This is a genomic window from Streptomyces sp. NPDC053493, from assembly GCF_044544825.1.
Classification (GTDB): domain Bacteria; phylum Actinomycetota; class Actinomycetes; order Streptomycetales; family Streptomycetaceae; genus Streptomyces.
Window position 1 is genome coordinate 37,326 of the sequence record NZ_JBITXS010000013.1, and the last position, 57,671, is coordinate 94,996.

Consider the following 57,671-nt stretch of genomic DNA (forward strand, 5'->3'; position numbering starts at 1 on the left):
CGCGGAGGGTAGGGGTCGCCCGAGGAACGAGGGCGGCACCTGCCCGCAGCGGAGGCGAAGCTCAGCGCGACCAAAAGAGGCGAGCGGCTGAGCTGAGTCGCAGCGGAGGGTAGGGGTCGCCCGAGGAACGAGGGCGGCACCTGCCCGCAGCGGAGGCGAAGCTCAGCGCGACCAAAAGAGGCGAGCGGCTGAGCTGAGCTGACGAGCTAACCCCTCCGCGTCCAAGCCGTGACCGAATCTCCCCCAGGATGTGACATACATCCCGGGGGAGGTCCGTTTTCCCAGGTCACGGCAGCATCGGGACTAAACACCCGGCACAAATACCTGTCCATTTCGTGACGTAATGCACTGACAGGTGGCGCGCCCTGACCGCAAGCTGATGTAGGAAGTCGGGGGATCGACTCGGAATCGGGAGTACGTCAGTGAGCGCACTGTCTCTTGCCCTGCTGGTGACCACGGCCGCTGCCACGGCCGTCGGTGCCGCCGCCCTGCACGCTGCCCACGGTCTCCGCAAGCAGATCACCGCGCTGCGTGACGAGCTCGCCACGAAGCCGGCCGGCCCGACCGTTCCGGCGGCCCGGCAGGCGCCCGTCGCCGAGATACGGGCCGCGGTCGCCGAGGCGCTGGCCGAGGAGCGCGAGCGCGAGCTGGCCGAGGCGCGGGCCTTCTGGGCCGCGCAGGAGGCCAGGGACGCCGCCGACGCCCCGTCGCTGCTCGGCGGTCTGGCCGGCCCGTCCACCGAGGACGGCCCGTACTACGTGCCGCGTCAGGCCGACTTCGTGGGCCTCGAGGCGATGGCCCTGGAGGCCATGGAGGCGGAGGCCGCCGCGCTCGACGGCCGCGAGGCGCGGGAGACCCGCGAGGGCCGCGAGGCCTTCGAGCCCCGGGAGGCGCTCGACGCCTTCGACGCGTTCGACACCTTCGACGCGCTGGAGGAGTTCCCCGAGCTCACCGGCGCCGGCGAGTACCCCGAGGACTCCCCCGAGCTGGCCGCGGCCCGCCGCCGCCACCCCTCGCACCCGGACTTCGTGCCGGTGCAGACCCCGGTCGTCACCGACCACGAGCGCACGGTGGCCCGCCTGGAGGAGCTCGCCGACACCGGCACGGCCCTGACCGACGTCCGTCCCGGCCCGCTGGGCACGCTGGACGTGTACGTCTTCGCCGACGGCACCACGCTCTGTATGACGCCGGGCCACCGCGAGACCGCCGAGCGCCTCGCCGAGGCCCTGCGCGCCGGTCACACGCCGGTCCTGCTGGGCGGCTCGGGCGTCTCCGGCGCCTACGCCCTGACCTTCTCGTGCGGCGAGGCGGCCGAGGACAACGTCTACATCCTCGCCGACCGCGTGATCGCCAGCCTCTGACGCCACTAGGCCCCTACTCCTCCGGCGGCCCCGCCGCCGCGACGAGGCGGCTCCGCAAGGCCTTGCAAGGCCCTCCGGGCGCTACAGGCCCGAGCGGGCCTCCGCCTCCCGTACCAGCCTCACGGCCTCGTCCAGGTCCCTCTCAGGGGCACCTGCCGCCGAGGCCGTTCGCAATGTTTCGGCCAGATCCGTCGCGGCGACGACCAGTTGGTCCGCGACCGCGAACATCCCCGCGTCCGGCATGATCCGCGGCTCCCGTCCCGGGAACTCCAGCCGCTGCGCGCGGACGGCCAACTCCCTGGCCAGCGCCAGTCCGGCCGCGGCGGCACCACGCTGGAGGCGGCTCTGCGGGGCGGCCCGCAGCCGGTCGGCGAACCGCTCGGCGGCGGCGGTCAGGTCACTCGTATCGCGCACGCCGCGACCCTACGCGCCCTCCGGGGACCATTGCCAACGGGCGGACGCTCGGGCACGGTGGCGTGAAGGAGCACACGGCACAACGCGTCCGGAGGCGCCGATGTCCCACACATTCTCCGAAGAGACCCACCGCAATCTGCTCGCCCGCATTCCCCATTGCACCGGTCGTGAGATCTCCGACTGGCTGAAGACCGTGGAGGAAGGCCCCTCCCTCATCCGCTTCGAGGAGAAGGTCAGCTGGCTGCGCGGGGCGCACGACCTCGCCTACGGCCACGCCAAGGCCATCATCCACGAGTACGACCTCCGCCGGGCGGCCCGCCGCATGCTCTGACGGTGACGCGGAAGGGCCCGCCCGGCGGTCGCCGGACGGGCCCTTCCTTCACCTGCCGGAGCGTCAGTCGTCGCCCTGGAGGATCGACAGCAGACGCAGGAACTCCATGTAGATCCACACCAGCGTCGTGGTGAGGCCGAGGGCGGCCAGCCAGGCCTCCTCGCGCGGAGCGCCGTAGGTGACGCCGTCCTCGACCTGCTTGAAGTCGAGGGCGAGGAAGCACGCGCCGATGATGATGCCGACGATGCCGAACATGATGCCGAGGCCGCCGCTGCGGAAGCCGAGGCCGTCGCCGCCGCCGAAGACCGCGAACAGCGAGTTCACCAGCATCAGCAGCACGAAGCCGATCGCGGCCGCGATCGTGAAGCCGTAGAAGCGGCGGTTGACGCGGATCCAGCGCATCTTGTACGCGACCAGCACGCCGGCGAAGACCGCCATGGTGCCGAGCACGGCCTGGGCGACGACGCCGTCGGCGATGTACGTCGAGACGGCCGACGAGATCACGCCGAGGAAGACGCCCTCGAACGCCGCGTAGCCGAGCACCAGGGCCGGCGACGCCTTGCGCTTGAAGGACTGGATCAGCACCAGGACGAAGGCCACGAGGCCGGCCGCGATGCCGATGCCGTACGACTTGCCCAGGTTCGCCGGGTCGACCGGCAGCAGCAGCCAGGACAGGACTGCCGTGACCACGACGGTGCCGAGGGTCATCGCCGTGCGGCTGACCACGTCGTCGATGGTCATCACATTGCCGCGGGCCTGCTGCGGGGCGCCCGACTGCGTGTCCTGCGGCGCGTACGGGTTGGTCGCGTACGGGTTCGCCGCACCCTCGGCATACGGGTTGCCGGTGGCGTAGGGGTTGGTTCCGACGGCGGGGCCCCCGGCCTGCGGCTGCTGCGCGTTGAAGCCCGCGTAGCCGTTGTCGCGGCTGAACCCCCGTCGCGAGAAGACCGGGTTGCTGCTCCTCATCTCACTCCTCCATGGCCGCACTGCGCGGCCTTGCGTCAAGAGTAATGGGAGGGCAAAAGGAACTCCCTCGTGCTGGGGGAGGATCTTTATACGATCGTGTCGAGGTCGTGTCGAGGAGTGCCCGGAACCGGATTCGAACCGGTACGGCCAAAGGCCAGCGAGGTTTAAGCTCGCCGTGTCTGCATTCCACCATCCGGGCGTGTCGCGAGGCTCCGCGTTCGCAGAGGAGCCTATCGGGGCACGTCGCCCGTTCAGCGGAACAGCGGCCCGATGTTGTCTTATTTTATTGACACATGAGGGTGCGTCAGTGCAGGTGGGGTGGCCTCTGACGAAGGGCGACGGGGCTCGCGGGGGCAGCGGCCGGGTCGCCGGATTGACGAAAACTCGCCGCAGAGTCGGACCCGACTTCGTCACCTCTCCCGGACCGCCCGGGGCCGTGCCCCGGCCGGCCCACGCGGACGGCCGCGCGGCCCGGTCGCCTCAGGGTCGCCGTCATACCTCAGGATGACGGCGGGCGGGCCCGGTCCGACTCGAGACGGCCCCGGGAACGGGCACGTGGGCGGACGCCGGGGCCCTTAACGCTCGACACGATGGAGTGGTTCCCGAACAGCCGCAGTGACAGGAGTCGCCCTCGTGACCACCACCCCCACCGTGCCCCGCGCCACCGCGGTGGCCGCCCGCGCCACCGACCTGTCGAAGGTCTACGGACAGGGCGAGACCCAGGTGGTCGCCCTGGACCGGGTCAGCGTGGACTTCCGGCAGGGCGAGTTCACCGCGATCATGGGCCCCTCGGGCTCCGGCAAGTCGACGCTGATGCACTGCGTCGCCGGTCTCGACTCCTTCAGCTCCGGCTCGGTGCGGATCGGCGAGACCGAGCTCGGCTCGCTGAAGGACAAGCAGCTGACCCAGCTGCGCCGCGACAAGATCGGCTTCATCTTCCAGGCGTTCAACCTGCTGCCGACGCTGACCGCGCTCGAGAACATCACCCTGCCGATGGACATCGCCGGCCGCCGGCCCGACAAGCAGTGGGTGCAGCAGGTCATCGACATGATCGGCCTGTCCGGCCGGCTCAGCCACCGTCCCTCGCAGCTCTCCGGCGGCCAGCAGCAGCGGGTGGCCGTGGCCCGCGCGCTCGCCTCCAAGCCCGAGATCATCTTCGGTGACGAGCCGACCGGAAACCTGGACTCGCGCTCCGGCGCCGAGGTCCTCGGCTTCCTGCGCAACTCGGTGCGCGAGCTCGGCCAGACCGTGGTGATGGTGACCCACGACCCGGTCGCCGCGTCCTACGCGGACCGGGTCGTCTTCCTGGCGGACGGCCGGATCGTCGACGAGATGCTCCACCCGACGGCGGACGGCGTGCTCGACCGCATGAAGGCCTTCGACGCCAAGGGCCGTACGAGCTGAGGCCCGGGGCCCCGCCCCGCCGCCCCGGTCCCCTTCTCCGTCCCACCTTCCGTTCAGGACCTCCCATGTTCCGTACCGCCCTGCGCAACGTGCTCGCGCACAAGGCCAGGCTGCTGATGACCGTGCTCGCCGTCATGCTCGGCGTGGCCTTCGTGTCCGGCACCCTCGTCTTCACCGACACCCTCTCCCACGCCTTCCGCAACCAGTCCGCGAAGAGCTACGACCACGTCGCCGTCGCGATCAGCGCGGCTCCCGACCAGTCCGACCCGAACGCCACGCCCGGCCTGTCCGAGCAGACCCGGCAGAAGATCGCCGGGCTGGACGGCGTCTCCGGCGCGACCGGCCGGGTCAACGGCTTCGCCGGCGTGCCGGACAAGGACGGCAAGCTGATCGGCGCCGGCTGGTCCAACAAGGGCACCAACTTCGCGCCGGGCGCGGACGGCAAGGACGCCGCGTACACCTTCACCTCGGGCGCCGGCCCGGTGAAGGACGGCGAGATCGCGCTCGACCAGGACACCGCCGACCAGGGCGGCTACCAGGTCGGCGACCGCGTCCGCGTCGCCACCAACGGCCCGGTCGAGACGTACACCCTGTCCGGCGTCTTCACCACCGAGGACGGCGCCGTGAACGCCGGCGGCAGCCTCGTGCTGTTCGACACCGACGTGGCCCAGAAGCTCTACCTGCGGCCCGGCTACTTCTACGACATCACCGTCAGCGCCGCGCCCGGCGCGGACGCCGACAAGATCCTCGCCGCCGTGAAGCCGATCGTCGGCGACAAGGCCGACGCGCAGACCGGTCAGGCGCTCGCCGACCAGCAGGCCAAGGACATCGAGAGCGGTCTCGGCAACCTCAACACGATGCTGCTCGCCTTCGCCGGCATCGCGCTCTTCGTCGGCGTCTTCCTGATCGCCAACACCTTCACCATGCTGGTCGCCCAGCGCACCAAGGAACTCGCGCTGATGCGCGCCGTGGGCGCCTCGCGCAAGCAGATCACCCGTTCCGTGCTCGCCGAGGCCGGTCTCGTCGGCCTGGTCGCCTCCGTGATCGGTTTCGTCCTCGGCATCGGTCTGGCCGCGGGCCTCCGGTCCGCCATGGACGCCTTCGGCCTGAAGGTCCCGGCCGGTGACCTGGTCATCGGCGCGAGCCCGCTGGTCTCGGCGCTCGCCGTCGGCATCCTGGTCACCATGCTGGCCGCCTGGCTGCCGGGCCGCCGCGCCGCGAAGATCCCGCCGGTCGCCGCCATGAGCAGCGTCCACGCGGTGGCCACCACCAAGTCGCTGGTCGTGCGCAACAGCATCGGCGCGGCCGTGACCGCGCTCGGCCTGGCCGGCATCGTCGCCGGCGCGGGCAAGGGCGGCGACGAGGGCCGGATGCTGATCGCCGGCGGCGCGTTCCTCGCGCTCGTCGGGGTGATCGTGCTGATCCCGCTGCTGTCCCGGCCGGTGATCGCGCTGGCCCGGCCGTTCCTGAAGCCCTTCGGCGTGGCCGGCGCGCTGGCCGGCCAGAACGCGGTCCGCAACCCGCGCCGCACCGGCGCCACGGCCTCCGCGCTCGCCATCGGCCTCACCCTGGTCACCGGTCTGTCGGTGCTCGGCGCCACGGTCGGCTCGGCCGTCGACCGGATGACGACGGACCAGATCAAGGCCGACTACATGATCACCATGGCGAGCGGCGACGGCCTGAACCAGGCCGCGCTCGACGCGGTGCGCAAGACGCCGGGCGCCACCGCGGTCTCGCCGCAGCAGGCCGGCTGGGTTCAGGTGAAGGACGACTTCAAGTCGGTCTCCGGCGTCACCCCGGGCGACGTGGAGAAGGTGCTCAACCTCAAGGTGACCGACGGTTCGCTCGGCTCGCTCGCGGACGGCCGGGTCGCGGTCGCCGAGAAGACGGCGGACAAGCAGGGCTGGAAGGTCGGCTCGACGCTGCCGGTGGAGTTCTCCGACAAGAAGAAGGGCACGCTGACGGTCGGCGCGGTGTACGAGGACAGCGAGTTCGTCTCGTCGCTGGTCTTGGACGCGAAGATCCTCAACGCCCACGACCCCAAGCCGTACATCCCGCAGATCTTCGTGAAGATGGACGGCGGTCCGTCGGCCGCGGCCGAGAAGGCCGTGACGAAGTCGCTCGGCGACAACCCGGCGATGACGGTGATGGACCAGAAGGACATCCGCGACTCGTTCGGCGGCGTCATCAACATGATGCTGAACATCATGTACGGCCTGCTCGCGATGGCCCTGATCATCGCGGTCCTCGGGGTCGTCAACACCCTGGCGATGTCGGTCTTCGAGCGGCAGCAGGAGATCGGCATGCTGCGGGCGATCGGTCTCGACCGGCGCCGGGTGAAGCGGATGGTGCGTCTGGAGGCCGTGGTCATCTCGCTGTTCGGCGCGGTGGTCGGCATCGCCCTCGGTTCCTTCCTGGGCTGGGCGATCGGCGAGACGATCGCCAGCAGCCTGCCGGACTACGAGCTGGTGCTGCCGTGGGCCCGGATCGGCGTCTTCCTGCTCCTGGCCGGACTGGTCGGCGTGCTGGCCTCGCTGTGGCCGGCCCGCAGCGCGGCGAAGCTGAACATGCTGGCCGCCATCAAGGCCGAGTAGTCCCGTCCGTACGCCGAAGGGCCGGGCTTCCCTGCTGGGGAGCCCGGCCCTCGCGCGTACCCACGGATCACGCGGCTACGGGTCAGCTGCCCGCGCAGTAGGTCATCAGGTACTGGTGGTTGGCCTTGAACTGGTCGTACAGCGCGGCGTTGTCGATCTTGAGCAGGGTCTCGTCGTTGGCCCGCAGCGCCGGGTAGGTGTAGTTGTGGCTGCCGGTCCACACCAACTTCCGGCCGGCCACGCCGTCGTACGTGCCTTCCACCAGCAGGTACTTGGAGTGCAGGCCCGCCTTGGCGACGCCGGTGCCGCGGTCCTCGTAGCACTGGACGCGCTGGCTGAGCTTGCCGGAGACGACCGACTCGACGCCCGCGCTCATCGAGCCGGGCGCGCCGTCGTGGGCGAGGATCACGGTGCAGCCGGCGTTCTTCAGGGCGACGAGCTTGCTCGCGACCTCGTCGCGGGTGAAGAGGTTGGCGGCCATCCGGACCTGGGTGCCGCCCGCGCAGCCGACGTTGTCGAGGATCAGCTTGACGGTGTCGGTGGAGGCGTCGCTGTCGTACGTGGTGCCGGTGGCCTCCTTGCGCGGGAAGAAGTACGCCTTGTACGGGCCGCTGGCCGGCGTCTTGTAGTAGTGGGACAGTCCGCTGCCCGAGCTGCCGTGGGCGAGCAGGTCGGTGAAGTAGTCCTGGTAGATGCCGTAGAGGCCGGTGTCGACGATGGTGACGGCGTTGTTGAAGAGGTCGGTGCGCTGGACGCCGGTCATGTTGGCGGAGGTCTGCACGACGACGTCCTTGGCGCCGCCGGTCTCGGAGAACAGCCAGAACTTGTTGTGGTTGATGGCGCCGTCGGTGTCGCCGGGGATCTGGCGCGAGCCGATGCAGCCGCGGCCGGCGGGACAGGCGAAGACCCAGGAGCCCTGGGTGCGGTCGGTGCCGAGGCGGGCGACGAGGTGGTCGTACTCGCCGCCGGTCATGGTGACGGTGGTGTGGTCGACGATCACCCGGATGTTCACGCCGCGGGTCTTGGCGGCGCCGAGGGCGTCGGTGACGGCGTCGTCGGTGAAGGTGTAGAGGCCAGCGGTGACGGTGGAGCCGGCGGGCGCCTTGCCGATGAGGTCGACGATGCGGTCGCGGACCCGGTTCTGGGCGGTGGCGTCGCCCGACGGGTCGTTGAAGGTGGCGGTGGTGGTCACGGCGGCGTCGGCGTCGGCGGCGCCGGCCGGGGACGGGACCGCGAGCAGGCCGACGGCGACGGCCAGGGCGGACAGCAGACGGGCGGGACGGAGCAAGGTTTCCCCCTCGGATCGGGCGAACCGACATAGGCATGACAAACCGGACGGCAAAGGAAACGGGGTGCCGGTCGTCACCGGCACCCCGCTCACCCGGAGCCTGAGCCTCCGAACGTATCAGCGCCCCTCCGGCCCCCGGGACTCGCGCTCGGGCTCCCGGGACTCGCGCTCGGGCCCCTGGGGCTCGCTCCACACCCGCGACCGGCGCGGCAGCCCCGAGACACCCGACGCCGGCGTCTTCACCGCCAGGAACTGGTTCACGCCGATCCTGTTGCGCTCGAAGGAGACCGCCGAGGCCGCCATGTACAGCCGCCAGATGCGGGCCCGGCCCGGCGAGGTCAGCCGCACCGCCCGGTCCCAGTCCCGCTCCAGATTCGCCACCCACTCGCGCAGCGTCAGCGCGTAGTGCTCGCGGATCGCCTCCACGTCGCGCACCTCGAAGCCCGCGTCCTCAAGGGTCGTCAGGGTCCGGCCCATCGGCGCGAGTTCACCGTCCGGGAAGACGTACGCGTCGATGAACTCGTCCACCCGGTAGGCGTCCTCGTCCGCCTCCGGACGCCGCGCGATCTGGTGGTTGAGCAGCCGCCCGCCCGGCTTGAGCAGCCGGTACAGGATGTCCGCGTACTCCCGGTAGCGCACCGCGCCCACGTGCTCGGCCATGCCGATCGACGAGATGGCGTCGTACGGCCCGTCGACGACGTCCCGGTAGTCCTGGACCCGGATCTCGATCCGGTCGGTCAGGCCCTCCTCGGCGATCCGCTTGCGGGCGAACGCGGCCTGCTCGCGCGAGAGCGTGATGCCGACGACCCGCGCGCCGTACTCCCGGGCCGCGTGGATCGCCATCGAGCCCCAGCCGCAGCCCACGTCGAGCAGCCGGTCACCCTCCCGCAGACGCAGCTTGCGCGCGATCAGGTCCAGCTTGTCGTGCTGCGCCTCCTCCAGCGTCCCGCCGTCGCTCCAGTACGCGCACGAGTAGACCATCGACGGGCCGAGCACCAGCTCGTAGAAGTCGTTGCCCACGTCGTAGTGGTGACTGATCGCCTGCTTGTCCCGGCGCCTGGTGTGCCGGGCGCCGCTGCGCCCGCGCATCTCCTCCACCGGCGGCTTCGGCGGCGGCAGCGGACCGGCCAGCTTCAGCAGCGCCTTCGCCGCGGCCCGCACCTTCGGGTCGCGCACGGCCTCCAGGGCACCCCGGGACTCCTCGCCGCGCTCCCAGATCAGCCCGGCGAGCCGGTCCAGGACCTCGTAGAGGTCGCCCTCGACGTCGATCTCGCCGGCCACCCAGGCCCGCGCGAGCCCGAGCTCACCGGGCTTCCACAGCAGCCGCCGCAGGGCGCGCCGCTCGCGGACGATCAGTACGGGACCGTCGGCGGGGCCGGCTTCGCTGCCGTCCCAGGCGCGCAGCCGCACCGGAAGCCGGGCTCCCAGCACGTCCTCGGCAAGGGCGGTCAGCCGCGACGCGGCGTCGGCCATGGTGCAACACCTCCGTGATCTCGTGCCCCAGAAATGCCTGTCACCAGGAGAACACCGTCCGTAGACGAACCCATCCCCTCCCGCGCGTAAACGCTGTGAAAAACACGCGAAGGGCCGTCCGCACCACGGATGGCGGACGGCCCTTTTACGGCCTTGCGTGTACTACGGGTCCTGCTGTTCCTGCTGGTCCTACGGGTACTGCGGTGGTGCTACGCGTCGGGCGCGGGCCTCAGGAGGCCTTGGCCTTCTCCTGCGCCGGGGCGGCCGGCGCCGGGGCGGGCTTGGCCGCCTCGTAGAACTCCTCGCGCGGGGTCTCCATGGCGCCCAGGGAGACGACCTCACGCTTGAGGAACATGCCGAGCGTCCAGTCGGCGAAGACGCGGATCTTGCGGTTCCAGGTCGGCATGGCCATGCCGTGGTAGCCACGGTGCATGTACCAGGCGAGCCGGCCCTTGAGCTTGATCTTCATCTTGCCCATGACGATCATGGCGACGCCCTTGTGCAGGCCGAGACCCGCCACCGCGCCCTTGTTGGAGTGCGCGTACTCCTTCTGCGGGAAGCCGCGCATGCCGGCCACCACGTTGTCGCCGAGGACCTTGGCCTGGCGCAGGGCGTGCTGGGCGTTCGGCGGGCACCAGGCGCGCTCGCGCGGGACACCGGCCTTGATCGCGGCCAGGTCCGGGACCTGGGCGTTGTCGCCCGCGGCCCACACGTAGTCGAGGCCGTTGACCTGGAGCTTCTCGTTGCAGTCCACGTGGCCGCGGGGGCCGAGCGGCAGACCGAAGCGGGCGAGCGCCGGGTTCGGCTTCACACCGGCGGTCCACACGATCGTGTTGGAGTCGACCTCGAGGCCGTTCTTCAGCACGACGTGGCCGTCGACGCAGGAGTCCATCGAGGTCTCGAGGTAGATCTCGATGCCGCGGCCCTCGAGGTGCTCCTTGCCGTAGAGGCCGAGCTTCGGGCCCACCTCGGGAAGGATCTTGTCGGCGGCGTCGACCAGGATGAACCGCATGTCCTCGCGGTTCACGTTCTGGTAGTACTTCGCCGCGTCGCGGGCCATGTCCTCGACCTCGCCGATGGTCTCCGCGCCGGCGAAGCCGCCGCCCACGAAGACGAAGGTCAGCGCCTTGCGGCGGACCTCCTCGTCGGTCGTCGAGTCGGCCTTGTCGAGCTGCTCGAGGACGTGGTTGCGCAGGCCGATGGCCTCCTCGATGCCCTTCATGCCGATGCCCTGCTCGGCGAGGCCGGGGATCGGGAAGGTGCGGGAGACGGCACCCATCGCGATGACCAGGTAGTCGAACGGCAGCTCGTACGCCTCGCCGACGAGCGGCGCGATCGTGGCGACCTTGCGGTCCTGGTCGATGGTGGTGACCCGGCCGGTGAGCACCTCGGCTCCGCGCACGACGCGTCGCAGCGGGACGACGACGTGGCGCGGCGAGATGCTGCCGGCGGCGGCTTCGGGGAGGAAGGGCTGGTAGGTCATGTACGACCGCGGGTCGACGACCGTGACGGTCGCCTCCGCGTAGCGCATCTTCTTGAGGATGCGCCGAGCTGCGTACAGGCCTACGTACCCGCCGCCTACTACGAGGATCCTGGGACGCTCCGTGGTGCTCATGCCATCGAGTATCCACCCCTCCAAGGGGGGGTGCTCGTGCGCCCCTTCACAAGGATGCGAGGCACCTCTGCTACACTCCGCCGCCCACGTGACCCATGTCATGGTCGAGCAAAGGAACCACGGTGCCGGGGCGGACGTTGTTCACCCCCTGTGAACTGGCCCGGAGAGCCTTCCTTAACGCCGTACCAAGGGGAGCGTTCACACGATGGAAACATCGAGCGAAGTGGCCTCCACACCTGCGAAAGGGCCCTGAGGAGGCCCTTGGAGGGCCCCAAGACCTCCCTCGGACGCCCTCAGGGCCCTTTCTCTTGTGAAGAACTTCACGAACTTTCCCGACAGGCCGTCGCCGGGGCCGTTCCGGAGCCCTCCATAGCTGTCCGCTATGCCACGGATAGGGCGATCCCATCGAGGATGTCGTGCTCGCTGACCACGACCTCGGCGGCCCCGGTGCGCTCCATGATCTCGGCGAGGACCAGCGCTCCGGCGATGATCACGTCGACCCGGCCGGGGTGGATGACGGCGATCGCGGCCCGCTCGTCGTGGGTCGAGGCGAGCAGCCGGGCGAGCACCTCGTCGACCTGGGCGCGGGAGATCCGGGCGTGGTGGATCTTCGTGGAGTCGTACTCCTCCAGGCCCAGCGCGATCGCGGCGACCGTGGTGACCGAGCCGGCCAGGCCGACCAGCGTCTCGGCGTCCGCGAGCGGGACGGTCTCGGCGGCCAGGTCCATCGCGGCCCGCACGTCGGCGCGGATCGCGGCGATCTCCTCGGCGGACGGCGGGTCGTGCCGGACGTGCCGCTCCGTCAGGCGTACGCAGCCGATGTCGACGCTGCGGGCGACCTCGACGTGCTTGTTGCCGACCACGAACTCGGTCGAGCCGCCGCCGATGTCCACGACCAGGCGCCGGTCGTCGCCGTGCAGCTCGCCGGTGGCGCCGGTGAAGGAGAACTCGGCCTCCTGGTCGCCGGTGATGACCTCGGGCTCGACGCCCAGGATCTCCACGACGCCGTTCACGAAGTCGGCCCGGTTCTCGGCGTCGCGCGAGGCGGAGGTGGCGACGAAGCGCACGCGCTCGGCGCCCAGCTCCTCGATCACCGCCGCGTAGTCGCGGCAGGCGGCGAAGGTCCGCTCCAGCGCCTCGGGCGCGAGCCGGCCGGTCTTGTCGACGCCCTGGCCGAGCCGGACGATCGTCATCCGCCGGTCCAGCTCGATCAGTTCGCCGGTGTCGGGGTGGACGTCGGCGACGAGGAGGCGGATGGAGTTCGTACCGCAGTCGATTCCGGCGACCCGGGTCACTTCTGCTCCTCGTCCTGGTCGGCGCAGGGCGTGACGCACGGGCCCTTCGCCCACCACTCCGGCAGCATCGCGATCGCCTCGTCGCCCAGCGGGTTCACGCCCGGGCCGGCGGCCAGCGAGTGGCCGACGAGCACGTGCAGGCACTTGACCCGGTCCGGCATGCCGCCGGCGCTCGGGAAGCCCTCCAGGACCTCGATGGCGTCCCGGCGGGCGATGTAGTCCTCGTGCGCGGCGCGGTAGGCGGCGGCGAGTTCCGGGTCGGTGCCGAGCCGGGCCTGCATCTCCTTCATCACGCCGTTGGCCTCCAGGGTGCCGATGGCGGAGGCGGCGCGCGGGCAGGTCAGGTAGTACGTGGTCGGGAACGGCGTGCCGTCGGGCAGCCGCGGCGCGGTCTCGACGACGTCCGGGTTGCCGCACGGGCAGCGGTGCGCGATGGCGCGCAGGCCGCGGGGCGGGCGGCCGAGCTGGGCCTGGAACGCGGCGACGTCCGCGTCGGTGGGCTCGGTGCGTTCGGTCTGCGGAGGGGGCGTGTCCATGTCTGCCTTGCTCGGGTCTCGGAGTCTCGGTGTGCGGGTGGGGCGGGGCGTCACGGGCGGTCGGCTCGGTCCACGCCGTCCCACAGGTTGTCGTACCAGGGGCGGTCCGTCGCGCCCTGGTCGGTGCGGGGCCGCTGCTCCGCGTCGGGGTCGTTCACGGTGAAGCCGGTCTCGCCGGGCATCACGTAGTGCAGGTGCTCGCGGGCCAGCCGGCGCACATAGGCCGGGTCCCGGAGGCGGGCCTTCTCGTCCCGCAGCTCCTCGACCCGGCGGGCGGCCTCGGCGGCCTTGCGCTCCTGGTCGGCGATCTCGCCCTGCTGGGAGACGTACTGCCGCATGGGATAGGCGAGCGCCACCACGAGCGAGCAGACGACCAGGGCCAGGAAGGCCGCGCGGCCGGTGAGCCGGGAGCGGCGGGCCTGGCGGCGGGTCTGGGAGCGGTAGACACGGGCGGCGGTCTGCTCGCCGAGCAGCCTGATCCGGGTCGCGGTGGAGAACCGGTCCCGGTCCTTCACGGCCATGTCGTCCGCCTCCCCTTCGTGGCCTCGCGCTGTCGGCCCTGTTCACACGTACGTCCCCGCACACGGTACGGGACCGAGTGCGGGGACGTACGGATCAGAGCTGTGTCAGCCCGGTGATCGGATCAGCCCTTGAAGCGCGGGAAGGCGCTGCGGCCGGCGTAGACCGCGGCGTCGTCGAGGATCTCCTCGATGCGCAGGAGCTGGTTGTACTTGGCGACGCGCTCGGAGCGGGCCGGGGCGCCGGTCTTGATCTGGCCGCAGTTGGTGGCGACGGCGAGGTCGGCGATGGTGACGTCCTCGGTCTCGCCGGAGCGGTGGGACATCATGCACTTGAAGCCGTTGCGCTGGGCGAGCTCGACGGCGTCCAGGGTCTCGGTCAGCGAGCCGATCTGGTTGACCTTGACCAGGAGGGCGTTCGCGGTGCCCTCCTCGATGCCGCGGGCGAGGCGCTCGGGGTTGGTGACGAACAGGTCGTCGCCGACGAGCTGCACCTTGGTGCCGAGCTTGTCGGTGATGACCTTCCAGCCGGCCCAGTCGTCCTCGAACAGCGGGTCCTCGATGGAGACCAGCGGGTACGCGGAGACGAGCTCCTCGTAGTACTCGGTCATCTCGGCGGCCGAGCGGGACTTGCCCTCGAACTCGTAGGAGCCGTCCTTGTAGAACTCGGAGGCGGCGACGTCGAGCGCGAGCGCGATGTCCTTGCCGGGCACGTAGCCGGCCTGCTTGATCGCCTCGAGGATGAGGTCGAGGGCCTCGCGGTTGGAGCCGAGGTTCGGGGCGAAGCCGCCCTCGTCGCCGAGGCCGGTGGACAGGCCCTTGTCCTTCAGGACCTTCTTGAGGGTGTGGTAGACCTCGGTGCCCCAGCGCAGGGCCTCGGAGAAGGACTCCGCGCCGATCGGCGCGATCATGAACTCCTGGATGTCCACGTTGGAGTCGGCGTGCGAGCCGCCGTTGAGGATGTTCATCATCGGAACGGGCAGCAGGTGCGCGTTCGGGCCGCCCAGGTAGCGGAAGAGCGGGAGGTCGCTGGCCTCGGAGGCGGCGTGCGCGACGGCGAGGGAGACGCCGAGGATGGCGTTGGCGCCGAGCGAGGACTTGTCCGGGGTGGCGTCCAGGTCGAACATCGCCTGGTCGATCAAGCGCTGCTCGGTGGCGTCGTAGCCGACGAGCTCCGGGCCGATCTGCTCGATGACGGCGAGAACGGCCTTCTCCACGCCCTTGCCCTGGTAACGGTTGGGGTCACCGTCGCGAAGCTCGAGGGCCTCGAACGCACCGGTGGAGGCACCGGACGGGACGGCAGCACGGCCGGTGCTGCCGTCGTCGAGGCCGACCTCGACCTCGACCGTGGGGTTGCCTCGGGAGTCCAGGATTTCCCGGGCTACGACGACGTCGATGGACGGCACGAGCATCTCCTTCTGGGATGTGACGCTGGTTGTGACGCATGCGGCAAGGTCTCGTTCGCCTTGCGACAAGAGCCTAACCGGCCCGGGGGCTCCGACCGGCCGGGCGCCCGCCCGCTGGGACGAAAAAGGACCCGAGGGCATGCATCTCGGGACGAAAGACCCGGTTACCAATCAGTAGATTCCGGTCGTAAGAAACCGGTCCGGAGCAGCTGCTCCGGACCGGTTCCTTCCACTCACCGCGGGGTCTGCCGCCGGCCGGCGCCGGCGGGCGGTACTACTTCAGGTGGAGCTGCTGACCCGGGTAGATGAGGTCGGCGTCCTGGACGATGTCCTTGTTGAGCTCGAAGAGCTTCTGCCAGCCGCCCTTGACGCCGTGCGCCTGGGCGATCTTGCTGAGGGTGTCGCCGGAGACGACCTTGTACTCGCCGTCGCCCTTCTTGACCTTCTTGCCGGTCGGGGTGGTGACAGTCTGCTTCGAGGCGGCGCTCTTGGGAGCGGTGCGCTTCTCGCTGCGGGTGGTCGGCTGCTCGGTGGAGCGCTTCGGGGTGGTCTTCGGGGCGGCCGGCTTGGGGGCGGCGGCCGTGGCGGAGCCACCGTCGTAGGAGGCGCCGGACAGGCCCACGCCGCAGCTCGGCCAGGCACCCTTGCCCTGGCTCGCGAGGACCTTCTCGGCGACCGCGATCTGCTGGGACTTGGAGGCCTGGTCGGCGGTCGGGGCGTAGGCGGTGCCGCCGTACGCGGCCCAGGTGGAGGCCGAGAACTGCAGGCCGCCGTAGTAGCCGTTGCCCGTGTTGATGGACCAGTTGCCGCCGGACTCGCACTGGGCGACGGCGTCCCACTCGGCGCTGGTGGCGGCCGAGGCGGTGCCGGCGGCCATCAGCGGGGCCGCGACGGCGACGCCGGCGGCACCGGCCAGCGCGAGGGCGCGGGCGGCCTTGGAGGAACGACGGTGTTTGCCCTTGCCGGAAAGCAGCATGGAGGTTCTCCTCACCGACGCCTACGAGGTGAGCTGTCGGGTTCGGGCCTGTGAGTTGCCCGGCCGCGTGACCTAGCACGCGGCTTCACCCCAAGCCGATCGTCGGCCGTCTGTCTCAACGGCCGGGGCCGGCGCTTACCTTGGGTCCCCCGCTCCTGCCTTCGGCGCTTGCGCGACGACTGTTCCCGTCGGTCGGCGGCAGGATTCGGCGGACCGGTCGACGGGGCCCGCGGTGGCGAGCGGTCCTGACCGTAGACACAGACCCGGGGGAAGTTCAAAGACCATCAACCCGGAAAAATCGCCCCTACTTGCGCCCCGTCAGGGTGTGTTTGCGCAGGTGAGGGGCGATTCGGACAAACTTTGCGGACGTGACACGCCAGTTCGGGAAGAGAGACCCATGTCTCACTTGCACAGAACGGACATTCAGGGCCGGTTCGCCGTCCTGACTAGGCGTCGGACCCGGCCGTCCCGAGGTTCAGTTCCAGGCTCTGACCAGGGAGGATGAGGTCGGGATCGGTGCCGACCGTCTTCTTGTTGTGGTCGTAGAGGGCGGTCCAGCCGCCGAGCAGGCCGTTCTCCTCCGCAATGCCCGAAAGACTGTCACCCGGCTTGACGGTGTATTCGTCCGCCTTGTCCGAGGTGCCCGTATTTCCGGCCGGCGCGCCGTCGGTCGGAGCGGCGTGACGTCCCGATTCGGGCGTGGTGTCCGTTGCGCCCGGTTCTTCTGTCGCGGCGTCACCCCGGTGCTTGCCGGTGCCGGGCGTCGTCGACTCCGGCGCACCGGGCGTAACGGATGCGTCCGGCGTGACGGGCGTACCGGGCGCGGCGGGAGAGGTGGGGCTCGTGGGCGCCTGGGGCGCGGTCGTCGCCTGGCCGGGCGTGACGGTGGATCCGGCCGAGGGCGCCGTGCCCGGCGCGGACGGGGTGGCCGGGGTCGCGGGCGTGGCCGGCGTGGTCACCGGCGCCGAGGGCGCCGCGGAGGTCGCACCGGATCCGGCCGGCAGGCCGTCGGTGCGGTTCGACTCCGGAAGCGGTCCCGTGGACTCCTTGGGCGCGGCGCCCGGGCCCGGGTCGACGCCCGGCGCCTTGCCGTCCTTCTTCAGGCCGGCGATCGGGGCGCAGGTGGCCCACTGGGTGTCGCCGGCGGCGAAGGCCTTCTCGGCGACGGCGATCTGCTGGGCGCGGCTGGCGAGGTCCGCGCTCGGGGCGTAGGCGAGGCCGCCGTGGCGCTCCCAGCCCTCCTGGGTGAACTGCAGGCCGCCGTAGAGGCCGTTGCCGAAGTTGGCGCTCCAGGCGCCGCCCGACTCGCACTCGGCGACCCGGTCCCATGTCGCCGCGTCTGCTGCGGAGGCCGACCCGGTGGCGAGCAGCGGCAGCGCCATGGCCGAGCCGGTGACCCCCGCCGCGACGACGAGTGCGGGGGCCTGGCGGGGTCTGCGGTGACGTCCGTTCCCGGAGCGCATGCGGAGTGCCTTTCGCGTGACTGCTGAGACTGCGGGTGAACGTAGCGGCATTCGAACGCGCGTCACAAGTCGATGCAGCAGAGATCACGCGAAGATCACATTTCTGACGGAGCGTCAATTTTCTTCGGTGCGACGCTCCGGGGCGAACTCCACCGGAAGGGTACGAAGGCCGCGCATGATGAGCCCGCCGCGCCAGCGCAGTTCCGCCGGATCGGCCCCAAGTCGCAGGTCCGGCAGGCGTTTCAGCAGCGTCGCCAGCGCCGTCTGCCCCTCCAGCCGGGCCAGCGGCGCGCCCAGGCAGTAGTGGATGCCGTGCCCGTAGCCGAGGTGCTGGTTGTCGCGCCGCGCCAGGTCCAGGGTGTCCGGCTCCGCGAACCGCGCGGGATCGCGGTCCGCGGCCGCCAGCACCACTAGGACCGGGTCGCCGGCCCGGATCTCCTGCCCGCCGACGGTCAGGTCCTCGGTGGCGAACCGCCAGGTCGCCAGCTCCACCGGCCCGTCGTACCGCAGCAGCTCCTCGACACCGGTCTCCAGCAGGCCCGTGTCGCCCGCGGCGAGCGCGTCCTGGAGGCGGCGGCGCTGCTCCGGGTGGCGCAGCAGCGCGTAGACGCCGTTGCCGATCAGGTTCACGGTCGTCTCGAAGCCGGCGAAGAGAAGGATGAAGGCCATCGCGACGACCTCGTTCTCGGTCAGGTGCTCGCCGTGGTCCGAGGCCCGGATGAGCCCGGAGATCAGGTCGTCGTCCCCTTCGTGCCGCAGGCCCTCCCGCTTCTTGTGGATGAGCTCGGCGAGATAGCCGCGCATCTTCTTCACCGACCGCGCCACCCCGCCGCGCGGTCCGCCGCCGTGCCGGATCATCATCCCGGCCCAGTCCCGGAAGTCGTCCTGGTCCTCGCGCGGCACGCCCAGCAGGTCGCAGATGGCGTAGATCGGCAGCGGGAACGCGAACTCGTGGATCAGGTCCGCCTCGCCGCGCTCCGCGAAGCCGTCGATCAGCCGGTCGGTCAGCTCCTGCACCCGCGGCGCGAACTCCGCGACCCGGCGCGGCGTGAACGCCTTCGACACCAGCCGGCGCAGCCGGGTGTGGTCCGGCGGGTCGATGTTGAGCAGATGCGTCATCAGCTCGGCCTTGCGCTCGCCCGGGATCCCCGTCCTGCCCCTGGCGTGCGCCGGCTCGTCGTGGTGCGCCGGGTTCTTCGAGAGCCGCTGGTCCGCCAGCGCCTGCCGCGCGTCCGCGTACCGCGTCACCAGCCACGCCTCCACCCCGCTCGGCAGCGTGGCCCTGTGCACGGGCGCGTGCTCCCTCAGCCAGGCGTACGCCGGATACGGATCGGTGGCGAACTCCCAGGTGAACAGCTCGGGCGCGGGAGGTACGGAGGGGTTTCCTGGGGTGGTGCTCACCTTCCGACCGTACAACTGTCAGTGCCGGTGTGTAGCGTCCAGCCCCTCGACAGCACACAGGGAGAAAGGGATCTTCATGAACACGGACACCGTGATCTCCGCGGACGGCACGGCCATCGCCTACGAGCGTCAGGGCTCCGGTCCGGCCGTCGTCCTCGTCGGAGGGGCCTTCATGACCCGCCACGACTCGGCCGCGCTGGCCGGGCTGCTCGCCGGGCACTTCACCGTGATCACCTACGACCGCCGGGGCCGCGGCGACAGCGGCGACACCGCCCCGTACGACGTGCGGCGCGAGATCGAGGACCTCGACGCGCTCCTCCAGGGCCCGGCCGGCGGGTCGGCGATGCTCTTCGGGATGTCGTCCGGCGCCGTCCTCGCCCTGGAGGCCACCGCCCGTGGCAGCGCCGTCTCCCGCCTCGCGCTGTACGAGCCGCCGTTCGTCACCGACGACAGCCGTCCGCCGCTGCCCGCCGACTACGTGGAGCGGCTGACCGCCCTCGTCGAGCGCAAGGAGTACGGCGAGGCCGTCGCCCTCTTCATGACGGCCGCCGTCGCCCTGCCCGACGAGGTCGTCGCCGGCATGCGCCAGGCCCCGTTCTGGCCCGCCATGGAGGCCGTCGCTCCCACCCTTTCCTACGACGGGCGGATCATGGGCGACACCATGTCCGGCCGGCCCCTGCCCGTCGAGCGCTGGGCGGCCGTCACGGTGCCCGTCCTCGTCGGCAGCGGCGACGCCGGCGCGCCGCACATGCTCACCGGCGCCCGCGAACTCGCCGCCGCCGGCGACAACTTCACCCTGCGGGTCTTCCCCGGCGAGGAGCACACCATCGCGCCGGACGTCCTCGCCCCGGCCCTCGCCGACTTCTTCCGGGCCGGGGAGGCGTGAGCACGGGCCGGGCGTCCCGCGCGGGAAGTACCGCGTCCGCCCTGTGAGACGGCGGCCGGTGGCTTAGATTCACCGCGTGGATGCCGAGTTGCTCAGAAGCACCTTCGCGGTCGTCGAGAGACGGGCGGAGCACGCCGTCGCGTTCTTCTACTCCCATCTCTTCTGGCACAACCCGGGCCTGCGCGAGCTCTTCCCCGAGGACATGGCACCGCAGCGCGACCGGATCTTCGCCGCGCTCACCCACGTCGTGACCCGTCTGGAGGAGCCGGGCCTGGCTACCTACCTCGGCGAACTCGGCCGTGACCACCGCAAGTTCCTGGCGGCGCCCGCGCTCTACACCGCGGTCGGCGTCAGCCTGCTCGCCGCCTTCGGGCACGTGGCCGGCGCCGCCTGGACCGTGGAGGCGGAGAAGGCGTGGACCGAGGCCTACGGGCGCGTCGCCGACCTGATGCAGGCGGGCGCCGAGGAGTCCGCGGCCGAGGGCCAGCCCGCCTGGTGGGACGCCGACGTCGTCCGGCACGAGCGGTACGGCCACGACCTGACCCTGCTCACCCTCCGGCCCCGCTGCCCCTACCCGTACCTCCCCGGCCAGTACGTGAGCGTCAGCTCGCTGCACGTGCCACGGGTCTGGCGCACCTACTCGCTCGCCAACGCGCCCCGCCCCGACGGCACCCTCGACCTGCACGTCAGCCGGATCGAGGGCGGGCTGATGAGCACCGCGCTCACCGACCTGCTCCGGCCCGGCGAGACGCTACGGCTCAGCACGCCGGGCGGCGCGCTCACCGCCCGCACCCCGCCCGGCAAGCCCCGCACCTACATCGCCGCCGGCACCGGCTGGGCGCCGGTGCGGGCCCTGCTCGAAGAGGCCGCCGAGGACGAGCCCGGACTGGAGGGACGGCTCTTCGTCGTCGCCCGCGCCAAGCAGTACCTGTACGGGCGGGCCGACGCCGAGCGGCTGACCGAACGGATACCCGGGCTGCACGTCACCTACATCACCGCCGCGCCCCAGCGGCCCCGCGACCAGGCCACCGAACGGCTCCTCCAGGCGCTGCGGGCCGCCGTCTGCTGGCCCGCCCACGACGTCTATCTCGCGGGCCCGCCCGCCTTCCTCACCGAGGTCGCCGAGGAGCTGGCGGAACTCGGCGCCGACCCGGACCGGATCTTCCACGACCGGCTGCCGGCCGTCGGCCGCTTCACCCGCCGCCCCGGCACCCGCGCCGAGTGGCTGATCGAACCGCCGCAGCTGCACTGGCACAATCCCGAGGCCCGCGCCCCGCGCGAGCCCTGAAAAACGTCAGGCCTCGTCCGGCTCCCCGGCCTCGTAGGGCTCCTCGGCATCGTCCGGCTCCCCGGACTCCTCCTGCTCCCCGGGCTTCCCGGGCTTCTCGGGCAGGCCCTCCGCCGCGCGGATCGCGTCCCGGTACAGCCGCCCCGCCGCCCGCAGCGCCGCCTCCGGGTCGACCCCGGCGGCCTCCGCGCGTACGGCCAGGGCGAGCAGCTCGTCACCGATCCCGCCCCCGGCCGGCAGCGCCACGTCGAGCCCGGCGGTGCGCACCCGGCCGGCCAGCTTCGCCGCGAGCGCGAGGCCCGGCTGCCCCAGCGGCACACCGTCGGTCACGGACTCCCGCCGCTTCTCCACGGCCTTGGTCCGCAGCCAGTGCTCCTTGACCTCCTCCGGCGTCCGCGCGGTCGCGTCACCGAAGACGTGCGGATGGCGGTGGACGAGCTTCTCCACGATCGTCCCGGCCACGTCGTCCACGGAGAACGGCTCCTGCGCGTCCTCCTGCGCGATCCGCGCGTGGAACACGACCTGGAGCAGCACGTCGCCGAGCTCCTCGCGCAGCGCCTCCCGGTCGCCGTCCTCGATCGCCTCGACCAGCTCGTAGGCCTCCTCGATGCCGTACTTCGCGAGGCCCTCGTGCGTCTGCCGCGAGGACCACGGGCACTCGCGCCGGATGCGGTCCATCACCTGCACGAGGTCGAGGAGCCGGGCGCCCGGCAGGTCGTAGGAGCCGGGCAGCAGCTCCAGGTCGGGCATGGTGACGCGGCCGGAGCCGGCCATCCGCGCCAGCCCGTCGGTCAGCTGCCGGTCGCCCTCGCCGGACGGCAGCACGAGGACCGTCCGGCCGCCGGCGCACGCCTCGACCAGCTCCTCGGCGGACGGCCGCAGGAGCTCGACGGCGACCCCGGCCTCGCGCAGGTACGGCAGCTGCGGATGGCCGGCGTCGGGACACAGCACCCGGTCGGCGTCGTGCAGCGCCTGCCAGGCGGGCCAGGACAGCAGTCCGGGCGCGACGCGGTGGCTGGCGGTGAGCAGGACGATTCGGCCGGGGCCGGCGCCGGGGGTGTCGGTAGTCACCCCTCGACGATACGTCGTGGTCAGGCCCCGGCCGCCGGGGCCTTGCTGATCTGCCGCACCCACGGAGCGGTGTAGGTCGCCAGCTGGATCTTCTCGCTGTCCCAGGCCCCGTAGCGCGGGTTGACGTCGATCTTCAGCGCCTTGGACGCCCGGCTGAAGGCCTCGGTCAGCTTCTTCTGGCCCTCGGGGCCGTCGGTGACGCCCAGCTTCGCCGCGATCTTGTTCATCAGGACGGCCCGCCGGGCGACGTCGTCGATGCGGTCGGGCGCCACGCCCTGCTGCTGGAGCAGCACGGCGGCCAGCTGCTCCTCGCCGCCGCTCTGGCGGGCGAAGTCGGCGCGGGTCCTCTGGATCTCGGCGCGGGTCGCGTCCACGCCGTTGTCGGCGGCGACCCGGTCGACCACCCGGTCGAAGATCATGCCGTGCAGCTTCTGCCGGCTGAGGTCGCCGGTCTCCCTGATCAGCTGCGCGGCCTGCGGCGAGGCCTGCTGCGCGGCCCGCACGTCCGCGACCTGGGCCTGCAGACTGGACACCTCGATCCGCTGCCCGCCGACGACGGCCGCCGCGCCCGGGTGGGCGTCGCTGCCGCAGGCGGTGAGCAACGGAGCCGCGGCGAGCAGCGCGGCGGCGGAGACGGAGAGCGCGGTGCGGCGGTGCAAAGGAGCCTCCCGGCGTGGGTCGTGCGTCAGTGGGACGACCGTGCGGTGATCGATGTTAGGCAGTCGCCGTGGCCCGGGCCACTACTTGGAAGCGACTGTTTCGGTCAACGACGCGCGTGTTCGGCTGGTGTCGGGTCCCAGCATGATCGTTCGGGAGAGGAGGAAGGTGACCGGGATCGCGGCGGCGGCGGCGATCAGCGGGGCGTAACGCGGGTTCGCGCCGAGCAGGTCGACGAGGACGTAGACGCCGACGGTGGTGAGGACGAAGTTGGCCGCGTTGGTGAGCGGGAAGAGGAGGAACTTCCGCCAGGTCGGGCGGGTGCGGTAGGTGAAGTACGAGGTGAGGAAGAACGAGCCCACCATGGACAGCGCGAACGCGACGACGTGCGCGGCGATGTACGGCAGGCGCAGGCCCAGGAGCAGGTAGAGCCCGTAGTACGTACCGGTGTTGACGACGCCGACCAGGCCGAAACGCACCACCTGCCAGGTCACTGTCATCGTCCGATGAGCTCCTCGTCGTGCCGCGGGGCGCGCCGGCGCCGCGGGCCGGGGACGGCCGCGTTGCTCGCCTTCACCAGGTAGTGCGGGCGGCGCTTCACCTCGTAGTAGATACGGCCGACGTACTCTCCGACCAGTCCCAGCATCACCATCTGGACGCCGGCGAGGGCCGTGACGGTCACGAGCAGGGTGACATAGCCGGGCGTGTCCACGCCGTTCACCAGGGCGACACCGACGATCCAGGCGGCGTACGCGAATGCGACGGCGACCAGGGCCATTCCGAGATAGACGGCGGCGCGCAGCGGCTTGTTGTTGAAGGAGAGCAGGCCGTCGAGCCCGTAGTTGAGCAGTTTTCCGAACGTCCATTTCGAACGTCCCTGCTCGCGCACCGCATTCTCGTACTCGAAGGTCGTCGTGCGGAATCCGACCCAGGCGAACAGGCCCTTGGAGAAACGGTTGTACTCGGTCAGTTCGAGAATCGAGTCGACCGTGCGGCGCGACAGCAGCCGGAAGTCGCCGACGCCGTCGACGAGCTCGACGTCCACCAGGCGGTTGATCGCCCAGTAGTAGGCGCGGGCGGTCAGCGTGCGGGTGACCCGGTCGCCGGTGCGGGTGCGGCGGGCGATGACCTGGTCGTATCCCTCGGCGTGCAGCGCGACCATGCGGTGCACCAGCTCCGGCGGGTGCTGGAGGTCGGCGTCCATGATGACGACGGCGTCACCGGCCGCGTGCTGGAGACCGGCCAGCATGGCGGCCTCCTTGCCGAAGTTGCGGCTGAAGGAGACATAGCGCGCCCGGGGATCGCCGGCGGCGATCCCCTCGAGCAGCGGCAGCGTACGGTCACGGCTTCCGTCGTCCACGTAGACGATCTCGAATTCTCCGTCGAAACGGGAGAGTTCCTTCGTCACATGGTCGTGGAAGCGACCGATGATCTCTTCTTCGTTGAAGCACGGGACCACGATCGAAAGCAGCACGCACCACACGACAACCGGTACGGATGTCGGTGCCGGATTCCACCGGTGACGGTCAGGCGACCATTGAATGAACTGAGCGGCCGGCCGGGCCTTTTCGCGCGTGCGCGCTGTCATATTCGAAGAACGATGAAGATCCGGATTCCGCGCGCGCCCGGTCTCGCGGCGCTGCTCACCGTCGTCGCCGTGTGCGCGGGCGACGCCGTCGCGACCACCTTCCCGTTCGGCCGGCACCGGCGCAGCGTCAACGACCTGGGCAACGAGTACCTGCCGTTCCACGCCCATCTCTGGGACCTGCTGCACGGGCGGGCCGACGGCGGGCTGCTGCTGAACTGGCAGTCGGGCTGGGGCACCAGCTTCCTGCCCGACCTCGGCACGTATCTGACCAGCCCGTTCGCCCCGCTCGTGGCGCTCTTCCCGCGCGCGGACCTGGCCTACGCGCTGTACGCGATCACCGTCTTGAAGATGGCGGTCGCGGCGGCCGCCATGGCCTGGGTGCTGCCGCGGGTGCGGCCGGCCGCCGACCCGCGGCTGTGGTGGGGCGCGGGGCTGCTCGGCGCCGCGTACGGGCTGTGCGGCTGGGCGGTCCTGGAGGCCGTCTACAACCCGATGTGGATGGACGGCCTGATCGCCTTCCCGCTGCTGTGCCTGGTGGGCGTGTGGGCACGGGAGGGCCGGCGGCCGCTGCTCGGGCCGCTGGTGGTCGCGGTGTGCTGGACCGCCAACTTCTACACCGCGTACATGGCGACGCTGGGCGCGGCACTGGTCCTGGTGGTCACGGCGCCGCGGGGCCGGGTGTGGCGGGTCATCCTGCGGGGCTCGGTGACCGTGCTCCTCGGGGTCGGGCTCGCGGCGCCGGTCCTGGTGCCGGTCTTCCTCGGCACCCGGTCGGCCTACCCGGGCGTCGTGCGGGACTTCGCGGCGGCGAGCGGGCCCGATCTGGCCGCCCGGCTGCTGCCGGTCACGTACGGCTTCTCCACTCCGGCGCTGTTCGTCTTCACGGCCGTGCCCGTGCTCGCCGCCTCGCTGCTGTTCCGCCGGGAGCGGCGCGCGTGGGTGTGGCCGGCGGTGGTCGCGGGCGTCGCGCTGTCGCTCCAGTGGGGCCCGACGCACCTGGTGTGGCACGTCTTCGCCACGCCGAACGGCAGCCCGTACCGCCAGACCTTCGTCCTGACGGGCGTGACGGTCCTCGCGGCGTGGGCGGCGCTCGCGGACGGACCGCCCACCCGGCGCTCGGTGCTCGGCGGCGTGGGCGTGGTCGGGCTGCTCGCGCTCGCGGCGCTCGGCAGCGAGGAGGCGACGGCCCTGGGCGGTGCGCTGTTCGCGGCGGCGCTCGCGGCCGTGGTCGCGGCCGTGTACGTACGGCGGAGCCGGCTGGTGGTCCTCCTGCTGGCCGGTGTGCTCGTGGCGCAGGCGTCGGCGACGACGGCGTGGGGCGACAAGGAGCGGCTCGCCCGCCTCGACGACTATCCGGCCTGGAGCGCCGCCGACGGCCGCCGGGCCGCCGCGCTCGCGAAGGCGGACGGCTGGCCCGCCTACCGCACCGACAGCGGCCGGCCGCAGACCACCGGCAACGAGCCGCTCCTGCTCGGCGGTCAGGGCGGCTCCTACTACAGCAGCCTCACGCCCGACGTCCTCACCCGCACCATGGCCGCGCTCGGCGCCGGCTGGACGTCGCGGGGCCGCAACCTGCAGAGCCTGGACAATCCCGTCGTCGACGCCCTCTTCGCGGTCGGCGCGCGCGGGCGGGACGGCAGGGTGGTCCGTACGGGCCCGGCGCTGCCGCTGGTCTCGCTCCGGCCTCCGGGCCCGGCGCCCCGGTACGGCCCGTCGGCCTTCCGCAACCAGGAACTCCTCCTCGGCGCGCGGGTGTACGAGCCTCCGGCGGCCGACGGCGCCTGCCGGGTCGGCACCGAGGTGTTCTTCTGGTCGCCCGACCACACCGGCACGGTCCGGCTCGGCGAGCGCACGGTCAGGCTCCGCGGGCAGCTCCAGAAGTGGCGGGCCGCGCTGGTGTCGCTGGGCGTCCAGAAGGTCCCGGGCCTGCGGCCCGAGGTCCCGCCGAAGGGCGAGCTCGCGTGTCTGGACCACACCCGGCTGCGGGCCGCCGTCGCCGCCCTCGGCGCCCTGGCGCCGGCCTCGGTCCAGGTCACGTCCACCGGCTTCCACGCCGTCCTGCGCCCCGGATCCGCCGGCACGCTCGTCCTGTCCGCGCCGGCCGTCCCGGGCTGGACCTGCGAGGGCCGCCAGGCCTCCTCCTACGGCGGCCTGGTCGCCGTCCCGGTCGACGCCGGCCGGCGGGAGGTCTCCTGCGCCTTCCGCCCGCCGGGCCTGAGCGCGGGACTCGGCACGGGCGGGGCGGCGGCGCTGCTCCTGGCCGGGTGGGTGGTCCTGCTCGCCCGGCGGCGGCGCGCCACGGGCGCGGCGGCCGGGCCCGGGCGGCCGGCTGCCGTACCGCCGGAGCCGGGCGGGACGAAGGCACCGGAGGCCCTTCCCGCCCGGTGACCCGGGCCGGCCGCCGTCACGGCCGCGGCGCCTGCGCGTGCGGCCGGTTCGCCCGAGGCGTCAGCCGAGCGGCAGGTCCAGGTGGGCCGGTCCGCTGTCGGGCGAGGTGATCGTCGTGGTGCTCCCGGCCACGCTCGCGGTCGAGTAGAGCTTGTCCCTGCTGGTGACGACCAGCATCAGACGGTGGTCGGCGGCCAGGTCGTAGCCGGCGGCCTGGAGCCGCCAGGTGACGGCCCGGTCCTGGCCGGGAGTCAGCTCCGGCAGGGTGAGCGGCTCGTGGGTGACGATGCGGGCGGTGCGGTCGGCGGCGACGTCGAACACGTACGCGACCAGGGTCGTGGCGGCGGCGGAGCTGCGCACGGTCAGACTGAGTTCGGGGACGCCGCGGATCCGGCGGGGCTCCGGGAGCGGGCCGCTGGTCCACACGGCGAGGTGCGAGCGGTCGAACTTGTCGGTGGGGTAGCTCTTCGGCTCGCCCCTCCACTCGGCCTGGCCGGTGACGAGGATGTCGTCGACGGCGGAGGCGTCGGTGAGCTCGCCGGCGGTGAACTCCCGCTTCCAGCCGGTGTCCGGCACGGTGGTCGCCAGACCGCCGTCCCGGCGGTCCTCGGCGCCCGAGGTGAGATACCAGCGTTCGGTGCGCCGCGTGACCTCCGCCCAGGAGGCGGCTTCCTCGCGCACGCCCGAGGCGCCGCCGGTGTGGGTGAACATGATCTGGCTGCTGACCGGCGCCCACGCGGAGACGCCGTTGTCGGCGCCCAGCAGATGGTGGTCCAGCCAGGCGAAGGCCTCCTCGACGGGCGTGTCGGTTCCGCCGGACGGGACGGTCAGTCCGGGGCCCTCGGGCGCGGCGTGGTCGCCGATCCACAGGTTGAGCCGCTTGGGCACGGTCAGCCGGTCGACGTGCTCGACGATCTGTCGGGCCGGGAACAGCGTCTCGTGCCAGGTGTGGGAGAAGAAGGTGGGCACGCCGCGGGCGTTGGTCAGGTCGGCGTACGAGGACGGCGAGCGCTCCTTGGCCCAGGCGACCACCTCGTCGAGGTTCCGGCCGTCCTCGAAGTCCTCCAGGAGCTGCCGGGTGGCCGGGTCGAACTTCCGCTCGGCGGGGCCGCCGGTGAAGCCGACCAGGGCCCTGACCAGCTCCCGGCGCCGGGTGTCGTACGCGGCGAGGCTGTCGGCCAGGTCGGCCCAGGTGCTCAGCGCCACGACGGCGTCCACGCGCGCCTCCGGGTCGTGCGCGGCGACGAGCTGGCCGATGCCGGAGCCGTACGACTCGCCCAGGAAGGCGATACGGCTGGGCGCGAAGTACTCGCAGGCGTAGTCGATGACGGTCGAGCCGTCGTACCGGTCGAGCGGACCGGCGACGTCGACGGTGCCGCCGGAGGTGAAGGGCGCGTCGACGTACCGGCCGTCGGCCACGGCCATGGTGTAGCCGATGCCGCGCGGGGTGTAGGCGAGCACGTGGCAGCCGCGCAGGGCCAGCCGGAGGTACGCGTACTCGAACAGCACCCAGCCGAAGGGCGTCCAGCCCGACGGCACGATGACCACGGGGCGGGGCTCGTCGCCCTTCAGCTTGATCGTGTGCGCCGACAGGCGCACTCCGTCGTGGGCGCAGATGCGGGGGAATCCGACGGTCGCCCGCTGCCGCACCTGGTCGGTCAGCTGCTGGAGTTCAGGAGTGAGCAGCGGCTGCGAGGCCATGCCGTTCAGCGTGGCCACCAGGGCCTCGGCGACGCCGACGGCGGCCGGGTCGACGGCCGAGGCCGAGCGGAAGATGCCCTGCTCGGCGACCCGGCGGGACTGTGCTGCGGTGACCGCGCCGATCGCCCGGCCCTCCTGCGGGTTGCTCACGAAACCTGTCCTCTCGCCGTCGTCCTTCTCGCGCGCTCGCGTGCTCTTGATCCTTTCCTCGGCCGTGGTCCACGGCACGGGCGTGCGGAAGCGCGCCCGCCCTGCCCCACACCTCCCACGCGCCCCCGGGAACGCGGAAGGGGCCGGCCCCGCCGGGCCGGCCCCTTCCGTGTGCGTTCGCGACGGCGCGTCAGGCCTTCTTGACCTCGTCCAGGCAGAGGACGAACTTGTCCGAGCCCAGCTGCTGCGCGAGCGCCGAGAGCTCCTCGCCGCACTTGTTGAGGTCGAAGGTGTTGTCGTGGACCTGGACGACCTTGAAGAGGTCCTTCTTGCCCGAGGCGCAGTCCTGGGTGTCGACCTTCGGGTCGTTCTCCGGGCCGCTGACGGTGACGCAGTCGCCGACCTTGGCGTGGACCGGGGCGTCGCCGGTGAGGTGCGGGAGGCCGACCTTCACCGCGACGGCGATGATCGCCAGCACGACGAAGCCGCCGATCTTCTTCAGCGCGCCGCCCTTCTTCTGCGGCGCGGGAGCGGGCGCGCCCGGGGCGGCGGCGAACGGGTCGGCGGGCTGCTGCGGAGGCGTGGTCATGAGGGATCCTTGAACGGCGACGACGTGGACATGATCGAACGCGCACGTTACACAGCGCGAATCGACCAAATCGGACCCTTCGCTTTTGTTACCGAATCAGATACGGACTCGTGACCCTGGCGAGGTGTCAGAGCACCGCCGTGCGGGCAGAAGGAATCCTTTCGGCGAGGCTCAGAAACCCCGTCCCATCTGCTGCTGGTGCTCCAGCGCCCGCCGCAGCTCGCCCGCGAGCGGGTGATACGGGCCGTATGTCCGTTCCACGTCGAACAGCAGCGTCCGCAACTCGCCCTGCCCCGCGGCGTGGTCACCGATCGCGAGCAGCAGGAGCCCGATCCGGTGCCGGATGTCGAAGGCGCGGGAGTCGCCTTCGTGGTACGGCAGCAGGGCGCGGTACTCCGCGAGCGCGCCGGACGGGTCGCCGAGCTGCTCCAGGCACAGGGCGGCGTCGTAGCGGTACTGGAGGGTCTGCGGATCCGCCGGACCCGCCTCCGCCGTACGGTCCTCGGCGAGGCGGCGCAGCTCGGGCAGCGCGCGACGGTACTGGCCGTCGTCCATCAGCGTCGACGCGTACTGCTTGCGCAGGATGCGGACGACCGGAGACCGCTCGCCGTGCTCCGCCGCGGCGGCCGGGAGGATGCCGCCGAGGATGTCCACGGCCTGGGTGAGCGATCCCTCGCCGAGCAGCCGCTTCACCTCGTCCACGGCCGCCGCCACGTCCGGCTTCGCCGGTGCGTGCGCGGGCGGCGGCGGCGCCACGGCCTGCGCCGACCGGTCGGGCCAGGGCGCGTGCGGCCGGCGGAAGGGCCGGGTCGGGTCGAGCGGGCCCGTGGGGCCCGGCGCGCCGCGCGCCGGCAGGAGCGGCAGCAGCAGCTCGTACACCTCCTGGGCGCCCGAGGGCCGGGCCTGCGGGTCCTTCGCCAGCAGCCGCAGCACGAGCGCCTCCAGGGCCTCGGGCACCTCGGGGCGCAGCCTGCGGACCGGGACGGGCGGCTCGTAGAGGTGGCGGTGCAGCACGCCGAGGGCGGTGGAGCCGGCGAAGGGCACGTTGCCGCTGAGGAGTTCGTGCAGCAGCACGCCGAGCGCGTAGAGATCGGTGTACGGGCCGACGGCACCGCCCATCGCCTGCTCGGGCGCCATGTAGGCCGGGCTGCCGATGGGCGAGCCCGTGTGGGTGAGGCGGGTGGTGTCGGTGTCGAGGACGGACGCCACGCCCAGGTCGAGCACGGTGACCGTGCCGTCGGGGCGGACCATCACGTTGCGCGGCTTGAGGTCGCGGTGCACGATCGGCACCGCGTGCACGGCGGCGAGGACGCCGCACAGCTGGGCGGCGACGGACACCGCCCAGGGCCAGGGATACGGCTCGTGCTCGGCGAGGTGGTCGGCGAGGTCGGCGCCCTCCACGTACTGCATCACCAGGTACAGGTCGTCGCCGTCGCTGCCCGCGTCGTGGACGGTGACCAGGCCCGGATGGCCGACCTGCGCGGTGACCCGGCACTCGCGCACGAAGCGGCGCCGCAGCTCGTCGGCGGCCGTGGCCGGGCCGCTGATGGCGGCGGGGCTGAGCAGCTTCACCGCGACCCGCCGGTCGAGCCGGCCGTCGTAGGCCGTCCACACCTGGCCCATTCCGCCCTGGCCGATCAGGGTGGCCAGTTCGTAACGCCCGCCGACGACCCGGCCGTTCACCGCCCGCCTTCCCTGGGGTCCTTGCGGAGCAGGTCGCTGAGCTCGTCGAGCTCGACACGGACCTGGTCGATGCGCGGGTTCGCGGGCGCGACGGGCTGCGGGTGAGGGTGGGGCTGGAGGTGGGGCTGGGGCCGTGCCTGGTGCGGGGGCTGCGGCTGGGCCTGGAGGTGGGGCTGGGGCTGCGGGTAGCCGTAGCCCTGGTGGTGGCGCGGGACCGTGGCCGCGTACGGGTGGTACGGCGAGAGCGGAGGCGGCGGCACGGCGCCGGGCGCGCCCGCCGCGCGCGTGTGGTCGTGGCGGATGTCCACGACCAGGAAGTACGCCGTGAACGCCACCGCGTTGAGCAGCACCATGCCGACGACCAGATCGCCCTTGAGGGACGTGTCGTTCTCGTCCGGCATCAGGATCAGGCCCGCCACGACGACCGCGACCGACAGCCCGAGCAGGATCCAGTCGAGCACCCGGCGGGTCAGCAGGCCGATCCGCAGCGCCGTCACCCAGGCGAGCAGGCCGAGACTGAGCAGCGGCAGCACGGCGAAGAGCACGCGCAGCACGATGACGGACGCCGGAACACCGCGCGGCGGTGGCGCGGGCTGCGGATAGCCGTGGCCGTACATTCCTGCTCCTGGTCACCTGAAGGGGCGCATCGCTGTCGGGGACGAGCGTATACACCGACTCCGACAGCCACCCAGGGGTTGTCCGGGCTCGCGGAGGTCAGGGCGCGACCGTGCCGTCGGCCAGGCCGTCGTACATGCCCTGCACCAGCTGCTCGCCGAGCCGGCCCGCGAGCCGCAGGGCCTCCTCGAACTCCGCGAGGGCCCGGAACCGGGCGCCGTAGCGTCGCTGTTCGGCGAGCGGGAGCCGCGGCAGCTGGAGCCGGCGGACGTCCAGCCGGGTGGCGGTGGAGGCGTAGGAGCTGGCCTGGCGGCTGTTGGCGGTGGCGCGCAGGAAACCGGCCAGGAACCACGGGTCGACGGCCGTCGGGTCGGGGCGCAGGAGGTGGACGTTGCGGCCGAGGGCGGCGCCCGTGGCGGCCGCGTCGACGACCCGGGCCACCGAGCCGCCGCCGAGGACCGGGACGACGACGTCTCCGGCGGCCAGCAGCACGGGCTCCTCGGCGGGGCCGTGGGGCGGGGCCTCGGGAAGGCTGCCGGAGGGCGCGTGGCCGGCGAGGACGTCGGTGTCGGTCAGGACGGGCACGACCGTCCCCGGGGCGGCCGCGCCGGTGCCTCCGGCGCGCAGGGTGAGCGCGCCGGCGCGGGCGAGTTCGCCGACCGTCGTCGAGGGCCAGCGGACGCCGCCGGCGGCCGCGCCGGAGTCGGCGGCGGGCGGCGGGGTCAGCTCGCGGGTGCGGCGCAGGGTCTCGGTGAGGCGTTCGCGCACACCGGCCAGCTGCGCCGCGCCCTCGGCGGCGGCGGGCGGCGGGAGGTGGCGGGCGGGGGCCAGGTCGACGTCGTCGTCGAGGAGTTCGACGACCGGGACCGAGCGGCTCGCGCCGGGCGCCCCGGCGATCGTGCCGTCCCGGTCGAAGGGCCGCCAGGCGGCCAGGACGGCGCTCTCGACGGCCGGCCAGTCGAGCCGGTCGCGGCCGCCGCCGGACACGCCCGCGCCCGCGCCGGGTGTCGGCTCGGACGCGGTGTCGACCAGGAGCAGTTCGGCCGGCGGGCGGGCGCCGGGAGCGGGCCTGCGCAGCACCCACAGGTGGAGCGGGATGCCGTACGGCGGCGCGGCGCCGGCCGGCAGGGCGACGACGGCCCGCAGGGCGCCGCGGCGCAGCAGGTCGGCGCGGATGCGGCGGCCGGAGCGGCGGGAGGCGGCGGCGGGCGGCATGAGCAGGACGGCGGTGCCGCCGGGGCGCAGCCGGGCCAGGGCGTGCTGGACCCAGGCGAGCTCGGATTCGGTACGGGCCGGGAAGCCGTACTCCCAGCGCGGGTCGTAGGCCAGCTCGTCGTGGCCCCAGTTGCGCTCGTTGAACGGCGGGTGGCACAGCACGGCGTCGGCGGCCAGGGCGGGGAAGGCGTCGGCGCGCAGGGTGTCGCCGGCGAGGACGCGGACGTCGACGGCGGTGTCGGTGGCGAGCGCGAGGCGCAGGGCGGTGAGCGCGGCCAGGTCGGGATCGGCGTCCTGTCCGTACACCGCGGTCGCGGCCGGCGGCGCGTCCGTGGCGGCGGCCGCGGTCGCCGCCGGGCCCGCCGGCGCCGCCGCGGCCGCCGCGCCGAGGAGGGAGCCGGTGCCGCAGGCCGGGTCGAGGACGGTGGTCGCCGGGCCGGCGAGGGCGGCCATGAGGGCGGCGGGGCCGGGCGGAGTGAGCGTGTACTGGCGCGGGTTGGCGTCCAGGTGCCGGCCGAGCAGGAACTCGAAGGCCTCGCGGGGGCTCGTCCCTTCGGCCAGCTCGGCGGCGCCGCGCAGCAGCGGAACGGACGGCAGGAGCGCGACGGCCGTGGGCGTGCGGACGGCGCGCTCGGCGCCGAAGCGCTCGGTCAGCGTCTCCTCCAGCGGCACCGGCAGCACCTCCGCGAGCCGCTCGCCGGGCGCGGCGGCGAGCGCGGGCCAGGCCGCCGCCCGCTCGCGTACGAGGAGGAGCGCGCAGCCCGCGTGCACGAGGGCGGTGACGGCGCCGGCGGGATGGCCGGCGATCTGCTGCCAGACGCGCTCGCCGAGCGGCACCTCGGCGAGTTTGCCCTGGGCGCGCAGCCAGGCCTCGACGTCGGCGAGGGCGAAGGACGGGCTGGTCTCGGTGCCGCCGACCGGCTTGGGGAAGTCGGCGTGCCGGCGGCGCCAGTTGCTCACGGCCGCCCGGCCGACCCCGGCGAGGCGGGCGATGCCCGCGGCGGTCACCTCTGCTGCGCTGTCCGGCACCTGCCGCTCCCCTCGTCGCGTCCGGCGTGACGTGTGACGTGTGGCCCGATCTTACTGACGAATGACGGCGACACCACTTCACAGCGTGAGCCGATCTGTTTTTCGTGAACGGTGTTGACTCGGTTCACAGGCTCTGCTGTGATTGATCCATCGCGCCAGACCATCTCACCGTCCGGGAGGACACACTCATGTCGTACGACACGCAGCTCCCGCACTCCCCCGCTCCCGTCGCGCTGCGCAACGGGCTCGGCACCACGGCCCTGATCCTCGGCATCATCGGCACGCTCTCGGGCTTCATCCCGCTGTTCTTCTGGCTGGCCGGCGTCCTCGGCCTGATCGCGCTGATCCTCGGCCTGGCCGGCAGAGGCCGCGTCAAGCGCGGCGAGGCGAACAACAAGGGAGTCGCGCTCACCGGCACGATCCTCGGCCTCGCGGCCCTGGTCCTCTCGGTGGTCGGCGCGGTCATCACGTTCACCGCCGTCAGCGGCGCCGTGGACGAGCTCGAGAAGATCGACAAGGGCCTCAAGGACTCCGCCCCGAAGAACCCGGGCGGCAAGGGCGGCAAGGGCGGCACGGTCAAGGCGCTCGCCGCCGGCGACTCCTCCGTCTACGACGACAAGCTGCAGGTCACCGTCTCCGCCGCCAAGCCGTACACGCCGAGCGAGTTCGCCGTCGGCCACACCAAGGGCAACAAGGCCTACCAGGTCACCGTCACCCTCGAGAACGGCGGCACGAAGGCCTTCGACAGCGTCCTGACGACGCTGACCGCCCGCGCCGGCGAGAAGGGCACCGAGGCCGAGCAGATCGCCGACGGCGACACGATCGGCGGCTTCAACGGCACCGTCCTGCCCGGCAAGAAGGCCACCGCGACCTTCGCCTTCGACGCCCCGGCCGACGCCAAGACCCTCACCGTCGAGGTCTCGCCCGGCCTGGACCACGACGCCTCGCAGTGGGAGCTGAAGATCGGCTGACCCGGCCCGTCCCCGCCGGCCCCCACTCCCCCGCCGGCCCTCGGTCCGCCGACGGCTCCCACACCCCCCGTACGGCTCGCACCGCCGCCGTACCGCCGCACCTCCCTCGTACGACCCGATCCCCCCTCGGAGAACCACCATGTCTGCCACCGCCCGCTTCCGCCGCTCCGCCCTCGCCGCCGCCGGCCTGTGCGCCGTCGTCGCGCTCGGCGCGACCGCCTGCGGCCCCTTCTCGGACTCCGGCTCGGACTCCGGCTCGGACTCCGGCTCGCACTCCGGCTCCAGTGGCTCCCCGAAGCCCGCCGGCCCCTTCGCGGGGATGAGCGCGGCCCAGATCGTCGACAAGGCGGTCGCCACCACGAAGAGCGCCAAATCCCTCACGCTGGACCTCGACACGAAGACCACCGACGGGCCGGTCAAGGGCTCCCTGTCCACCGATGTGCAGGGGCAGTGCGCCGGGACGATGACCCTCGGTGCGACGGGCAGCGCCGACCTGGTCCGGCCCGCCGGCAAGGCCGTCTACCTCCGCTTCGACGAGGCGTTCCTGAAGGAGCAGGCCAAGGGCGAGGCGCCGGAGGTCCAGGCGGAGGTGATGCGGCAGCTCAAGGGCCGCTGGGTGAAGACCGACGCCAAGGACCCGGACGCCAAGGACATCCTCGACATGTGCGACCTGAAGGCGCTGCTCGCCGACTTCGAGCAGGACACCGCGGGCGCGGTGAAGGGCTCCGAGACCACGGTCGAGGGCCGGAAGGCGCTGACGCTGTCGATCGACTACCGGGGCGGCGAGAAGGACACGTTCTACGTGGCGACGGAGGGCGCGCCGCATCTGCTGCGGATCGTGACGACCGGCGGCAAGGAGCCGGGCACGGTCACGTTCTCGGACTACGACAAGCCGGTGGCGGCGAAGACGCCGCCGAAGAAGGACGTCGTGGACGCGAAGACCCTCGGCTGACGGCCGCGGGACAAGGACACGCAGGGCGTGCGGGCCACCGGAGGGGGGCGGCCCGCACGCCCTGCGCCCGTCTCAGTCGGTGCGGTGGCGGACCCAGACGTTCGGCTCGACGTACACCGCGTAGCCGCCGCGGGTGTCGCAGTGGACCGGCACCAGGGCGCGCTCGACGTGCACCGGGCCGTCGGTGTCGAAGGCCGCGCCGGTCCATCGGCGCCACTGCTCGACGGACCCGGAGACCGTCATCGAGGCCGGCGCGACCTTCTCCACGCGGCCGCCCGCGCGGACGTGGACGCGCAGCCACGGGTCGTGCGGCAGCCCGTCCGACGCGCGGGTACGGAAGGCGTACTCGTGGATCGAGGCCTCGGGCTCCAGGTGCTTGGCGTTGGGACGCACCGGTGCCACCAGCTCGGAGAAGCCGAGGCGGCGGGCGTTGGCGCGCATCTCGGCCAGCATGCGTCCGGAGAGGCCCTGGCCGAGGGCGCTGTTGTCCACGGTGATCTCGATGGCGCTGACGGTGTCGGGCGTGCGCCCGTGCCGCAAGTCGGAGAACGCCCAGAGCAGGACCTGGTCCCAGCCGGTGTCGGGCAGTTCGCCGCGGCCGGCGGCCTGGAGCTGGAAGGGAACGCTGAGCGCGCGGGCGACGAGCGGCGCGTCGGGGCCGCTGCCGTCGGTGGCGACGAGGACGTACTCGGGGAACTCGACGACGATCCGGCCGATGTTGGCCCAGCCGACCGGGTCGTACATCAGGAACTCCGGCCAGAGGTCCTTCATCTGATAGAGCCGGGCGGCGTACTCGGGGCGCTCGGCGAGGGTCGTGACGTGGAGATCCATGCGGCCGAGGCTAAGCGGCCGCCGCCGGAACGCGGAAACGATTATCCGCAGGTGCGGGGCCCGCGGACGAGCGCGGGCCCGCGATCCGACCCCGGTTCACGGCCGCGCCGCGGCGAGCGCCGCGTCGCCGAAGGCCCGTACGCGGGCGGTGGCGCCGTCGGCGAGCCGGACCAGGCCCCACTCCACCGGTGCGGCGTCCTCGAACGGCACGTAGACCACGTCCGGCCGGGCGTGGTAGCGCCTCGTGTGGGCGCCGACCGTGCACACGCCCTCGCCCGCGCCGACGAGTGTCAGCATCTCGTCGACCGTCGTCGCCGACGGGCCGTGCGTGACCGGCCGCCCCGCCGGTGTACGGCTCGGCGCGCGGTCCTCGCGGAGGGACCGGGGCAGCGTCTCGGGCATCCGCAGCACGGTCACCCGGGCCAGGTCCTCCACGGAGACGGTGGCCCGGCGGGCGAACGGATGCTCCGCCGGCACGGCGAGCATCCGGGCCTCCCGCACCAGCACCGGCCCCGCCACCAGGCCCTGTTCGCGCATCGGAAGACCGGTCAGCGCGAGGTCCGCCTCGCCGTCGCGCAGCCACGGCACGACCTCCGCCGGCCGGGCCTCACGGATCTCCACCGCGCACTCGGGGTGCCGCTCGCGGAACGCCTGCGCGGCGCCGACCAGCAACTGCCCGGCCGCGGGCCCGGTGAACGCCACGCGCAGCAGCCCGGTCAGGCCGCGTCCGGCCTCGACGGCCCGGGCGACCGCGTCGGTGATCCGGTCCCAGGCGGGCCGCGTCTCCTCGTACAACCGCCGTCCCGTCGCCGACAGTTCCACCCGGCGGCTCGTGCGGTGGAAGAGCGGCACACCGATGCGGCGCTCCAGTTTGGCGATCGTCTGGCTGACCCGGGCCGTGGACACGCGCAGCCGCTCGGCGGTGCGGCCGAAGTGCAGTTCCTCGGCGAGTGTCAGGAACGCCTCCAGCTCGTGCCGCTCCAGCATGTCTCGTTCACCTCCGTCGTCAAGCGAGGCTTCACGAACGTTGCGCAGGTGCTCGTTGATGCCCCTGTCGGCCCGCAGCAGGATCGAAGGCGTCGGAACACCGCCTGACCTGCACCGTCACACCGTCACAGGAGAACATCATGTACGTCACCCATGACCGCGCGCTGGCCGCCCCCGCCCACGACAGCGCGGCGACGGTCGCGGAGCTCCGGGACCGGGTGGAGATCGTCGACGCGCTCCACCGCTTCGCCCTCGGCCAGGACCTCAAGGACGCGGACCTGTTCGCCTCGGCCTTCACCGCCGACGCCGAGCTGGACTTCCGTCCGGCCGCGGCCAGGTGGGGCGCCGAGCCGCCGCTGATGTCCGGGCGCGACACCATCGTGTCCACCGTCCTCGGCCTGTTCACCGGCCGGGTCGACACCACCCACCAGGTCACCAACGCCCGGATCGCCGTCGACGGCGACACCGCCCGCCTCACCGCCCTGGTGGAGGCCCAGCATCTGCTCAGCGCCGACCGCACCCGGCACGCGCTGCTGAAGAACCCCTACGACGTGGAACTGGTCCGCGACGGCGGGCGCTGGCTCATCCGCAGGCTCGTCATCGACAACACCTGGTACGTCGGCGACCCGGCGGCCGTCTTCGGCTGACACCCGAACCGGCCGTCCCACCAGGTCACTTGAGGAAGTCCGGCGGGCGGGGCGAGTCGGGCCGCGCCGCGGGTCGCCGGCGCCCGGCGGCGCGCTCAGATCTTGCCGATGCCCAGCGTGTTCTCCGAGGGCAGCAGGCCCGAGCCGATGATCGTGAGCCACAGGCCGCCCACGAGGGCGTCGAGCCGGGCGGTGGCGTCGGGGCCGAGGGCGATCCAGGGGCCGGCGGCGAGTTCGTCGGTGCGGCGCTCGACCTCGGCGCGCAGCGCGCGGCCCGCGTCGGTGGCGGTGCCGTCGGCGTGGACCAGGCCGCGGGCGGCGAGCCGGTCGCGGGCGGCGGCCCACTCCCGCGGGTCCCAGCCCCGGCTCTCGAACGTGGCCTCGGCGGCCGCGCCGACCGCGGCGAAGGAGACGAGCGACTCGACCGGGTCCAGGCCGGCCTCCCTGAGCGCGACGAGGTGCCCGTCGCCGCGGTGCTCGCGCAGGATCGTCGCGGCCTGCCAGAGCACGAGGTGCGGGGCCTCGGGCCAGGGCAGGGCGGCGTGGGCGGCGGCCAGGGGGCGGCCGGCGAGGTCGGCCGCCTCGGCGGCGCGGCGGGCGAGGGCGGCGGCCTCGGCGAGTTCGGGGCTCGTGAGGACGTCGTCGCCGAGCAGCGCGCGGTAGGTGGCGTCGACGGCGCGCAGCCGGGCGGCGAGCACGTCGGCCGGGGCGGCGACGTCCCAGGCGGCGGGAACGTGCCGGGCGACCTTGGCGGGGCTGAAGCTGTAGAAGGCGGAGGCGACGCGGTCGGCGTCGACCGGGCCGAGGGCCGCGGCGCGCCAGGCGAAGTAGCTGGGCCAGCGCTCGGTCACGTCGTAGCCGAGGGCGGCGGCCTCGGCGAAGACCTCGGGCGCGTAGTAGATCACGGAGTGCAGCGGCTCGATCAGGTGCCACATCTGGCGGACGCGGGCGGGCTCGACGGTCAGGGTCTCGGCGGTCACGGCTTTCCTCCTCCGGCTCACTATCTTGTCACCGACAAGATTGCTCCCGTCCGTCGAACTTGTCAATGCCTAGATTCCGCGTACGCTGCTGCCATGACCACTCGGCGCACCTATCACCACGGCGACCTGCGGCAGGCCGTCCTCGCCGCCGCCCTCGACGTCATCGCCGCCGACGGCCCCGGCGCGCTCAGCCTGCGCGACCTCGCGCGCCGCGCCGGCGTCTCGCACGCCGCCCCGGCCCACCACTTCAAGGACCGCACCGGACTGCTCACCGCGATCGCCGCCCAGGGCTACGAACTGCTCGCCGAGGCCCTCACGGGCGCGCCGGACCTGCGCGAACGCGGCGTGCGGTACGTACGGTTCGCGGCCGCGCATCCCGCGCACTTCCAGGTGATGTTCCGGCCCGACCTGCACCACGCCGACGACCCGGAGCTGCTCGCCGCCCGCGAACGGGCCTCCGTCGAACTGCGGGCCGGCGTCACCGCCCTCGGGCCCGGCACCGCCGCCCCGCGCGACACCGGCATCGCCGCCTGGTCCCTCGCCCACGGCTTCGCGACCCTGCTGCTCACCCACAACCTGGACGCCCCGCTGGACGGCCGGGACCCGGGCGAGGTCTTCCGCGCCCTGACCGGACTGCTCGGTTCCGCTCAACTCGCCGACGCCACAGGGGAATAGCCCGGACCGCACCCGACTTGATCATGTCGCGCGCACAGGAACGACCACGGACCCGGCAGGGTCCGGGCACAGCACACGACAACGGGCGGAACACATGAAGACCACCAGCACGCTCCGGCGCGCGGGCATCACCCTGCTCGCCGCGACCACCCTCACCGCGATCCCCACCGCCGCCACGGCCGACCCGTCGCACGGCGCGCGGGCCGCCGGATGGCACGGCGCCTGGGCCGCCTCGCCGCAGTCGGCGACCGCCCCCTTCGCGCCCAACTGGTCGCAGACCGGCTTCGCCGACCAGACCGTCCGCCAGACCGTGCGCGTCACCGCCGGCGGCACCCGGGCCCGCATCGAGCTGTCCAACCGCTACGGCTCCACGCCGCTGAAGGTCACCGGCGCGACCGTCGCCCGCGCCGCCGAGGGCGGCGCGGTGCGGCCGGGTTCGGTCCGCACGCTCACCTTCGGCGGCCGCGACTCGGTCACCGTGCCCGCGGGCGGCACCCTCATCAGCGACGGCGTCCCGTTCCGTACGACGGCCCTCGAACCGGTCACCGTCACCCTCTACCTCGCCGGTCCGACCGGCCCCGCCACCTTCCACCACATGGCCGCCGCCACCAGCTACCGGGCCGCGGGCGACCACCGCGCCGACACCGCCGGCACGGCCTTCACCGAGACCAGCGGCTCCTGGTACTACCTCTCCGGCGTCGAGGTCTCCGGCGGCCCGCGCACCGCCCGCCGGGACGGCATCGTCGCCTTCGGCGACTCCATCACCGACGGCGTCGGCTCCACCACCGACGCCGACAACCGCTATCCCGACGAGCTGGCCGAGCGCCTCGCCGCCACCGGCCGGCCCCGCGCCGTGCTCAACCACGGCATCGGCGGCAACGAGGTCACCAACGACACCACCTGGGCGGGCGAGAAGGCCGTCGCCCGCTTCAAGAAGGACGTGCTCACCGAGAAGGGCGTGGGCACCGTGATCCTCCTGGAGGGCATCAACGACATCGGCGGCAGCGGCCCGGCCTTCCCCGGCGGCCCGACGCCCGAGGTCTCCGTCAACCAGCTCATCGAGGGCCACCGCACCCTCATACGCCAGGCCCACGCCCACGGCATCAAGGTCGTCGGCGCCACGCTCACCCCGATCAAGGGCTCCTTCTACTTCACACCGGAGAACGAGGCCAAGCGGGAGGCCTTCAACGCCTGGGTCCGCACCTCGGGCGCCTACGACTCCGTGGTCGACTTCGACCGCGCCGTCGCCGACCCGTCCGACCCGGACCGCATCCTGCCCGCCTACGACTCCGGGGACCACCTGCACCCGGGCGACGCGGGCTACCGCGCGATGGCCGAGGCACTGGACGTCGACCGGCTGTGACGCCCTCCTTCCCTCCCGGTCCGGCCGATCCGCCGGACCGGGAGGGAAGGCCGGATCACGAACCGAGGATCTCCGCGAGGAACTCGCCCGTCCACGCCAGCAGTTCGCGGCCCACCACCGGCTTGCCGCCGATCTTGCCGGTCGTCGGACGCGGCACCAGGATCTGGTGCACGGCCGGCTTGATGACCGTGCGCGGGTGGAGCCGCTTCAGACGCAGCTCCTGCGACTCGCGCAACTCCACCGGCGCGAAACGGATGTTGGGCCCCTGCAGGACGATCTCGCCGACACCGCAGGCGCGGGCCAGCATCCGCAGGCCGGCCACCAGGAGCAGGTTCTCCACCGGCTCCGGCAGCTTGCCGTAGCGGTCGGTGAGCTCCTCGCGCACCGCCTTGACGTCCTCCTCCGAGTTGGCCGAGGCGATGGCCCGGTAGGCCTGCAGGCGCAGCCGCTCGCCCGGCGCGTAGTCGTGCGGGACGTGCGCGTCGACCGGAAGCTCGATCTTGACCTCCAGCGGCGGCTCCTCCTCCACACCGCCCTCCAGCGAGGCCCGGTAGTCGGCGACGGCCTCGCCGACCATCCGCACGTACAGGTCGAAGCCGACGCCCGCGATGTGCCCGGACTGCTCGCCGCCGAGCAGATTGCCCGCGCCGCGGATCTCCAGGTCCTTCATCGCCACGTACATGCCGGCGCCCATCTCGGTGTGCTGGGCGATCGTCGCCAGCCGCTCGTGGGCGGTCTCCGTCAGCGGCTTCTCCGGCGGATAGAGGAAGTACGCGTAACCGCGCTCGCGGCCACGGCCGACCCGGCCGCGCAGCTGGTGCAGCTGCGACAGGCCGAAGTTGTCGCCGCGCTCCACGATCAGCGTGTTGGCGTTGGAGATGTCAATGCCGGACTCGACGATCGTCGTCGACACCAGCACGTCGAACTTCTTCTCCCAGAAGTCGACCACGACCTGCTCCAAGGCCTGCTCCGACATCTGGCCGTGCGCGGTCGCGATCCGCGCCTCCGGGACGATCTCCCGCAGCCTCGCCGCCGCCCGGTCGATCGACTCGACCCGGTTGTGGATGTAGAAGACCTGGCCCTCGCGCAGCAGCTCGCGGCGGATGGCCGCACCGATCTGCTTCTCCTCGTACGGGCCGACGAAGGTCAGGACCGGGTGCCGCTCCTCCGGCGGCGTGGTGATCGTCGACATCTCGCGGATGCCCGTCACCGCCATCTCCAGCGTGCGCGGGATCGGCGTCGCGGACATGGTCAGGACGTCCACGTTGGCGCGGAGCTTCTTCAGCTGCTCCTTGTGCTCGACGCCGAAGCGCTGCTCCTCGTCGACGATGACCAGACCCAGGTCCTTGAACTTGGTCTCGGACGAGAACAGGCGGTGGGTGCCGATGACGACGTCGACCGCGCCGTCCTTCAGGCCCTCCAGCGTCGCCTTCGCCTCGGTGTCGGTCTGGAAGCGGGACAGGGCGCGCACGTTGACCGGGAACTGCGAGTAACGCTCGGAGAAGGTGCCGAAGTGCTGCTGCACCAGGAGCGTCGTCGGGACGAGCACGGCGACCTGCTTGCCGTCCTGGACGGCCTTGAAGGCCGCCCGTACCGCGATCTCCGTCTTGCCGTAGCCGACGTCGCCGCAGATCAGCCGGTCCATCGGGACCGTCTTCTCCATGTCCTCCTTCACCTCGGCGATCGTCGACAGCTGGTCGGGCGTCTCCGCGTACGGGAAGGCGTCCTCCAGCTCGCGCTGCCAGGGCGTGTCCGGGGCGAAGGCATGGCCGGGAGCCGCCATCCGGGCGCTGTAGAGCTTGATCAGGTCGGCGGCGATCTCCTTGACCGCCTTCTTCGCCCGCGCCTTCGTCTTCGTCCAGTCCGCGCCGCCGAGCCGGTGCAGGGTCGGGGCCTCGCCGCCCACGTACTTGGTGACCTGCTCCAGCTGGTCGGTCGGGATGTAGAGCCGGTCGCCGGGCTGGCCGCGCTTGGCCGGCGCGTACTCCACGAGCAGGTACTCGCGGGTCGCGCCCTGCACCGTCCGCTGCACCATCTCGATGTAGCGGCCGACGCCGTGCTGCTCGTGCACGATGTAGTCGCCGGCCTCAAGCGTCAGCGGGTCGATCGTCTTGCGCCGCTTGGCCGGCATCCTCTGGCCGTCCTTGCCGGCCGCCTTCTGCCCGGACAGGTCGGTCTCGGTCAGCACGGCGAGCTTGAGCGCCGGGTCGACGAAGCCGTAGTCGATCGCGCCGCACGCGACGTGCACGACGGACGGGGCGATCTGCTTCAGGTCGCCGTCGAGACGGGCGGCGATGCCCTCGCCGCCGAGCACCTCCACGGTGCGGGAGGCCGGGCCGTGCGCCTCCGTCACGTACACCGTGCGCCAGCCGTCGGCCAGCCAGCCCTTGGTGTCGGCGAGCGCGCGGGCGGTGTCGCCGCGATACGTCTCGGGCGCGTGCATGCCCAGCTTCAGGGTGTCGCCCGCGTCGTCGCCGGCCGTCTCGTCGGCGGCGAACGGCGACACCGACCACCACATGATCCCGAGCTCGCGCGCCCGGTCCCGGACGTCGGCGATGCCCCACAGCGAGGCCGCGCCGACGTCGATCGGCGCCTCGCCGCCGCCGGCCGTGGCGGCCCAGGAGGCCTGCAGGAACTCCTGCGAGGTCGCCACCAGGTCCGCGGCCCGCGTGCGGACCCGCTCCGGGTCGCAGACCACGGCCATCGAGCCCTTCGGCAGCACGTCGAGGAGCAGCTCCATGTCGTCGACGAGCACCGGCGCGAGGGACTCCATGCCCTCGACGGCGATGCCCTCGGCGATCTTGCCGAGCAGCTCGCCGAGCTCCGGATGCCGCTCGGCGAGCACGGCGGCCCGCTCCCGCACCTCGTCGGTGAGCAGCAGCTCCCGGCAGGGCGGCGCCCACAGGCCGTGCTCGGCGACCTCCAGCGACCGCTGGTCGGCGACCTTGAAGTAGCGGATCTCCTCGACGTCGTCGCCCCAGAACTCGATGCGGAGCGGATGCTCCTCGGTCGGCGGGAAGACGTCCAGGATGCCGCCGCGCACGGCGAACTCGCCGCGCTTCTCCACGAGCTCCACCCGGGAGTACGCGGCGGCCGCCAGGCCCGCGACGATCTCCTCCAGATCGGCGCTCTGGCCGCTCCTGAGCGCCACCGGCTCCAGGTCGCCCAGGCCCTTGACCTGCGGCTGGAGCACGGAGCGGATCGGCGCGACGACCACGCTGACCGGGCCGGCAGCCGGGTCGTCGTCCCGCGGGTGGGCGAGCCGGCGAAGGACCGCGAGCCGGCGTCCGACGGTGTCGGAGCGCGGCGAGAGCCGCTCGTGCGGCAGCGTCTCCCAGGAGGGGTAGTCGACGACGGTGTCCGGGTCGAGGAGCGAGCGCAGGGCGGCGGCCAGGTCCTCGGCCTCCCGCCCGGTGGCGGTCACCGCGAGCACCGGCCGGCCCGCCTCGCGGGCGAGGGCGGCGACGGCGAAGGGCCGGGCCGCGGGCGGCCCGACCAGGTCGACGTGCATCCGGTTCCCGTCGCGGGCGGCGGCCACCGCTTCGGCGAGGGCCGCGTCTTCGACGACGACGTCAAGCAGACCGTGCAGGCTCATGGAAGGTCCATCCCGGCGGAGGTGGGCAACGCGAACGGCCCGACACGTCGTACGGGCCGGGGCCTCCAGACTACGACGGCCCGCTGACGATCACCCGTTCGCCGCCCTCCCCGCCGCCCCGCCCGCGGCGGGGCTATTCGCTCGCGATCGCGTTCAGGACGTTCATCCGCCCCGCCCGGAAGGCCGGAACCAGCGCCGCGAACAGGCCCACGAAGGCCGAGCCCACGAAGACCGCGCCGATCGTCGGCCACGGGATCTCCAGGACGCCGAGGCCCTCGAGCGCCAGGAGTTTCTGGGCGGCGGTGCCCCAGCCCATGCCCAGGCCGAGGCCGAGGAGGGCGCCGAAGAGGGCGATGACGACCGACTCCAGGCGGATCATGCGGCGCAGCTGGCGGCGCGAGAGGCCGACGGCGCGCAGCAGGCCGATCTCCCGGGTGCGCTCGACGACCGACAGGGCGAGGGTGTTCACGACACCGAGCACCGCGACGACGATCGCGAGGGCCAGCAGCCCGTAGACGATGTTCAGCAGCTGTCCGACCTGGTCCTGCAGGTCCTTCTTGTAGTCGGCCTGGTCGGCGACCCTGTACTGCGGGTACGGCGCGAGCGCGTCCTTCAGGGCCTGGTAGGCGGCCGCCTCCTGGCCGTCCTTCGCGGTGGCGAAGACGACCGTGCTCTTCGGCATCCGCTCCGCCGGCAGGTAGCGACCCGCCGTCGTCAGGTTCGTGTACTTCACGCCCTTGTCGATGGTCTCGGCGTCGGAGGTGATGGCCGCGACCCGCAGCGTCGCGGACCGGCCGCCGTGGAAGGCGACGGTGAGCCGGTCGCCGACCCGGACTCCGTGCTCGGCGGCGTAGTCGCTGCCCACCGACATGGCGCCCGGCCCGTACGCCTCCGCCAGCGTGCCCGCCGTCGTGTCGCGCCGCACGTCCTCGGCGTACGTCGGGTCGGCGGCGACCAGGCCGGTCTTCTCGGCCCTGCCGTGCGGGTCGGTGACCGTCACCTCGAGCCACTTGTAGGCGGTGACGTGGTCGAGACCGGGCGTCCTCGCCACCGCGGCCTGCGCCTGCGGCACGATCGGCTGTCCGCCCGCCGACCGGACGATGAAGTCGGCGCCGACGGACCGGTCGAGTTCCTCGGTGGCCGAGGCGACCATCGAGGAGCCGACCACCGACAGGCAGGCGACGAGCGCGAGCCCGATCATCAGGGCGGCGCCGGTGGCGCCGGTGCGGCGCGGGTTGCGCAGCGCGTTGCGCTCGGCCATCCGGCCGACCGGGCCGAAGACGCGCAGCACGACGGCGCCGAGCATGCGGACGAGGGCGCCGGCGAGCAGCGGGCCGACGACGACGAAGCCGAGGAGCGTGAGGACGACGCCGAGGCCGAGCCACAGCGAGCCCGCGGCCGCCTCCTCGGCCCGCGTCGCCGTCCACAGCGCGCCGGTGCCGGCGGCGGCGAGGAGCACGCCGACGCCACCGCGTACGGCTCCGGCCCGGCCGTCGGCGGGAGTGCCGGCGTCGCGCAGGGCCGCCATCGGGGAGACCTTGCCGGCCCGCCGGGCGGGCACGAAGGCGGCGACGACGGTGACGACGACACCGAGGACGAGACCGACGACGGGCGTGGTCCAGCGGACGGTGAGGTCCTCGGTGGACAGCTCCATGCCCATCGACGACATGATCTTCATCAGGCCGACGGCGAGGCCGACGCCCGCCGCGACACCGGCGACCGAGCCGACGACGCCGAGCAGCAGCGCCTCGAGCAGGACGGAGCGGTTGATCTGGCGGCGACTGGACCCGAGGGCCCGCATCAGGCCGATCTCGCGGGTGCGCTGGGCGACCAGCATCGAGAAGGTGTTGACGATCAGGAAGATGCCGACGAGGAAGGCGATCCCGGCGAAGCCGAGCATCGCGTACGTCATGACGTCGAGGAAGCCCGCGATGTCCTCGCGGCCGGCGTCGGCGGTCTCGGCGGCGGTCCGCAGCCGGTAGCCGGAGCCGATCTCCGCGGCGATGCGCGCCTTCAGCGTCTCGTCGCTGACGCCGGGCGCGGCGTCGGCGGTGATCTGCGTGAACAGGCCTTCCTTGCCGAGGAGTTGGCGCTGAGCGGTGGCGGTGTCGAAGTAGACGAGGGTGGCGCCCGGGTTGGTCACCTTGAAGGCGACGACGCCGGAGATCCGCGCGGTGAAGTCGCCGGTGACGGCGATGGTGCGCAGCTCGTCGCCGATCTTCAGACGGTGCTTCTCGGCGGTGTCGCTGTCGACCATGACCTCGGTGGGACCGCGGGGCTCGTGGCCGGAGGCGATCTCGACCGAACGCAGCTCGTTGGGGTTCCAGTTGGCGGCGATGGTCGGGCCGCCGGAGGACGGGCCGACGTTCTCGTTCCCGGCGTCGACGACGGTGACGGCCAGGGAGACGACCTGGCCCTGGGCGGCCTTGACGCCGTCGGCGCCCCTGACCCGCTCGACGAGCGCGGCGGGCAGGGTCTCCGGGCGGCCGCTCCCCGGTATCTCGTCGTCCTCGGCGGCGTCCTTCGGGCTGACGGTGACGTCGGAGGAGGTGGTGGCGAAGAGCTTGTCGAAGGTGGTGTTCATGGTGTCGCTGAACACCAGGGTGCCCGCGACGAAGGCGACGGACAGCAGGACGGCGACGGCGGACAGCGCCATGCGGCCCTTGTGCGCGAGGACGTTGCGCAGCGAGGTCTTGAACACGGTCACGACGTGCGCCCCCGGGCGTCGAAGTCCTTCATGCGGTCCAGGACCTGGTCGGCGGTGGGCGCGCGCATCTCGTCGACGATCCGCCCGTCGGCGAGGTAGAGCACACGGTCGGCGTAGGAGGCGGCGACCGGGTCGTGGGTGACCATGACGATGGTCTGGCCGAGCTCGTCGACGGAGCGGCGCAGGAAGCCGAGCACCTCGGCCCCGGCCCGCGAGTCGAGGTTTCCGGTCGGCTCGTCGCCGAAGATGATCTCGGGCCGGGCGGCGAGCGCCCGGGCGACGGCGACCCGCTGCTGCTGGCCGCCGGAGAGCTGGGCGGGCCGGTGCCGCAGGCGGCCGGCCAGGCCCACGGTCTCGACGACCCGGTCGAGCCAGGCGGTGTCCGGTCTGCGGCCGGCGATGTCCATGGGCAGCGTGATGTTCTCGAGCGCGGTGAGCGTCGGCAGCAGGTTGAAGGCCTGGAAGATGAAGCCGATGCGGTCGCGCCGCAGCCGGGTGAGCTTCTTGTCCTTCAGGCCGGTGATCTCGGTGTCGGCGAGGTGGATCCGCCCGCCGCTGACGGTGTCGAGACCGGCGAGGCAGTGCATGAGCGTGGACTTGCCGGAACCGGACGGCCCCATGATGGCGGTGAACCGGCCACGCTCGATGTCCACGTCGACATGGTCGAGCGCGACGACCCGGGTCTCCCCCGATCCGTACGCCTTGACGACCTGCCGCGCCCGCGCGGCGACGGCCGTACTCCCTCCGGGATCCCCGGGCCTCAGGACGCTCACAGCCGACGTCACGATATGTCTCCTCTGTACGGGTACGTACGCGTTGGTGCGGAACGTGTACGAGTCTGGTCGGGCCCCGGGGCCGGGACAGTGGTGTCCGGCGCACTCTTCGCCCTGCGGTTTTCCGCAGGGCCTCGCCCGTAAGACCACGCTAGGGACGCGGGCTTCGCGGCTCGTCCTCCGGCGGAAGGAACGGCCCCTGGCTCGTATGAGGGAGAAGCCCCTAGGGGTTCCTCCACCCCAGGTCTTGGTGAGAGGCTGACCCGGGCGCATTTAGATGTACGAAGCATCCGTGCACCCGTCAGGGTGAGGAGAGAGGTCAGCGTGTCCGAGTCCGGGTCCGGGTCAGCGTCCGGGTCGGCTTCCGGGTCCGCGTCAGGGTCCGGGTCCGGGGCGGCGGGGAGGGCGAGGGCGAGGCAGGTGGTGGAGGGCCCAGGGGCGGACGTCACGCGCCGCGGGCCCGTCGTCGCCGCGCTGATGCTCGGCATGGCGCTCGCCGCGCTCGACGGCACCATCGTCTCCACCGCCGTCCCGCAGATCGTCGGCGACCTCGGCGGGCTCTCCGTCTTCTCCTGGCTGTTCTCCGGCTATCTGCTCGCCGTGACCGTCACCCTGCCCGTCTACGGCAAGCTCAGCGACACCTTCGGCCGCAAGCCCGTCCTGATCGCCGGCATCGTGCTCTTCCTCGTCGGCTCCGTGCTGTGCGCCTCGGCCTGGAACATGGGCTCGCTCATCGCCTTCCGCGTCGTCCAGGGCCTGGGCGGCGGCGCCCTGCAGGGCACGGTCCAGACGATCGCCGCCGACCTCTATCCCCTGAAGGAACGTCCCCGCATCCAGGCCCGGCTCTCCTCCGTCTGGGCCACCTCCGCCGTCGCGGGCCCGGCGGCCGGCGGTCTGCTCGCCGGATACGCGGACTGGCGCTGGATCTTCCTGGTCAACCTGCCGGTCGGGGCGGCGGCGTTGTGGCTGATCGCCCGTTACCTGGTGGAGCCGGGCGCACCGGCGGTACGGGGCGGGGCGCGGCGGGGCCCGGCGCCGCGGGTCTCCGTCGACTGGGCCGGGGCGCTGGCCGTCTTCGCGTCCGGCACCCTGCTCCTGACCGCGCTCGTGCAGGGCGGAGTGGCCTGGCCATGGCTGTCGGCGCCCTCGCTCGGCCTGTTCGGCGGCGCGGCCGCGCTGGCCGCCGTGACCGTCGTCGTCGAACGGCGGGCCGCCGAGCCGATCATCCCCGGCTGGGTCTGGCGCCGCCGCACCATCGCCGCCGTCAACCTGGCCCTGGGCGCGCTCGGCCTGCTCATGGTCGCGCCGACCGTCTTCCTGCCCACGTACGCCCAGGCCGTGCTCGGACTCGGCCCGATCGCGGCCGGTTTCGTGCTGTCCGCGATGACCCTGAGCTGGCCCGTCACGGCCGCCCTGTCCAACCGGGTCTACACCCGGATCGGCTTCCGGCAGACCGCCGTCCTCGGCATGAGCCTCGCGCTCCTGGTCCTGCTCGCCTTCCCGCTGCTGCCGTTCCCCGGCGAGCCCTGGCAGCCCGCGCTGCTGATGCTGCTGCTCGGCGGGGCGCTCGGCTTCTTCCAGCTGCCGCTGATCGTCGGTGTGCAGTCGACCGTCCCGTACGAGGAACGGGGCACGACCACCGCCTCGGTGCTGTTCGTCCGCCAGATCGGCCAGAGCGTCGGCGCCGCGCTGTTCGGCGCCGTCGCCAACGGCGTGCTGGCGGCCCGCCTGGGCGGCGGAAACGGGAACGGGAGCGGGAGCGGTGGGGATCTGGACGGGCTGGTCCGCGCCCTGGAGACGCCCGGCGCGCTGACCGGTCCGGCCGCCGACCAGCTGCGACGGGCGGTGGACGCGGCCGTCGACTACGTCTACCTGGGCGCGGCGGGCGCCGCCGCCCTCGCCCTCGTCGTCCTGGTGACGATCGCCCCGCGCCGCTTCCCGGTCCTGACCGAACTCAAGGAGCAGGACGAGCCGGAGCCCGAGGAGCCGGGATCAGACGATCCGAAGTCGGGCGAGCCGGGGCCCGAGGAGCCGGGGTCCGTGGCGCGGAGGCCCTCCGACGCCGCGGGCTGATGCCCTGACGGCCGGCTAGTCGCCGGAGTCCCCGGCCCCGGCGCCCTCGCCCTTCTCTCCGTCCACCTCGTCCTGGGCGCGGGCGCGGCCTCCCGTGAGCGTGGCGAGCGAGGCGCGGATGTGTTCCATGTGGGAGTGGATCTCGTCGCGGGCCTCGTCGTGCTCGCGCAGCACCCGTTCGGTCTCGCGCTCGGTCCGTTCCCGCTTCAGCCGCGCGGCGGCCAGCAGTTCCGCCGCCTCCGCGTCCGCGTCCTCCCGGCCGTGCCGGGCGGCCTCCTCGGTCTCGGCGAGCGCGCGTTCGGCCTCGGCGAGGCGCTCGCGCGCGGCGGACAGGAGTTCGTCGTGCCGGGCGGTCTGCTCGGCCGCCCGCGCCGCGGCCGCCCGCTCGGCGTCCTCCCGTACCGCCCGCTGCTCCTCGCGCTGCCGGGCGAGGAGGTCCGCGGCCTCGCGTTCGACGGCCTCGAAGGCGGCGGCGGCCTCGGTCCGCTGCTGCTCGGCGTCGCGGCGGGCGTCCTCGCGCAGCGCCTCGGCCCGCTCGCGGGCCTCGGTCAGCGTCGCGCGGGCCGCCGCCTCGGCCGCCGTGGTGACCTCGTCCGCGTACGCCTTCGCGGCCTCGGCCACCTCCTTGGCGGCCGTGTCCGCCGCCTCGGCGAGCGACTGCGCCTCGGCCTCCGCGGCCCGTACGAGGGACTCGTCCTCGGCCTCCGCGAGCTCCAGGATCCGGCGGGCCCGCTCGCTCAGGGACTCGTAACGCTGCGGGGCGAGCGAGGCCACGGCCTCGCGCAGCCGGGCGGCCTCCTGCGCCGTCTCCTCGGCCAGGGCGGTCAGCCGCGCCGCCCGCTCGAACGCGTCGTCGCGCTCCGCGGCGAGCGCGGCGAGGCGGCGGTCGACCTGCTCGGGCCGATAGCCGCGCCCGCGTCCGACGGAGAAGTTCATCCCTGACGCCCTTTCGACTGCTTCGTCCTGAGGTCCTTATGTCCTCAAACATCAAGGATGCGCCATGAGACGTCATGAGAACGGACAAAAGGCGCCCGACGTGAACACACGTCGGGCGCCTTTTGTCACATTCGGTCGGGCGTGGCTACAGCAGGCCGTCCCACATCTGCTCGAGCAGCACCGACCACCAGTTCTCCGGCGACGCCAGTGCCGCCGGGTCCAGCATCGCCAACTGCGCCTGGAAATCGACCGTCCAGCGGCCCGCCTGCTCCGGGTTCAGGCCGAAGCGCAGCCGCCACATCCGGCCCAGCAGCGCCAGGCAGCGCACGAACTCCGGCAGGCCGGTGTTCACGAACTGCGGCGGCACCGACTGCCCGCCCGGCCCCGCCTCCACCGGGACGGCCACGATGTGCGCCGTCCCGTACTGGACGCAGATCGCCCGGCCGAAGTCCGAACCGAGCACGAGGTACGAACTCGCGTCCGGCGCCGGCTGCACCTGCCGCTGGCCCGCCAGCTCGGCGAGCGTCGGCACGACCGGCACGGCCGGCTGCGCCCAGAAGAACGGACCGAAGTCGGCCGGCAGCCCCGCCCACATCAGCGTGACCGCCACCACCTCCGGCACGCCCTGCCGCGACACCGCGCGCTGGTCGAAGCGCAGGATGCCCGGACCGAACGCCCCGGCCAGCTCCTGCGCCACCCCGTCCGGTGGCAGCGGCGGCGCCGGCTGCACCTGCGGCAACGGCGCCCGCACCGGCGCGGGACGCGCCGGGCCGTCCGCGACCTGGTGCAACTCGCCCTGGTGCGTGAGCAGTTGGCGCATGCCCTGCTGGCGGCCCGCGTGATCACGGCCGTACGGCGCGATGTTGGTGATCCGCGCCTGCGGCCAGGTCTCACGGATCATCCGCGCGCAGTAGCCGCCCGGCAGCTCGCAGGACTCCAACTCGGTGTGCAGTTCGAGCACTTGCTGCGGCGGCACGTTCATGGCGCGCAGCTCGTGCAGGATCTGCCACTCGGGGTGCGGCGTGCCCGGCGCGGAGCGGCGGATGAGCTGCTGCTCCGAGCCGTCGGGCGCGCGGTAGCGCAGCACGGCCTGGTAGCCCGGGCCCACGATGGGCAGGCCGGCGGGCGGCTGCTGCGGATAGCCGTACGAGGGCGCCGGCGCGGGTCCCGGCGGCGGAGGCGGTCCGGCCGGGCCGGGCTGCGCGAGCATCGTCGCGGCGTGCGCGACGCCGCCCGGAGGCGTGCCGCCCGCACCCGCACCGGGCACACCCGGCGGCGGAGGCGGAGGCGGCGGCGCACCGGGACCACCCTGACTCGGATGCGCGAGCATCGTCGCGGCCTGTGCGACCCCGCCCGGAGGCGTACCGCCCGCACCCGCACCGGGCACACCCGGCGGCGGAGGCGGAGGCGGCGGCGCACCGGGACCACCCTGACTCGGATGCGCGAGCATCGTCGCGGCGTGCGCCACCCCGCCCGGAGGCGTACCGGGCGCACCGGGCGCACCGGGCATGCCGGGCGGCGGAGGCGGCGGCAGCGGCGTGCCCGGACCGCCCTGGCTCGGGTGCGCCAGCATCGTCGCCGCCTGGTGCACGGCCGGCGGCGGCGTGGGCGAACCGGGCGGCGCGGGCGGGGCCGGCGGGCCGTCGGGCAGCTGCGACACGAGCTGCGTCCGCACGTAGCCACCGGCGGGGGCGGGAGCGGGAGCGGGCGGTGGCGTGCCGTCCGCGACGCCGGCCGCGCCGGGCGCCTGCTGCCCGAACGTGCCGTCCTGGTTCAGCCGCGGCGCGATGGCGGTCGGCGGCAGCGCGCTCCCGCCCTTCATCAACGCGGTGGGCGCGTCGGCTCCCACCGACGGCGCCGGCGCGTCCTCGTCGTCCGCACCGGACAACGGCGGCGCGAACACGGTCGCCGGCAACGGCACGGCCCCGTCGGCCCCGCCCGCGCTCGCATTGGCATCGGCCCAGGGACTCTGCCCGCCGCCTCCCGGCGAGGCCGCGGGCGGTGCGGCCGCGTCCGCCTCCGGCGCGGTGGGCTCGTCCGGCGAGGAAGCGCCGCCGTCGGCCACGGGAGCGGCAGCCGCTGAGGTCTCGGCGGAGACGGCAGCGGAGTCGCCGCCGGAAGCGGCGTCCGGCCCGGCCGCCGCAGGCGGCGTCACCGACGCGACCTCGGACGCACCCGCATCGGACGCACCTTCCGGCGCCGCCGCCGCCGGCGAGGCCGACACCTCGGCTCCGGCCGCCGCGACCGGCCCCGCCCCGGTGTCACCGGAAGCGGCGAGACCCTCGGTCGACGACTCCGGGCCGGCCGACGCACCCTCCGGCGCCGCCCACGGCGACGCCGACGCAGCGGCGCCGGGCACCTCGGCGGACCCCGACGGAGCAGCCGCCTCACCCGGCACCGGCGGCACCGAAGCCCCCGCAGAGGCGCCCGACGCACCGGACTCGTCAGCACCCGAACCGGCAGTCCCGGCCGACGCGGACGAAGCCGCCTGCGGCGCGGCCCACGGCGAAGCCGACGCATCGGACTCGGCAGCGTCGGCCGGCGCGGACGAAGCGCCCTGCGGCGCCCACGCATCGGCCTCCGCAACACCCGAACCGGCAGCGCCCGCAGGCCCGGACGAGGCACCTCGTGGCGCCGAACCGGCGTCGGGGGACGCGGGCCCGGACGCGGCGCCCGGGGACACGGGCGCCGGGGCGCCCTCCGGCGCGGCCCACGGCGAGGCCGACGCGTCCGCGGCCGGGCCGTCAGGGCCCGTCGGCTGCGCGGGGACCGCGCCCGTCGCCTGGGACGCGTTCGAGGCGACCGGCGGGATGCCCGCCTTGTCCGCCGCCTCCTGGAGCCACTCCGGCGGAGTCAGCAGGAACGACGTCTGATTCAGGTCGATCCGCGCCGGCTGCGGCGGAACCGGCGCGGCCGGTTCCGTAACGGAGCCGTACTCCTCCTCGTACCGCCGGATCACCTCACCCACCGGCAGCCCCGGCCACAGCGTCGCCTCCCCGCTGTCCCGCGCGATGACCAGCCGCAGCCGGTCACCGTCCGGAGTCCGCGTCTCCTCACGGTCCTCCGCCCACACCACGAACCCGAGCCCGAACTCCCGCACCCGCACCTCACGGTGCAGATACGCCGGCACATCGCCGTTGATCCACTCCTCGGCGCGCTCCTGCGCCTGCGCGAACGTCACCACGGCCAGCTCACTCCCCCACCGGAACCACGGGCACGGCGCGCGCGAAGCCGCCGTCCACCATCAGGTTCGCCACCGTCTCCAGCTCCGGCGGACTGCCCGCGAGCCGCTGCAGGAACGCGTCGAAGTCCGCACCGCACGGCAACAGCAACCGCTCCACCCGCTCGTTCACCGTCCAGCCGGCCGCCACCGCACCCGCGTCCCGGGCGTCGTCGTACGGGCAGAACCACACGGACCCGACCGCCTCGCCCTTCACCTTCACCGCCAGCAGACCGCCCTGCACGAACGCCACACCCAGGAAGTCCTTCGTCAGATGGTCCCGCAGGCACTTGTTCACGTAGACGAGGTCGTTGATCCCCGCCTCCTCACGCACCGTGAAGAACGGCTGGTCCACCAGCAGCCCCAGCTCCGCGTCCAGCGCCGTACCCACCGGCGCCGAACCACCCGCCGCCTTCAGGAACGCGCGATACGCCCCCGGCAGCCGGTAACCCAGGTCCTCCTCCACGCCCTGCACCTGCTGCTCCGACACCGACACCACACGCTTCGGCAGCCCGAAGTGCGCCGGCCGGGTCTCCTGCAGCGGACGCGTACCGCGCTTCGTCTGGTCCACCGACGTCGACGTCGCCACCCCGCCGTGGTGCCGCAGCAGCGCCTTCACCTCCACCGGAACCAGCTCCAGGCGACGCGAATGCGCCACGTGGTGCCACGTCCAGCCGTGCGGCGTCGCGACCGCCGGGATCGTGTCCCACAGCTCGTGCCCCGTCGCGGCCAGCGCCGCGTTCGCCGACACGTAGTCCGTCAGCCGCAGTTCGTCGACGCCGAAACCCTCCGGAGGGTCGGCGATCTCCGCCGCCGCCCGCGCGTACGGAGAGAAGTCCGGGTAGCCGCGCTCGTCCACCCGTACCCCTCGGGGATGACGGGAGGCCCGGACCGGGTCCGGGAAATGCACGACCTGCCCGGCGTACGCCGCGTTCGGCGGCGCGGTGTCCTGGCCGAGCCGACCTGTCGTCATGGCGGTATGCCCCCTGGTATCCACTGGCTGGTCCGCACAGCCTATGCGCTGGCACAAGCCCACGGACCGGCCCGCCCCGCCCCGACCGAGCCCCCGGCCGGGCCCCGGGCCGGGTCCCGGACCCGACTCGCCGCGCCACGGCCCCGTCCCCACCCCAGACCTCCACGGACGGTGACCAAGTGTCACGACGGCATGACAGCACCGCCATCATTCCGACACACCGAAGACACCATTGCGCGCCCCAGCTTCCCCATCCGGCACCGCGTTTGGCAGGCTGTTCACGCAACTCGGGGGATTGCAGGAGGGGAAGACGAGCACCATGCACGCAAGCACCACACCGGCACCAACGCCCACTCAGGGTGACCCACGCCTCAGCTGGGGCAGCGACGCCGACACCCACCGCGCCCCCTTACTGCGTCACCGCCGCGACGGCATCCTGCCCACCGTCGGCGCCGCCCTCTCCGTCCGCGGCGAGACCACCCTCACCTGCACCGCCGCACGCGGCGACCAGGCGCCCGCACTCCACCCGCTCGTCCAGGACTTCCTGGACACCCTCACCAGCGGCCAGCGCGAACGCTTCACCGGACGCTGCCCGGAGGCGATCCTGCTCTCCCGCCACCTCACCGCCACCGAGAACGCCCGCTCCCGGCGCGCCCAGCGCAAACCGCTCACCCACAGCGAGGCCCGCCGCTCCCTCAAGCACGCCAAACTCACCGCCCGCCGCATCCGCGAGGACGGCGACCCGCTGCACGGCAGCTACGCCGCGCCCTGCCGCTCCTGTACGGCGATGCTCGCGCACTTCGGAGTCCGTACGGTCGACCCGACCACCGTCCAGAACGGCTGACGCCCGCCCATGCCCGACCTGACCAGCACCCGCTTCCCCATCAACGTCGACGCCGCCCTGCGCCAGGCCGGCTGGCAGCCCGGCCGCTGGGACATAAAGCTCGCCGAACACTGGGCCGACACCCTGCGCGGACACATCTCCCCGGCCGGACACCGCCACAGCGTCTTCCCCGCCGTCGTCGAAGCCTGGGCCGAGTTCGGCGGCCTGCGCGTCACCGCCCCCGGCCAGGGCCGCCAGATCGCTCCCGCGACCGTGCGCTTCGACCCGCTCGCCGGCCTCCACCTCGCCCGCACCCTCGGCGACCTCGGCCGCGCCCTCGACAGCGAACTCGCCCCGCTCGGCGAGGAGGGCGAGGACGGACAGCAGCGGGCCGTCCTGGCGATGGACGTCGAAGGCCGCGTCTACAGCATCGACCACACCGGCGACTGGTACCTGGGCCGCGACATCGACACGGCCCTCGCGACGCTGATCACGGGAACGCAGCCGACCCGACTGGTGGCCGGCCGCTAGGCCCGCATACGAGCGGCCGGCGCCCGAGCGTCCTACGCGGGCGCGCGACCCGCACGGACCGCACCACGGCCTACGCCGGCCGCGCCACCGGCAGCACCGCGCTCACCCGGAAACCGCCCGCGTCCGTCGGACCCGACACGAACACCCCGCCCAGGCCCGTCACCCGCTCCCGCATCCCGACCAGCCCGTTGCCGCCGCTCGGCAGATGCGCGTCCGCCACCGCCGCGTCCGACGGACCGTTCTCCACCTGCATCGCGACCTCCGCCTCGCGGTGCGCCAGCCGCACCACGACCTTCGCGCCCGCCGCGTGCTTGTGGACGTTCGTCAACGCCTCCTGGACCACCCGGTACGCCGTCTGCTCCACCTCGGCGCCGTACACCCTCGCCTCACCCATGACCACGAGCTCCACGACCGCCCCGGCCTGCCGGGACTGCTCCACCAACGCCTCCAGCGCGTCCAGACACGGACCACCCGACGCCTCGTCCTCCGCCGCCGCCTCGGCGGCGGCCGCGGCCGCACGACCCACCGCCGCCAACGGCAACGCCGAGGACGCCGTCGGAACCTCCTCGCGCAGCACGCCCAGCATCTCCCGCAACTCCGTGAGCGCCTGCCGGCCCATGTCGCCCACCAGCGCCGCGTTCCGCACCGCCTTCTGCGGATCCTTCAAGGCCACCGCCTGCAACGCCGCCGCGTGCACCACCATCAACGACACCCGGTGCGCCACCACGTCGTG

At 73.1% G+C, this 57,671-nt stretch carries 46 protein-coding genes, 1 tRNA gene and 1 riboswitch (1 of these 48 only partly in view); of the genes, 15 read left to right on the top strand and 32 right to left on the bottom strand.

Features of this window, described 5'->3' with window-relative positions; genetic code table 11:
- Window positions 1-422 precede the first annotated feature (422 nt).
- Window positions 423-1,361 (top strand): hypothetical protein, encoded by a 939-nt coding sequence (locus tag ACIGO8_RS29355; protein ID WP_399736935.1) that lies wholly within the window; start codon window positions 423-425, stop codon window positions 1,359-1,361.
- 81 nt (window positions 1,362-1,442) lie between these two features.
- Here the strand turns inward: ACIGO8_RS29355 and ACIGO8_RS29360 are convergent, their stop codons facing one another.
- Entirely contained in the window at window positions 1,443-1,775 is a 333-nt protein-coding gene (locus ACIGO8_RS29360) for a hypothetical protein (RefSeq protein ID WP_399736937.1), read from the bottom strand.
- A gap of 100 nt (window positions 1,776-1,875) precedes the next feature.
- Between ACIGO8_RS29360 and ACIGO8_RS29365 the strand changes: the two genes are divergently transcribed.
- Window positions 1,876-2,106: a DUF4287 domain-containing protein gene (locus tag ACIGO8_RS29365; protein ID WP_399736939.1), complete on the top strand. Its 231-nt coding sequence runs from the start codon at window positions 1,876-1,878 to the stop codon at window positions 2,104-2,106.
- A 63-nt stretch (window positions 2,107-2,169) separates the two neighbouring features.
- Here ACIGO8_RS29365 and ACIGO8_RS29370 read toward each other — a convergent pair whose 3' ends face one another.
- Window positions 2,170-3,072, bottom strand: a complete 903-nt coding sequence (locus tag ACIGO8_RS29370; protein WP_399736941.1) for a Bax inhibitor-1/YccA family protein — start codon at window positions 3,070-3,072, stop codon at window positions 2,170-2,172.
- A gap of 118 nt (window positions 3,073-3,190) precedes the next feature.
- A tRNA-Leu gene (locus ACIGO8_RS29375) sits at window positions 3,191-3,271 on the bottom strand.
- A 434-nt stretch (window positions 3,272-3,705) separates the two neighbouring features.
- On the opposite strand from ACIGO8_RS29375, the gene ACIGO8_RS29380 reads away from it, so the two are divergent.
- Entirely contained in the window at window positions 3,706-4,476 is a 771-nt protein-coding gene (locus tag ACIGO8_RS29380; RefSeq protein WP_399736943.1) for an ABC transporter ATP-binding protein, read from the top strand.
- A 65-nt stretch (window positions 4,477-4,541) separates the two neighbouring features.
- Window positions 4,542-7,070 carry an ABC transporter permease gene (locus ACIGO8_RS29385; protein WP_399736945.1) on the top strand — a complete coding sequence of 843 codons (2,529 nt, stop codon included), beginning with the start codon at window positions 4,542-4,544 and terminating at the stop codon, window positions 7,068-7,070.
- Window positions 7,071-7,152: 82 nt separating this feature from the next.
- Here ACIGO8_RS29385 and ACIGO8_RS29390 read toward each other — a convergent pair whose 3' ends face one another.
- The 10 genes from ACIGO8_RS29390 to ACIGO8_RS29435 all read right to left on the bottom strand — a co-directional run bounded on the left by ACIGO8_RS29390 (window position 7,153) and on the right by ACIGO8_RS29435 (window position 19,041).
- Window positions 7,153-8,358: a phospholipase D-like domain-containing protein gene (locus tag ACIGO8_RS29390; protein WP_399736947.1), complete on the bottom strand. Its 1,206-nt coding sequence runs from the start codon at window positions 8,356-8,358 to the stop codon at window positions 7,153-7,155.
- Between the two features lie 117 nt (window positions 8,359-8,475).
- The gene (locus ACIGO8_RS29395) at window positions 8,476-9,831 is read right to left on the bottom strand and encodes a class I SAM-dependent methyltransferase (protein WP_399736949.1); all 1,356 of its coding nucleotides are present in this window, start codon (window positions 9,829-9,831) and stop codon (window positions 8,476-8,478) included.
- Between the two features lie 229 nt (window positions 9,832-10,060).
- A complete protein-coding gene (locus tag ACIGO8_RS29400) occupies window positions 10,061-11,446 on the bottom strand; it encodes an NAD(P)/FAD-dependent oxidoreductase (protein ID WP_399736951.1) in 1,386 nt (461 codons plus the stop codon).
- A gap of 380 nt (window positions 11,447-11,826) precedes the next feature.
- Window positions 11,827-12,741 (bottom strand): exopolyphosphatase, encoded by a 915-nt coding sequence (locus tag ACIGO8_RS29405; protein WP_399736953.1) that lies wholly within the window; start codon window positions 12,739-12,741, stop codon window positions 11,827-11,829.
- Window positions 12,738-13,277 (bottom strand): DUF501 domain-containing protein, encoded by a 540-nt coding sequence (locus ACIGO8_RS29410; protein WP_399736955.1) that lies wholly within the window; start codon window positions 13,275-13,277, stop codon window positions 12,738-12,740. The genes ACIGO8_RS29405 and ACIGO8_RS29410 overlap by 4 nt, the downstream gene beginning before the upstream one ends.
- 50 nt (window positions 13,278-13,327) lie before the next feature.
- Window positions 13,328-13,798, bottom strand: a complete 471-nt coding sequence (locus ACIGO8_RS29415) for a septum formation initiator family protein (protein WP_399736956.1) — start codon at window positions 13,796-13,798, stop codon at window positions 13,328-13,330.
- Between the two features lie 122 nt (window positions 13,799-13,920).
- Window positions 13,921-15,201, bottom strand: coding sequence for a phosphopyruvate hydratase (eno, locus tag ACIGO8_RS29420; protein WP_399736958.1), 1,281 nt, complete (start codon window positions 15,199-15,201; stop codon window positions 13,921-13,923).
- 274 nt (window positions 15,202-15,475) lie between these two features.
- Window positions 15,476-16,177 carry a transglycosylase family protein gene (locus tag ACIGO8_RS29425; RefSeq protein ID WP_399736961.1) on the bottom strand — a complete coding sequence of 234 codons (702 nt, stop codon included), beginning with the start codon at window positions 16,175-16,177 and terminating at the stop codon, window positions 15,476-15,478.
- A 3-nt stretch (window positions 16,178-16,180) separates the two neighbouring features.
- Window positions 16,181-16,354: riboswitch (cyclic di-AMP (ydaO/yuaA leader) on the bottom strand.
- 269 nt (window positions 16,355-16,623) lie between these two features.
- On the bottom strand, window positions 16,624-17,640 hold the full coding sequence (locus ACIGO8_RS29430) for a transglycosylase family protein (protein WP_399736963.1): 1,017 nt from the start codon (window positions 17,638-17,640) through the stop codon (window positions 16,624-16,626).
- 114 nt (window positions 17,641-17,754) lie between these two features.
- A complete protein-coding gene (locus tag ACIGO8_RS29435) occupies window positions 17,755-19,041 on the bottom strand; it encodes a cytochrome P450 (RefSeq protein WP_399736965.1) in 1,287 nt (428 codons plus the stop codon).
- Window positions 19,042-19,117: 76 nt separating this feature from the next.
- Here ACIGO8_RS29435 and ACIGO8_RS29440 point away from each other — a divergent pair, with 76 nt between their 5' ends.
- Both ACIGO8_RS29440 and ACIGO8_RS29445 read left to right on the top strand, forming a co-directional pair.
- Window positions 19,118-19,927: an alpha/beta fold hydrolase gene (locus ACIGO8_RS29440; protein ID WP_399736967.1), complete on the top strand. Its 810-nt coding sequence runs from the start codon at window positions 19,118-19,120 to the stop codon at window positions 19,925-19,927.
- Window positions 19,928-20,003: 76 nt separating this feature from the next.
- Window positions 20,004-21,215 (top strand): globin domain-containing protein, encoded by a 1,212-nt coding sequence (locus tag ACIGO8_RS29445; RefSeq protein WP_399736969.1) that lies wholly within the window; start codon window positions 20,004-20,006, stop codon window positions 21,213-21,215.
- A 6-nt stretch (window positions 21,216-21,221) separates the two neighbouring features.
- Here ACIGO8_RS29445 and ACIGO8_RS29450 read toward each other — a convergent pair whose 3' ends face one another.
- From ACIGO8_RS29450 to ACIGO8_RS29465, 4 genes are all read right to left on the bottom strand, one after another.
- Window positions 21,222-22,286 (bottom strand): nucleoside triphosphate pyrophosphohydrolase, encoded by a 1,065-nt coding sequence (locus ACIGO8_RS29450; RefSeq protein WP_399736971.1) that lies wholly within the window; start codon window positions 22,284-22,286, stop codon window positions 21,222-21,224.
- Window positions 22,287-22,306: 20 nt separating this feature from the next.
- A complete protein-coding gene (locus ACIGO8_RS29455; RefSeq protein ID WP_399736973.1) occupies window positions 22,307-22,945 on the bottom strand; it encodes a SurA N-terminal domain-containing protein in 639 nt (212 codons plus the stop codon).
- Between the two features lie 81 nt (window positions 22,946-23,026).
- Window positions 23,027-23,443 carry a GtrA family protein gene (locus tag ACIGO8_RS29460; protein WP_399736975.1) on the bottom strand — a complete coding sequence of 139 codons (417 nt, stop codon included), beginning with the start codon at window positions 23,441-23,443 and terminating at the stop codon, window positions 23,027-23,029.
- Window positions 23,440-24,417, bottom strand: coding sequence for a glycosyltransferase family 2 protein (locus tag ACIGO8_RS29465; protein WP_399736977.1), 978 nt, complete (start codon window positions 24,415-24,417; stop codon window positions 23,440-23,442). Before ACIGO8_RS29465 ends, ACIGO8_RS29460 begins: the two co-directional genes overlap by 4 nt.
- Before the next feature lie 126 nt (window positions 24,418-24,543).
- Between ACIGO8_RS29465 and ACIGO8_RS29470 the strand changes: the two genes are divergently transcribed.
- Window positions 24,544-26,919, top strand: coding sequence for a YfhO family protein (locus ACIGO8_RS29470; RefSeq protein WP_399736979.1), 2,376 nt, complete (start codon window positions 24,544-24,546; stop codon window positions 26,917-26,919).
- A gap of 60 nt (window positions 26,920-26,979) precedes the next feature.
- On the opposite strand, the gene ACIGO8_RS29475 is transcribed toward ACIGO8_RS29470, so the two are convergent.
- The 5 genes from ACIGO8_RS29475 to ACIGO8_RS29495 form a co-directional block, all read right to left on the bottom strand.
- Window positions 26,980-28,770: a CocE/NonD family hydrolase gene (locus ACIGO8_RS29475; protein ID WP_399736981.1), complete on the bottom strand. Its 1,791-nt coding sequence runs from the start codon at window positions 28,768-28,770 to the stop codon at window positions 26,980-26,982.
- A 190-nt stretch (window positions 28,771-28,960) separates the two neighbouring features.
- Window positions 28,961-29,359, bottom strand: coding sequence for a hypothetical protein (locus tag ACIGO8_RS29480; RefSeq protein WP_399736983.1), 399 nt, complete (start codon window positions 29,357-29,359; stop codon window positions 28,961-28,963).
- 171 nt (window positions 29,360-29,530) lie between these two features.
- A complete protein-coding gene (locus ACIGO8_RS29485) occupies window positions 29,531-31,042 on the bottom strand; it encodes a protein kinase (RefSeq protein WP_399736985.1) in 1,512 nt (503 codons plus the stop codon).
- On the bottom strand, window positions 31,039-31,659 hold the full coding sequence (locus tag ACIGO8_RS29490; RefSeq protein ID WP_399736987.1) for a hypothetical protein: 621 nt from the start codon (window positions 31,657-31,659) through the stop codon (window positions 31,039-31,041). Before ACIGO8_RS29490 ends, ACIGO8_RS29485 begins: the two co-directional genes overlap by 4 nt.
- Before the next feature lie 97 nt (window positions 31,660-31,756).
- Complete coding sequence (locus ACIGO8_RS29495) at window positions 31,757-33,901, bottom strand: N-6 DNA methylase (RefSeq protein ID WP_399736989.1); 2,145 nt, start codon at window positions 33,899-33,901, stop codon at window positions 31,757-31,759.
- A 188-nt stretch (window positions 33,902-34,089) separates the two neighbouring features.
- On the opposite strand from ACIGO8_RS29495, the gene ACIGO8_RS29500 reads away from it, so the two are divergent.
- Both ACIGO8_RS29500 and ACIGO8_RS29505 read left to right on the top strand, forming a co-directional pair.
- Window positions 34,090-34,872 (top strand): DUF4352 domain-containing protein, encoded by a 783-nt coding sequence (locus ACIGO8_RS29500; RefSeq protein WP_399736991.1) that lies wholly within the window; start codon window positions 34,090-34,092, stop codon window positions 34,870-34,872.
- Between the two features lie 139 nt (window positions 34,873-35,011).
- On the top strand, window positions 35,012-35,824 hold the full coding sequence (locus ACIGO8_RS29505) for a hypothetical protein (RefSeq protein WP_399736993.1): 813 nt from the start codon (window positions 35,012-35,014) through the stop codon (window positions 35,822-35,824).
- Window positions 35,825-35,896: 72 nt separating this feature from the next.
- Here ACIGO8_RS29505 and ACIGO8_RS29510 read toward each other — a convergent pair whose 3' ends face one another.
- Together ACIGO8_RS29510 and ACIGO8_RS29515 are read right to left on the bottom strand one after the other, a co-directional pair.
- Window positions 35,897-36,655, bottom strand: a complete 759-nt coding sequence (locus ACIGO8_RS29510; protein WP_399736995.1) for an N-acetyltransferase — start codon at window positions 36,653-36,655, stop codon at window positions 35,897-35,899.
- 96 nt (window positions 36,656-36,751) lie between these two features.
- A complete protein-coding gene (locus ACIGO8_RS29515; RefSeq protein WP_399736997.1) occupies window positions 36,752-37,642 on the bottom strand; it encodes a LysR family transcriptional regulator in 891 nt (296 codons plus the stop codon).
- Between the two features lie 140 nt (window positions 37,643-37,782).
- On the opposite strand from ACIGO8_RS29515, the gene ACIGO8_RS29520 reads away from it, so the two are divergent.
- Window positions 37,783-38,289, top strand: coding sequence for a nuclear transport factor 2 family protein (locus ACIGO8_RS29520; RefSeq protein ID WP_399736999.1), 507 nt, complete (start codon window positions 37,783-37,785; stop codon window positions 38,287-38,289).
- Between the two features lie 95 nt (window positions 38,290-38,384).
- On the opposite strand, the gene ACIGO8_RS29525 is transcribed toward ACIGO8_RS29520, so the two are convergent.
- Window positions 38,385-39,224: a hypothetical protein gene (locus ACIGO8_RS29525; protein ID WP_399737143.1), complete on the bottom strand. Its 840-nt coding sequence runs from the start codon at window positions 39,222-39,224 to the stop codon at window positions 38,385-38,387.
- Between the two features lie 138 nt (window positions 39,225-39,362).
- Here ACIGO8_RS29525 and ACIGO8_RS29530 point away from each other — a divergent pair, with 138 nt between their 5' ends.
- The gene (locus tag ACIGO8_RS29530) at window positions 39,363-39,944 is read left to right on the top strand and encodes a TetR/AcrR family transcriptional regulator (RefSeq protein WP_399737001.1); all 582 of its coding nucleotides are present in this window, start codon (window positions 39,363-39,365) and stop codon (window positions 39,942-39,944) included.
- 94 nt (window positions 39,945-40,038) lie between these two features.
- Window positions 40,039-41,307: an SGNH/GDSL hydrolase family protein gene (locus tag ACIGO8_RS29535; RefSeq protein WP_399737003.1), complete on the top strand. Its 1,269-nt coding sequence runs from the start codon at window positions 40,039-40,041 to the stop codon at window positions 41,305-41,307.
- Window positions 41,308-41,362: 55 nt separating this feature from the next.
- Here the strand turns inward: ACIGO8_RS29535 and mfd are convergent, their stop codons facing one another.
- The 3 genes from mfd to ACIGO8_RS29550 form a co-directional block, all read right to left on the bottom strand.
- Window positions 41,363-44,902, bottom strand: a complete 3,540-nt coding sequence (mfd, locus tag ACIGO8_RS29540; RefSeq protein WP_399737005.1) for a transcription-repair coupling factor — start codon at window positions 44,900-44,902, stop codon at window positions 41,363-41,365.
- A gap of 133 nt (window positions 44,903-45,035) precedes the next feature.
- Window positions 45,036-47,609 (bottom strand): ABC transporter permease, encoded by a 2,574-nt coding sequence (locus tag ACIGO8_RS29545; RefSeq protein WP_399737007.1) that lies wholly within the window; start codon window positions 47,607-47,609, stop codon window positions 45,036-45,038.
- Window positions 47,606-48,394, bottom strand: a complete 789-nt coding sequence (locus tag ACIGO8_RS29550; protein WP_399737010.1) for an ABC transporter ATP-binding protein — start codon at window positions 48,392-48,394, stop codon at window positions 47,606-47,608. Before ACIGO8_RS29550 ends, ACIGO8_RS29545 begins: the two co-directional genes overlap by 4 nt.
- A 465-nt stretch (window positions 48,395-48,859) precedes the next feature.
- On the opposite strand from ACIGO8_RS29550, the gene ACIGO8_RS29555 reads away from it, so the two are divergent.
- The gene (locus ACIGO8_RS29555; protein ID WP_399737145.1) at window positions 48,860-50,455 is read left to right on the top strand and encodes an MFS transporter; all 1,596 of its coding nucleotides are present in this window, start codon (window positions 48,860-48,862) and stop codon (window positions 50,453-50,455) included.
- Between the two features lie 15 nt (window positions 50,456-50,470).
- On the opposite strand, the gene ACIGO8_RS29560 is transcribed toward ACIGO8_RS29555, so the two are convergent.
- The 3 genes from ACIGO8_RS29560 to ACIGO8_RS29570 all read right to left on the bottom strand — a co-directional run bounded on the left by ACIGO8_RS29560 (window position 50,471) and on the right by ACIGO8_RS29570 (window position 55,584).
- A complete protein-coding gene (locus tag ACIGO8_RS29560; protein ID WP_399737012.1) occupies window positions 50,471-51,391 on the bottom strand; it encodes a cellulose-binding protein in 921 nt (306 codons plus the stop codon).
- Between the two features lie 145 nt (window positions 51,392-51,536).
- The gene (locus ACIGO8_RS29565; RefSeq protein ID WP_399737014.1) at window positions 51,537-54,575 is read right to left on the bottom strand and encodes an SUKH-4 family immunity protein; all 3,039 of its coding nucleotides are present in this window, start codon (window positions 54,573-54,575) and stop codon (window positions 51,537-51,539) included.
- A gap of 7 nt (window positions 54,576-54,582) precedes the next feature.
- Window positions 54,583-55,584, bottom strand: coding sequence for an SMI1/KNR4 family protein (locus ACIGO8_RS29570; RefSeq protein WP_399737016.1), 1,002 nt, complete (start codon window positions 55,582-55,584; stop codon window positions 54,583-54,585).
- A 319-nt stretch (window positions 55,585-55,903) separates the two neighbouring features.
- Here ACIGO8_RS29570 and ACIGO8_RS29575 point away from each other — a divergent pair, with 319 nt between their 5' ends.
- Both ACIGO8_RS29575 and ACIGO8_RS29580 read left to right on the top strand, forming a co-directional pair.
- Window positions 55,904-56,428 carry a YwqJ-related putative deaminase gene (locus ACIGO8_RS29575; RefSeq protein WP_399737018.1) on the top strand — a complete coding sequence of 175 codons (525 nt, stop codon included), beginning with the start codon at window positions 55,904-55,906 and terminating at the stop codon, window positions 56,426-56,428.
- A gap of 9 nt (window positions 56,429-56,437) precedes the next feature.
- On the top strand, window positions 56,438-56,938 hold the full coding sequence (locus ACIGO8_RS29580) for an SUKH-3 domain-containing protein (protein WP_399737021.1): 501 nt from the start codon (window positions 56,438-56,440) through the stop codon (window positions 56,936-56,938).
- Window positions 56,939-57,008: 70 nt separating this feature from the next.
- On the opposite strand, the gene ACIGO8_RS29585 is transcribed toward ACIGO8_RS29580, so the two are convergent.
- A protein-coding gene (locus ACIGO8_RS29585) for a sensor histidine kinase (RefSeq protein ID WP_399737022.1) crosses the window boundary here: on the bottom strand, window positions 57,009-57,671 show its 3' portion. 663 nt of this gene lie beyond the right edge of the window; only the last 663 of its 1,326 coding nucleotides appear in the window; its start codon lies beyond the right edge, outside the window; it ends in the stop codon at window positions 57,009-57,011.

Coding starts and splice junctions, on each gene's coding strand:
- ACIGO8_RS29365 (WP_399736939.1), top strand. CDS start 1,876: ATGTCCCACACATTCTCCGAAGAGACCCACCGCAATCTGCTCGCCCGC.
- ACIGO8_RS29370 (WP_399736941.1), bottom strand. CDS start 3,072: ATGAGGAGCAGCAACCCGGTCTTCTCGCGACGGGGGTTCAGCCGCGAC.
- ACIGO8_RS29385 (WP_399736945.1), top strand. CDS start 4,542: ATGTTCCGTACCGCCCTGCGCAACGTGCTCGCGCACAAGGCCAGGCTG.
- ACIGO8_RS29395 (WP_399736949.1), bottom strand. CDS start 9,831: ATGGCCGACGCCGCGTCGCGGCTGACCGCCCTTGCCGAGGACGTGCTG.
- ACIGO8_RS29400 (WP_399736951.1), bottom strand. CDS start 11,446: ATGAGCACCACGGAGCGTCCCAGGATCCTCGTAGTAGGCGGCGGGTAC.
- ACIGO8_RS29410 (WP_399736955.1), bottom strand. CDS start 13,277: ATGGACACGCCCCCTCCGCAGACCGAACGCACCGAGCCCACCGACGCG.
- ACIGO8_RS29415 (WP_399736956.1), bottom strand. CDS start 13,798: ATGGCCGTGAAGGACCGGGACCGGTTCTCCACCGCGACCCGGATCAGG.
- ACIGO8_RS29425 (WP_399736961.1), bottom strand. CDS start 16,177: ATGCTGCTTTCCGGCAAGGGCAAACACCGTCGTTCCTCCAAGGCCGCC.
- ACIGO8_RS29430 (WP_399736963.1), bottom strand. CDS start 17,640: ATGCGCTCCGGGAACGGACGTCACCGCAGACCCCGCCAGGCCCCCGCA.
- ACIGO8_RS29440 (WP_399736967.1), top strand. CDS start 19,118: ATGAACACGGACACCGTGATCTCCGCGGACGGCACGGCCATCGCCTAC.
- ACIGO8_RS29460 (WP_399736975.1), bottom strand. CDS start 23,443: ATGACAGTGACCTGGCAGGTGGTGCGTTTCGGCCTGGTCGGCGTCGTC.
- ACIGO8_RS29470 (WP_399736979.1), top strand. CDS start 24,544: ATGAAGATCCGGATTCCGCGCGCGCCCGGTCTCGCGGCGCTGCTCACC.
- ACIGO8_RS29480 (WP_399736983.1), bottom strand. CDS start 29,359: ATGACCACGCCTCCGCAGCAGCCCGCCGACCCGTTCGCCGCCGCCCCG.
- ACIGO8_RS29490 (WP_399736987.1), bottom strand. CDS start 31,659: ATGTACGGCCACGGCTATCCGCAGCCCGCGCCACCGCCGCGCGGTGTT.
- ACIGO8_RS29500 (WP_399736991.1), top strand. CDS start 34,090: ATGTCGTACGACACGCAGCTCCCGCACTCCCCCGCTCCCGTCGCGCTG.
- ACIGO8_RS29505 (WP_399736993.1), top strand. CDS start 35,012: ATGTCTGCCACCGCCCGCTTCCGCCGCTCCGCCCTCGCCGCCGCCGGC.
- ACIGO8_RS29510 (WP_399736995.1), bottom strand. CDS start 36,655: ATGGATCTCCACGTCACGACCCTCGCCGAGCGCCCCGAGTACGCCGCC.
- ACIGO8_RS29515 (WP_399736997.1), bottom strand. CDS start 37,642: ATGCTGGAGCGGCACGAGCTGGAGGCGTTCCTGACACTCGCCGAGGAA.
- ACIGO8_RS29520 (WP_399736999.1), top strand. CDS start 37,783: ATGTACGTCACCCATGACCGCGCGCTGGCCGCCCCCGCCCACGACAGC.
- ACIGO8_RS29525 (WP_399737143.1), bottom strand. CDS start 39,224: ATGTGGCACCTGATCGAGCCGCTGCACTCCGTGATCTACTACGCGCCC.
- ACIGO8_RS29530 (WP_399737001.1), top strand. CDS start 39,363: ATGACCACTCGGCGCACCTATCACCACGGCGACCTGCGGCAGGCCGTC.
- ACIGO8_RS29535 (WP_399737003.1), top strand. CDS start 40,039: ATGAAGACCACCAGCACGCTCCGGCGCGCGGGCATCACCCTGCTCGCC.
- mfd (WP_399737005.1), bottom strand. CDS start 44,902: ATGAGCCTGCACGGTCTGCTTGACGTCGTCGTCGAAGACGCGGCCCTC.
- ACIGO8_RS29555 (WP_399737145.1), top strand. CDS start 48,860: ATGCTCGGCATGGCGCTCGCCGCGCTCGACGGCACCATCGTCTCCACC.
- ACIGO8_RS29560 (WP_399737012.1), bottom strand. CDS start 51,391: ATGAACTTCTCCGTCGGACGCGGGCGCGGCTATCGGCCCGAGCAGGTC.
- ACIGO8_RS29570 (WP_399737016.1), bottom strand. CDS start 55,584: ATGACGACAGGTCGGCTCGGCCAGGACACCGCGCCGCCGAACGCGGCG.
- ACIGO8_RS29575 (WP_399737018.1), top strand. CDS start 55,904: ATGCACGCAAGCACCACACCGGCACCAACGCCCACTCAGGGTGACCCA.
- ACIGO8_RS29580 (WP_399737021.1), top strand. CDS start 56,438: ATGCCCGACCTGACCAGCACCCGCTTCCCCATCAACGTCGACGCCGCC.